This window comes from Candidatus Nanopelagicales bacterium, from assembly GCA_028687755.1.
Taxonomy (GTDB): Bacteria; Actinomycetota; Actinomycetes; order S36-B12; family S36-B12; genus UBA11398.
In genome coordinates, this window is sequence record JAQTZL010000004.1 from 171,329 (window position 1) to 228,516 (window position 57,188).

58 protein-coding genes, 1 tRNA gene and 1 other RNA gene (2 of these 60 running past the window's edge) are annotated in these 57,188 nt (G+C 53.2%); 40 read left to right on the forward strand and 20 right to left on the reverse strand.

Features of this window, described 5'->3' with window-relative positions; genetic code table 11:
* From ffs to PHN51_07435, 6 genes are all read left to right on the forward strand, one after another.
* An RNA gene (ffs, locus tag PHN51_07410) (signal recognition particle sRNA small type) lies at positions 1-35 on the forward strand (it extends 62 nt beyond the left edge of the window).
* 17 nt (positions 36-52) lie between these two features.
* A complete protein-coding gene (locus tag PHN51_07415; GenBank protein ID MDD2818606.1) occupies positions 53-2,146 on the forward strand; it encodes a hypothetical protein in 2,094 nt (697 codons plus the stop codon).
* A gap of 57 nt (positions 2,147-2,203) precedes the next feature.
* A complete protein-coding gene (locus PHN51_07420) occupies positions 2,204-4,042 on the forward strand; it encodes a DNA polymerase III subunit gamma and tau (GenBank protein MDD2818607.1) in 1,839 nt (612 codons plus the stop codon).
* The gene (gene recR, locus PHN51_07425) at positions 4,042-4,635 is read left to right on the forward strand and encodes a recombination mediator RecR (protein MDD2818608.1); all 594 of its coding nucleotides are present in this window, start codon (positions 4,042-4,044) and stop codon (positions 4,633-4,635) included. Before PHN51_07420 ends, recR begins: the two co-directional genes overlap by 1 nt.
* 423 nt (positions 4,636-5,058) lie before the next feature.
* Positions 5,059-6,345 (forward strand): aspartate kinase, encoded by a 1,287-nt coding sequence (locus PHN51_07430; protein ID MDD2818609.1) that lies wholly within the window; start codon positions 5,059-5,061, stop codon positions 6,343-6,345.
* Positions 6,342-7,385, forward strand: coding sequence for an aspartate-semialdehyde dehydrogenase (locus PHN51_07435; protein MDD2818610.1), 1,044 nt, complete (start codon positions 6,342-6,344; stop codon positions 7,383-7,385). The genes PHN51_07430 and PHN51_07435 overlap by 4 nt, the downstream gene beginning before the upstream one ends.
* Here the strand turns inward: PHN51_07435 and PHN51_07440 are convergent, their stop codons facing one another.
* The 3 genes from PHN51_07440 to PHN51_07450 are packed head-to-tail and all read right to left on the reverse strand — an operon-like array spanning position 7,386 to position 9,795.
* Positions 7,386-8,078: a DNA alkylation repair protein gene (locus PHN51_07440; GenBank protein MDD2818611.1), complete on the reverse strand. Its 693-nt coding sequence runs from the start codon at positions 8,076-8,078 to the stop codon at positions 7,386-7,388.
* Entirely contained in the window at positions 8,056-8,835 is a 780-nt protein-coding gene (locus tag PHN51_07445) for a sulfotransferase family protein (GenBank protein ID MDD2818612.1), read from the reverse strand. Before PHN51_07445 ends, PHN51_07440 begins: the two co-directional genes overlap by 23 nt.
* A 36-nt stretch (positions 8,836-8,871) precedes the next feature.
* Positions 8,872-9,795 (reverse strand): metallophosphoesterase, encoded by a 924-nt coding sequence (locus PHN51_07450; GenBank protein MDD2818613.1) that lies wholly within the window; start codon positions 9,793-9,795, stop codon positions 8,872-8,874.
* Positions 9,796-9,856: 61 nt separating this feature from the next.
* Here PHN51_07450 and PHN51_07455 point away from each other — a divergent pair, with 61 nt between their 5' ends.
* Positions 9,857-10,324, forward strand: coding sequence for a GatB/YqeY domain-containing protein (locus tag PHN51_07455; protein MDD2818614.1), 468 nt, complete (start codon positions 9,857-9,859; stop codon positions 10,322-10,324).
* Positions 10,325-10,451: 127 nt separating this feature from the next.
* Positions 10,452-10,781, forward strand: coding sequence for a WhiB family transcriptional regulator (locus PHN51_07460; protein ID MDD2818615.1), 330 nt, complete (start codon positions 10,452-10,454; stop codon positions 10,779-10,781).
* Here the strand turns inward: PHN51_07460 and PHN51_07465 are convergent.
* Positions 10,778-11,923, reverse strand: a complete 1,146-nt coding sequence (locus PHN51_07465; protein MDD2818616.1) for an ArsA-related P-loop ATPase — start codon at positions 11,921-11,923, stop codon at positions 10,778-10,780. The genes PHN51_07460 and PHN51_07465 overlap by 4 nt on opposite strands.
* Positions 11,920-12,903: an ArsA-related P-loop ATPase gene (locus tag PHN51_07470; protein ID MDD2818617.1), complete on the reverse strand. Its 984-nt coding sequence runs from the start codon at positions 12,901-12,903 to the stop codon at positions 11,920-11,922. Before PHN51_07470 ends, PHN51_07465 begins: the two co-directional genes overlap by 4 nt.
* A 60-nt stretch (positions 12,904-12,963) precedes the next feature.
* Here PHN51_07470 and PHN51_07475 point away from each other — a divergent pair, with 60 nt between their 5' ends.
* Genes PHN51_07475 through PHN51_07490 form a run of 4 tightly spaced genes read left to right on the forward strand, consistent with a single transcriptional unit; the run spans position 12,964 to position 15,250 of the window.
* On the forward strand, positions 12,964-13,122 hold the full coding sequence (locus tag PHN51_07475; protein MDD2818618.1) for a hypothetical protein: 159 nt from the start codon (positions 12,964-12,966) through the stop codon (positions 13,120-13,122).
* Between the two features lie 12 nt (positions 13,123-13,134).
* Entirely contained in the window at positions 13,135-13,596 is a 462-nt protein-coding gene (locus PHN51_07480; protein ID MDD2818619.1) for a RidA family protein, read from the forward strand.
* Positions 13,596-14,369 carry an NUDIX domain-containing protein gene (locus tag PHN51_07485; GenBank protein ID MDD2818620.1) on the forward strand — a complete coding sequence of 258 codons (774 nt, stop codon included), beginning with the start codon at positions 13,596-13,598 and terminating at the stop codon, positions 14,367-14,369. Before PHN51_07480 ends, PHN51_07485 begins: the two co-directional genes overlap by 1 nt.
* Positions 14,366-15,250: an MBL fold metallo-hydrolase gene (locus PHN51_07490; GenBank protein ID MDD2818621.1), complete on the forward strand. Its 885-nt coding sequence runs from the start codon at positions 14,366-14,368 to the stop codon at positions 15,248-15,250. The genes PHN51_07485 and PHN51_07490 overlap by 4 nt, the downstream gene beginning before the upstream one ends.
* Here PHN51_07490 and PHN51_07495 read toward each other — a convergent pair.
* Positions 15,209-15,883, reverse strand: coding sequence for a Crp/Fnr family transcriptional regulator (locus PHN51_07495; protein ID MDD2818622.1), 675 nt, complete (start codon positions 15,881-15,883; stop codon positions 15,209-15,211). The genes PHN51_07490 and PHN51_07495 overlap by 42 nt on opposite strands.
* A 73-nt stretch (positions 15,884-15,956) precedes the next feature.
* Here PHN51_07495 and nth point away from each other — a divergent pair, with 73 nt between their 5' ends.
* Positions 15,957-16,652, forward strand: coding sequence for an endonuclease III (gene nth / locus PHN51_07500; GenBank protein ID MDD2818623.1), 696 nt, complete (start codon positions 15,957-15,959; stop codon positions 16,650-16,652).
* A gap of 7 nt (positions 16,653-16,659) precedes the next feature.
* On the forward strand, positions 16,660-17,850 hold the full coding sequence (locus PHN51_07505; GenBank protein MDD2818624.1) for a MarP family serine protease: 1,191 nt from the start codon (positions 16,660-16,662) through the stop codon (positions 17,848-17,850).
* Between the two features lie 4 nt (positions 17,851-17,854).
* Here the strand turns inward: PHN51_07505 and PHN51_07510 are convergent, their stop codons facing one another.
* Genes PHN51_07510 through PHN51_07530 form a run of 5 tightly spaced genes read right to left on the reverse strand, consistent with a single transcriptional unit; the run spans position 17,855 to position 23,159 of the window.
* Positions 17,855-18,244, reverse strand: a complete 390-nt coding sequence (locus PHN51_07510) for a phage holin family protein (GenBank protein MDD2818625.1) — start codon at positions 18,242-18,244, stop codon at positions 17,855-17,857.
* Between the two features lie 48 nt (positions 18,245-18,292).
* The gene (gene nhaA / locus PHN51_07515; protein ID MDD2818626.1) at positions 18,293-19,528 is read right to left on the reverse strand and encodes a Na+/H+ antiporter NhaA; all 1,236 of its coding nucleotides are present in this window, start codon (positions 19,526-19,528) and stop codon (positions 18,293-18,295) included.
* Positions 19,529-19,530: 2 nt separating this feature from the next.
* Complete coding sequence (acs, locus tag PHN51_07520) at positions 19,531-21,483, reverse strand: acetate--CoA ligase (GenBank protein ID MDD2818627.1); 1,953 nt, start codon at positions 21,481-21,483, stop codon at positions 19,531-19,533.
* Between the two features lie 44 nt (positions 21,484-21,527).
* Complete coding sequence (locus PHN51_07525) at positions 21,528-22,298, reverse strand: hypothetical protein (GenBank protein ID MDD2818628.1); 771 nt, start codon at positions 22,296-22,298, stop codon at positions 21,528-21,530.
* Positions 22,299-22,319: 21 nt separating this feature from the next.
* Positions 22,320-23,159, reverse strand: coding sequence for an HAD-IB family hydrolase (locus PHN51_07530; GenBank protein ID MDD2818629.1), 840 nt, complete (start codon positions 23,157-23,159; stop codon positions 22,320-22,322).
* A 57-nt stretch (positions 23,160-23,216) separates the two neighbouring features.
* On the opposite strand from PHN51_07530, the gene PHN51_07535 reads away from it, so the two are divergent.
* The 7 genes from PHN51_07535 (at position 23,217) to PHN51_07565 (ending at position 27,864) form a co-directional block, all read left to right on the forward strand.
* The gene (locus PHN51_07535; GenBank protein MDD2818630.1) at positions 23,217-24,266 is read left to right on the forward strand and encodes a cellulose synthase operon protein YhjQ/BcsQ; all 1,050 of its coding nucleotides are present in this window, start codon (positions 23,217-23,219) and stop codon (positions 24,264-24,266) included.
* The gene (locus tag PHN51_07540) at positions 24,230-25,402 is read left to right on the forward strand and encodes a TadA family conjugal transfer-associated ATPase (protein MDD2818631.1); all 1,173 of its coding nucleotides are present in this window, start codon (positions 24,230-24,232) and stop codon (positions 25,400-25,402) included. The genes PHN51_07535 and PHN51_07540 overlap by 37 nt, the downstream gene beginning before the upstream one ends.
* Positions 25,399-26,085, forward strand: coding sequence for a hypothetical protein (locus tag PHN51_07545; protein MDD2818632.1), 687 nt, complete (start codon positions 25,399-25,401; stop codon positions 26,083-26,085). The genes PHN51_07540 and PHN51_07545 overlap by 4 nt, the downstream gene beginning before the upstream one ends.
* Before the next feature lie 119 nt (positions 26,086-26,204).
* Complete coding sequence (locus PHN51_07550) at positions 26,205-26,795, forward strand: type II secretion system F family protein (protein ID MDD2818633.1); 591 nt, start codon at positions 26,205-26,207, stop codon at positions 26,793-26,795.
* Between the two features lie 134 nt (positions 26,796-26,929).
* On the forward strand, positions 26,930-27,109 hold the full coding sequence (locus tag PHN51_07555; GenBank protein ID MDD2818634.1) for a DUF4244 domain-containing protein: 180 nt from the start codon (positions 26,930-26,932) through the stop codon (positions 27,107-27,109).
* A gap of 81 nt (positions 27,110-27,190) precedes the next feature.
* Positions 27,191-27,496 carry a hypothetical protein gene (locus PHN51_07560; protein ID MDD2818635.1) on the forward strand — a complete coding sequence of 102 codons (306 nt, stop codon included), beginning with the start codon at positions 27,191-27,193 and terminating at the stop codon, positions 27,494-27,496.
* Positions 27,493-27,864 carry a flp pilus-assembly TadE/G-like family protein gene (locus tag PHN51_07565; protein MDD2818636.1) on the forward strand — a complete coding sequence of 124 codons (372 nt, stop codon included), beginning with the start codon at positions 27,493-27,495 and terminating at the stop codon, positions 27,862-27,864. Before PHN51_07560 ends, PHN51_07565 begins: the two co-directional genes overlap by 4 nt.
* A 6-nt stretch (positions 27,865-27,870) precedes the next feature.
* Here PHN51_07565 and PHN51_07570 read toward each other — a convergent pair whose 3' ends face one another.
* Positions 27,871-30,171, reverse strand: a complete 2,301-nt coding sequence (locus PHN51_07570) for a DEAD/DEAH box helicase (protein MDD2818637.1) — start codon at positions 30,169-30,171, stop codon at positions 27,871-27,873.
* 39 nt (positions 30,172-30,210) lie between these two features.
* On the opposite strand from PHN51_07570, the gene PHN51_07575 reads away from it, so the two are divergent.
* Positions 30,211-30,555, forward strand: a complete 345-nt coding sequence (locus PHN51_07575) for an STAS domain-containing protein (protein ID MDD2818638.1) — start codon at positions 30,211-30,213, stop codon at positions 30,553-30,555.
* A gap of 95 nt (positions 30,556-30,650) precedes the next feature.
* Positions 30,651-32,963: a sodium-translocating pyrophosphatase gene (locus tag PHN51_07580; protein ID MDD2818639.1), complete on the forward strand. Its 2,313-nt coding sequence runs from the start codon at positions 30,651-30,653 to the stop codon at positions 32,961-32,963.
* Positions 32,964-33,023: 60 nt separating this feature from the next.
* On the opposite strand, the gene PHN51_07585 is transcribed toward PHN51_07580, so the two are convergent.
* The gene (locus PHN51_07585) at positions 33,024-33,422 is read right to left on the reverse strand and encodes a type II toxin-antitoxin system VapC family toxin (GenBank protein ID MDD2818640.1); all 399 of its coding nucleotides are present in this window, start codon (positions 33,420-33,422) and stop codon (positions 33,024-33,026) included.
* The gene (locus PHN51_07590; protein ID MDD2818641.1) at positions 33,419-33,661 is read right to left on the reverse strand and encodes a type II toxin-antitoxin system prevent-host-death family antitoxin; all 243 of its coding nucleotides are present in this window, start codon (positions 33,659-33,661) and stop codon (positions 33,419-33,421) included. Before PHN51_07590 ends, PHN51_07585 begins: the two co-directional genes overlap by 4 nt.
* A gap of 113 nt (positions 33,662-33,774) precedes the next feature.
* Here PHN51_07590 and topA point away from each other — a divergent pair, with 113 nt between their 5' ends.
* The 11 genes from topA to PHN51_07645 all read left to right on the forward strand — a co-directional run bounded on the left by topA (position 33,775) and on the right by PHN51_07645 (position 46,591).
* Entirely contained in the window at positions 33,775-36,513 is a 2,739-nt protein-coding gene (gene topA / locus PHN51_07595; GenBank protein ID MDD2818642.1) for a type I DNA topoisomerase, read from the forward strand.
* A gap of 8 nt (positions 36,514-36,521) precedes the next feature.
* Positions 36,522-37,139, forward strand: coding sequence for a dTMP kinase (tmk, locus tag PHN51_07600; protein MDD2818643.1), 618 nt, complete (start codon positions 36,522-36,524; stop codon positions 37,137-37,139).
* Positions 37,136-38,332 (forward strand): DNA polymerase III subunit delta', encoded by a 1,197-nt coding sequence (locus PHN51_07605; GenBank protein ID MDD2818644.1) that lies wholly within the window; start codon positions 37,136-37,138, stop codon positions 38,330-38,332. The genes tmk and PHN51_07605 overlap by 4 nt, the downstream gene beginning before the upstream one ends.
* A gap of 20 nt (positions 38,333-38,352) precedes the next feature.
* On the forward strand, positions 38,353-39,870 hold the full coding sequence (locus PHN51_07610; GenBank protein MDD2818645.1) for an alpha/beta hydrolase: 1,518 nt from the start codon (positions 38,353-38,355) through the stop codon (positions 39,868-39,870).
* 58 nt (positions 39,871-39,928) lie between these two features.
* Positions 39,929-41,398: an MFS transporter gene (locus PHN51_07615; protein MDD2818646.1), complete on the forward strand. Its 1,470-nt coding sequence runs from the start codon at positions 39,929-39,931 to the stop codon at positions 41,396-41,398.
* A 67-nt stretch (positions 41,399-41,465) separates the two neighbouring features.
* A tRNA-Thr gene (locus PHN51_07620) sits at positions 41,466-41,540 on the forward strand.
* Positions 41,541-41,789: 249 nt separating this feature from the next.
* Positions 41,790-42,119: a TraR/DksA C4-type zinc finger protein gene (locus PHN51_07625; protein ID MDD2818647.1), complete on the forward strand. Its 330-nt coding sequence runs from the start codon at positions 41,790-41,792 to the stop codon at positions 42,117-42,119.
* A gap of 1 nt (position 42,120) precedes the next feature.
* On the forward strand, positions 42,121-43,461 hold the full coding sequence (gene gdhA / locus PHN51_07630; GenBank protein MDD2818648.1) for an NADP-specific glutamate dehydrogenase: 1,341 nt from the start codon (positions 42,121-42,123) through the stop codon (positions 43,459-43,461).
* Positions 43,462-43,665: 204 nt separating this feature from the next.
* Positions 43,666-44,367 (forward strand): hypothetical protein, encoded by a 702-nt coding sequence (locus tag PHN51_07635; protein ID MDD2818649.1) that lies wholly within the window; start codon positions 43,666-43,668, stop codon positions 44,365-44,367.
* A gap of 21 nt (positions 44,368-44,388) precedes the next feature.
* Complete coding sequence (locus PHN51_07640) at positions 44,389-45,246, forward strand: hypothetical protein (protein MDD2818650.1); 858 nt, start codon at positions 44,389-44,391, stop codon at positions 45,244-45,246.
* A gap of 262 nt (positions 45,247-45,508) precedes the next feature.
* Positions 45,509-46,591: a hypothetical protein gene (locus PHN51_07645; protein ID MDD2818651.1), complete on the forward strand. Its 1,083-nt coding sequence runs from the start codon at positions 45,509-45,511 to the stop codon at positions 46,589-46,591.
* Positions 46,592-46,733: 142 nt separating this feature from the next.
* On the opposite strand, the gene PHN51_07650 is transcribed toward PHN51_07645, so the two are convergent.
* Together PHN51_07650 and PHN51_07655 are read right to left on the reverse strand one after the other, a co-directional pair.
* Positions 46,734-47,906 (reverse strand): hypothetical protein, encoded by a 1,173-nt coding sequence (locus PHN51_07650; protein MDD2818652.1) that lies wholly within the window; start codon positions 47,904-47,906, stop codon positions 46,734-46,736.
* A 260-nt stretch (positions 47,907-48,166) separates the two neighbouring features.
* Positions 48,167-48,565 carry a hypothetical protein gene (locus tag PHN51_07655; GenBank protein ID MDD2818653.1) on the reverse strand — a complete coding sequence of 133 codons (399 nt, stop codon included), beginning with the start codon at positions 48,563-48,565 and terminating at the stop codon, positions 48,167-48,169.
* A gap of 37 nt (positions 48,566-48,602) precedes the next feature.
* On the opposite strand from PHN51_07655, the gene PHN51_07660 reads away from it, so the two are divergent.
* The 3 genes from PHN51_07660 (at position 48,603) to PHN51_07670 (ending at position 51,109) form a co-directional block, all read left to right on the forward strand.
* Positions 48,603-48,986 carry a DUF309 domain-containing protein gene (locus PHN51_07660; GenBank protein ID MDD2818654.1) on the forward strand — a complete coding sequence of 128 codons (384 nt, stop codon included), beginning with the start codon at positions 48,603-48,605 and terminating at the stop codon, positions 48,984-48,986.
* A 156-nt stretch (positions 48,987-49,142) separates the two neighbouring features.
* Positions 49,143-50,171: a Gfo/Idh/MocA family oxidoreductase gene (locus tag PHN51_07665; GenBank protein ID MDD2818655.1), complete on the forward strand. Its 1,029-nt coding sequence runs from the start codon at positions 49,143-49,145 to the stop codon at positions 50,169-50,171.
* Positions 50,168-51,109, forward strand: coding sequence for a Gfo/Idh/MocA family oxidoreductase (locus PHN51_07670; GenBank protein MDD2818656.1), 942 nt, complete (start codon positions 50,168-50,170; stop codon positions 51,107-51,109). The genes PHN51_07665 and PHN51_07670 overlap by 4 nt, the downstream gene beginning before the upstream one ends.
* Positions 51,110-51,120: 11 nt before the next feature.
* On the opposite strand, the gene PHN51_07675 is transcribed toward PHN51_07670, so the two are convergent.
* Positions 51,121-52,170 carry a hypothetical protein gene (locus tag PHN51_07675; GenBank protein MDD2818657.1) on the reverse strand — a complete coding sequence of 350 codons (1,050 nt, stop codon included), beginning with the start codon at positions 52,168-52,170 and terminating at the stop codon, positions 51,121-51,123.
* A gap of 106 nt (positions 52,171-52,276) precedes the next feature.
* On the reverse strand, positions 52,277-52,444 hold the full coding sequence (locus PHN51_07680) for a hypothetical protein (protein MDD2818658.1): 168 nt from the start codon (positions 52,442-52,444) through the stop codon (positions 52,277-52,279).
* An 80-nt stretch (positions 52,445-52,524) separates the two neighbouring features.
* Between PHN51_07680 and PHN51_07685 the strand changes: the two genes are divergently transcribed.
* Positions 52,525-53,724, forward strand: a complete 1,200-nt coding sequence (locus PHN51_07685; protein ID MDD2818659.1) for a cation:proton antiporter — start codon at positions 52,525-52,527, stop codon at positions 53,722-53,724.
* Here the strand turns inward: PHN51_07685 and PHN51_07690 are convergent.
* On the reverse strand, positions 53,721-54,479 hold the full coding sequence (locus tag PHN51_07690; GenBank protein ID MDD2818660.1) for a dienelactone hydrolase family protein: 759 nt from the start codon (positions 54,477-54,479) through the stop codon (positions 53,721-53,723). The genes PHN51_07685 and PHN51_07690 overlap by 4 nt on opposite strands.
* A gap of 76 nt (positions 54,480-54,555) precedes the next feature.
* On the opposite strand from PHN51_07690, the gene PHN51_07695 reads away from it, so the two are divergent.
* Positions 54,556-55,758, forward strand: coding sequence for an MFS transporter (locus PHN51_07695; protein MDD2818661.1), 1,203 nt, complete (start codon positions 54,556-54,558; stop codon positions 55,756-55,758).
* Between the two features lie 119 nt (positions 55,759-55,877).
* Here the strand turns inward: PHN51_07695 and PHN51_07700 are convergent, their stop codons facing one another.
* Complete coding sequence (locus PHN51_07700; GenBank protein ID MDD2818662.1) at positions 55,878-56,432, reverse strand: DUF4287 domain-containing protein; 555 nt, start codon at positions 56,430-56,432, stop codon at positions 55,878-55,880.
* A 50-nt stretch (positions 56,433-56,482) separates the two neighbouring features.
* On the opposite strand from PHN51_07700, the gene PHN51_07705 reads away from it, so the two are divergent.
* On the forward strand, positions 56,483-57,188 hold the 5' portion of the coding sequence (locus PHN51_07705; protein ID MDD2818663.1) for a thioesterase family protein. It continues 95 nt past the right edge of the window; 706 of the gene's 801 nt are visible here — the first part of the coding sequence; it begins with the start codon at positions 56,483-56,485; the stop codon falls past the right edge of the window.

The following is a 57,188-nucleotide window of genomic DNA, read 5'->3' on the forward strand; positions in this document are numbered from 1 at the left end:
GGTGAGCTCTAGCGGGTGTGCGAGGGGTCCCTTATATGTAGAGGATCAGCACATGGCCAACATTTCGCGCTCACATACGTTGATTGCAAAAATCGCTGCAGTTGTATTAGGCGTCGGTTCGATCGTGAGCTTCGTACCGACAAGTGCGCAGGCCGTTGACCTCACGCAAACGCAAATCGATGCAGGCCTCAAGAGGTTCCAAACCGCATCTGCGCGTGCGAGCTACTTCATGTCGATGGAAGTCGCACCAGAGGTAACCGGTGCTGTTCCACTGAAGGCTGGCATGCATCGCCTGTGGGATATGAAGACAGCTTGGAAAGACGTGAACCCTTCAAAGGGTGTTTTTGACTGGTCTGTTTTGGATATGCGCGTTGCGCAGTCAGAAGCAACAGGTGCGCGGCCAATGCTCGTTCTCGGATTAACGCCAACCTGGGCAGCAAGTGATCCAAATGCTGGAGATGCACGTTGGGGTCTTGGAACCGCAAGTCCACCAAAAGACATCAACGACTGGAAGAACTACGTCCAAGCCGTCGTGAGTCGCTACGGCAATCGCATTGCTGGGTACGAAGTATGGAACGAAGCGAACCTTCAAACATTCTGGACCGGTTCATACGATCAGCTCGCAGAGTTAACAGATACTGCGTTCGACATCATCAAGTCATCGAACTCGGGTGCGCTTGTGATGATGGCTTCAACGACAACTCGTTTGGTTTCACCAGCGGCGAAGTTCACCACGGGTTATCTGGAAGCACTTGGGCGTTACGGCAATCCATTTGATGGATACACCATTCACACCTACCCCGCAGGCGACATTCCATTCGATGGAATTTCGGCGCAGCGCATTGCCGATGTCAAAGCGTGGCAGACCGCGGTTGTGAAAGCCGTTGGCCCGGATTCCCCACTTTTGGATCGACTGATTTTCGATACCGAAGTGAACTACGGACTCGCCGGCCCAGGCGCGCGACCAGGAACAGACTTCACGGACGAGCAGGGTGCAACATTGCTCGAGCAGACCTATCGCGATTCAGCGGCACTGGGCATTGATGCAACGTTCTGGTACCTCTACACGGCAGCACCGTTTGATTTGCTTGGTGTTCAAATGTGGTCGGGTTCGCCAGTTGTGAATGCGAAATGGAATGCATTGCGGAGTTCAACTCCCGCTGCAAGCACTCCGACGAATCAGGGATCAACGACCACTACGCCAACCACGGATGCGCCACCTGCGCCAATCAATCTCCAAGCGGGACGTACCGGGACGCAATTGAGATTGACGTGGGATATGCCAGTAGAAACCTTTGGCTCAACTAATAAAACGAGTTACAACATTGAAAGTAAAAGTAAGTTCACTAGCGGTTCTTGGGGACCATGGAATGGGTTTGCGAACGTTTTAGAAGGTCAGAGCTACACGGAGAAGGCTCCTTGGCTCGATCTTTCCGGAAGCATTTTTGATTTCCGGGTGCAAGCGATGGTCAACGGTAAGACTTCCGATTGGTCCACACCTGCCAGAATGGTCGTAACGAAAAACGTCACACCCCCAAATAACGTCAATGCGATTATCAACAGCTCAGCGGTAGTCGTGACATGGCAGGGCAGTTCACTTGATACTGATTTATTAGAGGGCTATCGCATTGAAGGTCGCAACGTTTCGAAGAAAACTCTTTGGAAAGTTTTGGCAACCACAAGCAACACGGTCCCGTCAAAGCGTCTAACGCGCGAGCAGGTTGGTGCCGATGAGTTCGATACCGTGGAATTTCGAGTGTCCACGCTTTCAACAAGCGGCAAGCGATCCAGGCCATCGCCTGAATCACCGCGGCGCCAGTTCACCAATGAACTACCCGCTCCAGTGAACGTCAATGCTACGTACGACTCATCGCTTGGTTGGATGACCATCACTTGGGCCGCCCCGGATACCGCAGTGCCTGGCGGCCGCAACGTGATGGGCTACGAGTTCTCGTATCAGTGGCCAGGGTCTACGAGTTGGACAACCTTCGGCGATCCTGTTGGCTCCAAGGTGGGTAGCACAAGTGCTGTTTTCGATTTGGTCAATGTCCCAAAGGGCGTGCTGAACGTGAGAATTCGCTCCGTGGGTTGGCCTGGTCAGATCTACTCGGCCTATTCCTCGCCAATTGGCGTCGTGAAGAGGTAGTGAAACTGATCGCGACGAAGAGTGTCGGTACGAGCCAATAAGGTGGCACCCGTGTCCATGGCCCTGTATCGCACTTATCGCCCTGCTTCCCTTGCGGAAGTGGTCGGTCAGGAGCACGTCACTGGTCCACTGACCCGCGCACTGCAAAACGACCGCACGCATCACGCGTACCTCTTTGCTGGACCTCGTGGTTGTGGCAAAACCTCAACCGCACGCATCATGGCTCGGTCGCTGAACTGCGAACAGGGTCCAACTCCAACCCCTTGTGGTGTGTGCCAAAGCTGCATGGATCTTGCACCCAATGGAGCAGGTTCCATCGACGTTATTGAGCTTGATGCCGCAAGCCACGGCGGTGTTGATGACACTCGCGACCTTCGCGAACGAGCAATGTTTGCTCCTGCATCCTCGCGTTACAAGATTTACATCATCGATGAAGCCCACATGGTGACCTCCGCAGGCTTTAACGCACTGTTAAAACTTGTTGAAGAGCCACCACCGCATGTGCGCTTTATCTTTGCGACTACTGAAGTCGACAAGGTGCTGCCAACAATTCGCTCGCGTACGCACAACTACACCTTCCGCTTAGTGTCGACGCGTGAATTGCAAATTCACCTTGCATCCATTTGCGATCAAGAGGGCGTAGCTGCTGATGCGGCAGCCCTCGCGTTGATTGCACGCGCAGGTGCCGGCAGTGTTCGTGACTCGCTTTCAATTCTTGGCCAAGTGATTGCCGGAGCTGGCAGTGAAGGTGTCACGTACGCCGACACAGTGATGCAGCTTGGTATGACTGACATGACCTTGCTGGATGAAACCGTTGATGCACTGATTGCCCGTGATGGCGCGGCTCTGTTTGGCACCATTGAAAAGGTCATGGATGCAGGCCACGAGCCCCGCCGCTTCGTTAGTGATCTCGTTGAACGTTTGCGTGACCTGATTGTGCTGCAGCATGTGCCAGGCGCGGCAGCGATGTCATTGATCGACGGGCCAGATGAGTTGATTGCCCGTGAGCTCGAACAAGCACAACTTATTGGTGCCGCTGAACTTTCACGCGCAGCCGATGTCGTAAGCGAAGCATTGAGTGAGCTCAAAGGCGCAACAGCTCCACGGCTGCAACTTGAATTGATGTGCGCCCGTTTGTTGTTGCCGGCGATTGATGCTGATGAACGCGGGCTTCGCGCTCGTCTTGACCAAATTGAACGTCGTTTGGCTTCTGCTCCCGTTGATGCAGTTGTGGCATCAAAGGCAAGTGCTGCACCTGCTGCACCTGCTCCACCTGCCGTGCCAGCAAGCCCACCAAAGCTTTCTGCTGTTGCGCCTTCAACAGCGGCGAAAGCAACACCAGAAACTCAATCTCCTGTTGCACCTGCGGCTGGAGCGAAACCACCAGCTGCGCCAAAGATTCCTAAGGCTGGACCACCGGCAAAGGCTGTTGTTGAAGAGACTGTTGCTGTAGTTGCACCTGTTTCGGGAGCAATCGGAGATACGCCTGCGCTTTCAGACTTCGTCACAATGTGGCCAGCGATCATGGATGCAACCAAGGCGTATTCACGCGTTGCGTGGATGTTGTTCAACGCTTCGCAGCCGCTTTCTATTGCTGACGGAACCTTGGCAGTTGGTGTACCCAATGCTGGTCAGGTCAACAACGCGCGCACCAGTGGTCACGATGAACGTCTGCGTCAAGCAATTCTTGACGTGATGCGTGCTGATGTGCGTATTGATGTGGTGCTTGCACCAAACGCAGTTGCCCCAAATGGTTCATTAGCGAATGAATCAATTGCGGTGATTGCTGAAGTGGATACGCCAAGCGTTGACGACGATGACGTAGATGACGAGTCAGGTATTGATCTGGCCATTCGCGCGCTGGGTGCCACCCAAATCGGCGAGATTGAACACTGATGTACGAAGGCATTGTTCAAGATCTCATTGATGAGCTCGGTCGGCTTCCCGGCGTGGGCCCAAAAAGCGCGCAGCGCATTGCATTTCATATTCTTTCTGCCGATCCAACTGACGTCATGCGCTTGGCAGATGCTTTACGCGAAGTGAAAGAAAAGGTTCGCTTCTGCGCGGTGTGTGGCAACGTTGCTGAAGAAGAGGAATGTCGCATCTGCCGCGATCCTCGTCGCGATCAAACAATCCTGTGCGTGGTCGAAGAATCAAAAGACGTAGTAGCCATTGAAAAGACTCGTGAATTCAAGGGTCGCTATCACGTGCTCGGTGGGGCAATCAGCCCAATCGAAGGTATCGGCCCCGATGATTTGCGCATTCGTGAGCTAATGGCGCGGCTATCCGATGCCACCATCGTTGAAATCATTCTTGCCACAGATCCCAACCTTGAAGGTGAAGCGACTGCTACTTACCTTGCGCGCATGATTGCTCCCCTTGGCATCGCGGTGTCGCGTTTAGCGAGTGGATTGCCCGTTGGCGGCGACCTTGAATATGCCGATGAGGTCACGCTGGGCCGTGCCTTTGAAGGCCGCCGACGCGTGTAATTGCAAGGCTTTCTAGCTCTGCTGATCTTGAACTCTGAGTACTTTCGTTTTATATTTGGGGGGCGACAGGGGTTGAAAGGTCCCCTTGCCGCCCCGAAAGGTCACCCGGTGCCCTTGAGGGTCCGGATGAGTTCCGCGAGGGCTCTGATGATGCAAGCCATGGCTATCAACTTCTGGCTGTTCATCAGGGCCTTTCGCTTTCCCTGATCGAATTTCCGATCCACCTTTCACCTCCTCCCTTCAGCAAAGGTGCGCCCGTGATTGCGCACCCATGCCGAAAGGGGAGATCCGGTGAAGGTAAGTCGGTTGAAATCGCTGCGTCCATGGCGAATCTAGAACTGTGGACAGGACCCATGTAGGCGTGCGATTGTGGATAAACCCTTGAGGAAAACGCTTACGTTTTGCCGGGTAGACTTCTCTCTCGTGTCCCTAATCGTGCAGAAATTCGGCGGTTCGAGCGTGGCTGATGCCGCCTCGGTGAAGCGTGTTGCCCGACGCATTGTGGAGACCAAGCGCGCTGGTCACGATGTGGTTGTTGTGGTCTCGGCGATGGGCGACACCACCGATGAATTACTCGAGCTCGCTGAGCAGGTCTGTGAGAACCCACCTGCTCGCGAACTCGACATGTTGCTGACATCGGGTGAGCGCATTTCAATGGCAGTGCTCGCGATGGCTATTGCTGATCTTGGTGAAGACGCTCGTTCATACACGGGCTCACAGGCTGGTCTTATTACCGATGCCGCCCATGGCGCCGCAAAGATCATCGATGTCACCCCAGGCCGCATTCAAGAAGCCATCGCTGCCGGTGCGATTCCTATCGTTGCTGGTTTCCAAGGTGTTGCTCAAGACACAAAAGACATCACGACACTTGGTCGAGGTGGTTCAGACACCACGGCGGTTGCACTTGCGGCAGCACTCAATGCATCTGTATGCGAAATCTTCACGGATGTTGATGGCGTCTTCAGCGCAGACCCACGTGTTGTGCCTGCAGCACGCAAGGTTCCTTTCATCACGTATGAAGAAATGCTTGAGCTCGCCGCTGTTGGCGCAAAGGTGTTGCACCTTCGTTGCGTTGAATATGCACGCCGATTTGATCTACCCATCCACGTTCGTTCGTCGTTCTCTCAACTTGATGGCACATTCGTGTTGTCACCTGAAGCCATTGCTACCGCTATCTCCGAAGGAAAAGCCATGGAACAACCGATCATTTCCGGTGTCGCTGCAGATGTGAACGATGCAAAGATCACTGTGGTGGGCGTGCCCGATAAGCCAGGTGAAGCTGCAGCGATCTTCCGTGCCCTTGCTGATGCATCCATCAACATTGATATGATTGTGCAGAATATTTCGGCTGCAACTACAGGCCGCACTGACGTTTCCTTCACCTGCCCAATGGGATCTTCAAAGAAGGCGCTTGAAGCGCTGGAAGCAAAGCGCTCAGCGATCGCATTTGAAGATCTCATTCTTGATGATCAGGTTGCCAAGGTCTCTCTCGTTGGTGCAGGCATGCGTTCACATCCAGGTGTGTCCGCTGACTTCTTCTCGGCTCTAGCTGATGCCGGTATCAACGTAGAAATGATTTCCACTTCTGAAATTCGAATTTCGGTTGTGACTCGTGTTGATGATGCAAAGCGTGCCGTTCAGGCCTTGCATACCGCGTTCGGTCTTGATGCTGATGGAGAAGCAGTGGTGTACGGAGGAACTGGACGATGAGCCGTGGCATGCATGTTGCTGTCGTTGGAGCAACCGGTCAGGTTGGTTCAGTGATGCTTCGCCTTCTAGAAGAGCGCAACTTCCCAATTGAACGCCTGCGTTTGATGGCTTCCTCGCGCTCGGCGGGCAGCACTCTCACCTTCCGCGGCGAAGAGATCGTTGTTGAAGATGCCGAGACTGCAGATCTCACTGGCATTGATATCGCGCTGTTCTCAGCCGGCGGTTCAACTTCGAAAGCACTTGCTCCAAAGTACGCAGCTGCTGGCGCAGTCGTGATCGACAACTCTTCTGCATGGCGCATGGATCCTGATGTTCCACTCGTAGTGAGCGAAGTGAACCCAGACGCAATCAAAGACATGCGTAAGGGAATCATCGCGAATCCCAACTGCACCACGATGGCCGCAATGCCAGTGTTGAAGCCATTGCACGCTGCTGCAGGTTTGCGTCGTCTTGTCGTGAGCACCTTCCAAGCCGTTTCTGGCTCAGGCCTTGCCGGAGTTGAGGAACTTGCATCACAGGTGCGCGCAGTTGTGAATCAAGATATTGAGGGACTGACGCATGATGGCCGCGCGGTGAACTTCCCAGCGCCGGTGAAGTACGTCGCGCCAATCGCCTTCGATGTTGTTCCGTTTGCAGGAAATCTTGCGACCGATGGTTCTTTGGAAACGGACGAAGAACAAAAGCTGCGCAATGAAAGCCGCAAGATTCTCGACATTCCAAACCTGTTGGTTTCTGGAACCTGTGTGCGAGTTCCAGTATTCAGTGGCCACTCGTTGTCGATCAATGCAGAATTTGATCAGGCAATTACTCCAGAGCAGGCAACCGCTCTCCTTGCTGGCGCACCTGGTGTTGAACTTTCCGAAGTGCCAACCCCCTTGCAGGCCGCAGGCGCCGATCCATCATTTGTCGGACGTATCCGTCAAGATCAATCCGTGGCTGATAACAAGGGCCTAGCGCTGTTTGTCAGTAATGACAATCTGCGTAAGGGTGCAGCGCTGAACGCAGTTCAGATCGCTGAGATCATCGCTGCATCGAAGTAGTTACTTCGCAGTAGCTCGATCAATGCCACGCTGGCCTTCTCGCCGAGCAACGCTTGAGATTCCAGGATTGCGATCAATGAAAGCCTGAACATCGGCTGGCCAATAAGCGGAAGCATCTCGAAGTGCCCACCCGATTGCTTTAGCGATCCAAAAGTTCTTCTCGGTGATGTGTTGTTCGCACATAGCAAAGAGCAAATTAAGATCGGTGTTATCGCGATTGCCGCGTTGATGCTGAATGGCTGTGCGAACTAACCAAATGTTGTCGGCCTCTATCCATTCCCACATGGTGTCTACCAGTTCAGGGTGTTGACGGATAAGTGGGTTGACCGCATTTGAGTTCAGGGCGTCGATGGTGTCCCACCAGGATTTCTCAATAACGAGATCCTTAAGGGGATGAATCAGGAAGTCCGCGCTGCGCTGCTGCTTATTCCAGGCCAGCAGGTCGCAAGCTGCGTATTGATATTCACGCTCGGGTAACTTCCACATGGCCGAACAAAACTTTGCAAGGTTGATTTCATCAAGTGGCTGCAAAGGTTTCCACACGGCTTTGAGTGCTGCTCGCCGAGGCACAGTTGAGATACCAATGAACGGTGCAATATTTTTCATGTAGTTCGCTGCACCCTCAGCGGTGTTGGGATCACCAAGAGGAGCGAACGCTTCCTTGGTGGCCTTAACCCAAACGCGGTAAGTCATAACCAAAGGCCTTGTAGTCAGAGGCGTATGCGTCAGCAACCTTGGCAAGTAATTCAGGGGTGTAGTGCTCATTCATATGTGACCCAGCGTGCGTGGCCTTCTTGCAGAAGAAGTCTTCCTTCAGTCCGGGCGCTCCAGTGAGCTTGCCAAGTAGATCCCATGAATTTTCAAGTTCTTCGAGGTGGATCAACGCATTGAACTTAAAGAGATCAAATCCGATGTGATCTGTTTGGCGGCGCCAATGTGGATCTTGCTGACGCGAAGGAAGTGCACACACCACATCGATGAAGTCTGCGAAGGAAATGTCTTTTGGTTCTTCAGGTGCGCGACCTTGTTCCTTCAAGATCTCAAAGATTGGTTCGGCCTGTTGCAAACCCTGCGTTATTTTTTCTAGCCAACCTGAAAGTAAACGTGACGCGGGTTCACGCACTACTGCAAACCGAGTGAATTTGCGGCTGGTGAGCACATCTTCAAGTTCATCGTTAGGTAGTTGATAGGGCTTAATGAAGGGTGTCGCATTTTTGCGCTGATGTGGGTTGTCTTGCACAAGTTCCACAAGTGATTCATTGAAGCGTGCTGCTTCAAGGCCACCAAGGGTTGACTTCATGGTTCCGCAACCAGCTTTTGGAACCTCGAAGTAGATGTATTTGTTCACGAGCGAAATATTCACGTGGTTATTGACCGAGCGCCAACCCATTGATTGCACATATTTACCAGTGGTTTTACCGAGGTCGCGAACAGCGGGACGGCGGTCCATACCTGTTACTCCTTAAGGCTCGGTGGAAGGTGAAGGTTAACGAAGATTTGCAGAGACTGGAGAGGTAAGCGTCAGCAGTGTTGCTTCTGGTCGGCAAGCAAAACGAAATGGTGCATAAGGGGACGTGCCGCACCCAGCAGATACATGCAGCGGAGCAACGTGCCAGCTGCCATCAGCGCTGAGCACGTCGTATTCACTCAATCCGCGTGCCTGTGATCGATCAAGATCGCAGTTGGTGACCAATGCACCGACTCCGGGAACGCGTAATTGACCCCCGTGCGTGTGACCAGCAAGTACGAGATCAGCACCATCACCAATAAAGCCATCAAGTACACGGCGGTAAGGCGCATGCACCACCCCGAGGGCTAAGTCAGCGGAAGTATCGAAAGCTCCTGCGACTTGGTCATAGCGATCGCGGCTGATGTGCGGATCATCAACGCCGCGGACATCAAGGGTTCGACCGTCTGCAGTGACCATCGCGGAAGTGTTGGAAAGATCGAGCCAGCCGTTGTCTTGTAGACCATCAACAAGATCGTGCCATGGAAGCATTGGCCGGGTTGGTTCAAGCTGTGAAGGCCCCTGGAAGTATTTCGCTGGGTTAATAGGCCGTGGCGCGAAGTAGTCGTTGCTACCAAGGACAAAGACACCAGGGATGTCGAAGAGTGGATCAAGACTGTCGAGTATGTGTGGGATGGCATCGAGGTGCGCCAAGAAATCACCAGTGACGACAACGAGATCTGGATTGGTATCGCGAAGTGAGTGCAGCCATTCATGCTTTTTTGTTTGACCTGGGATGAAGTGCAAATCGGATAGATGCAGGATTCGCAGATCAGATTGACCAAGTGGAAGCACCGTGACTTCTTTGTGACGCAACGTGAACTGCTGGGCTTCCCAGTAGGCATAGGCCAAGCCGGCCGCACCAATTGCCGCAGTGCCCACCAACTTCTTGCCAAGTCCCATACCTTGATCGTCCCATCCCAAAGCGGTTCCCACCAATTGGGTTCTAGGCCACAATGGATCCATGACTTCCCTGAAGGAACAGCTCCACGCAGACCTGACCGCATCGATCAAGGCTCGAGACGCCTTGACCTCATCCACCCTGCGGATGGCTCTCACCGCTGTGTCCAATGAAGAGGTCTCGGGCAAGGAAGCCCGCGTGCTCAGCGACGATGACGTATTGACCGTGCTTGGCCGTGAGGCAAAGAAGCGCAAGGAAGCCGCCCAGGCGTATGACGATGCCCAACGTCCAGAACTTGCCGATAAGGAGCGCGAAGAGCTCGGTGTGCTGGAGAAGTACCTGCCTGCCTCATTGAGTGACACAGATATCCGGGCGATCATCGCTGCCGCAGTCGCTGAAGTTCAAGCCGGCCCAGCCACTGGTGGAGCTGCCCTTGGCGCAGTGATGAAGCTGGTCCAGCCGCAGGTCAAGGGTCGTGCCGACGGTGGCTTCGTGGCCGCCGAGGTGAAATCCGCCCTCGGAATGGGATAAATTCTTTCACCGCTTATAGTCATAACGAACTATTACTAAATAGTCCTTACGAACCTATTGTGCTGGGTCGCACCTGCGTAAGTTCTCGTACACAGATGAACAGCAGTTCACCCGAAAAGGTGAGCTCATGCGCAAAAGGGGAATTTCGCAGATGACTTTTGACACTGACTGGGCCGCAAACGCCGCTTGTAAAACTGCAGATCCCGACATGCTCTTTGTTCAGGGCGCAGCCCAAAACCGTGTCAAGCAAATCTGTGCTGGTTGCGTTGTTCGCACTGAGTGCCTTGCTGATGCTCTCGACAACCGCGTTGAGTTCGGTGTGTGGGGTGGAATGACCGAGCGCGAGCGGCGTGCGCTCCTTCGCCGTCGTCCAAATGTGTCTTCATGGAGCATGTTGTTGCAGAACGCCAGCGATGACTACACACGCGGGTCTCAGGTTGTTGCACGCGTTTCCTAATTCGCGAGTAACACACCAATTTCACGCAAGCCATCAAGATCATGCACGTCTTGAGCAAGCGCTCGCACTGAGGTCACTCGAATTCCAGGATGAGCTGCGGTGAAGCGGTTCGCAAATTCCGCTTGACGCTCGACTTGTGAGACTCGTTGCGCATGAAGTTCCAAGAGCGATGCAGCCAGCTTGCTTGATGCATCCCCTTGCACCAGACCTTGTGCCGCAGCAAGTGCTTGTTCGCGCGTGACTTCAGGCATGGTTACTTCAGTAACTCGATTCAGCACCAGGCCGGCAAGTGGCATCTGATCAGCATTCAAGCGTTCAACGAAAAACGAAGCTTCTCGAATCGCATCAGCTTCTGGTGCTGCAATGACAATGAATGAAGTGTGGCCATCCTTCAACAGTGCATACGTTGCATCCGCGCGTTCACGGAAGCCACCGAAGGTACTGTCAATCGCAGCTACGAAAGCGCCCACATCGTTGAGTACTTGTGATCCGAGAATCTTTGACAGTGCACTCGTGAAAAAGCCAAAGCCAACCGCTGCGAGTTTGCCGATTCCGCGCCCAGCGCCTCGAGCTGGTGCGGCAAGAATGCGAATGAACTTGCCATCTAAGAAGGAACCCAATCGCGCGGGTGCATCAAGGAAATCAAGAGCGCTACGCGAAGGGGGAGTATCTACAACAATCAAGTCCCACGTTCCATCAACTTGAGCCTGGGTATGCAATTGCCCAAGTTTTTCCATGGCCATGTATTCCTGGGTTCCAGCGAATGAAGAAGAAAGTGATTGATAGAAAGGGTTATTGAGGATCGCTTGAGCACGTGCGGGATCTGAATGCCCTTCAACAACTTCATCAAAGGTGCGTTTCATATCAAGCATCATCGCGTCCAAAGACCCGGTGCCTTGGATGCCTTCTACAGGGCGTGGAGAGTTATCAAGATGTTCGATGCCCATCGCTTGAGCTAATCGTCGTGCTGGGTCAATCGTGAGCACGCATACTTTTCGTCCACGTTCAGCTGCGCGAAGTGCTATCGCGGCAGCTGTGGTGGTTTTACCAACACCACCAGAGCCCGTGCACACGATGATGTGAATATCTGGATTGAGCAGTACGTCATCGAGATACAGCTGTGGAGCACTCGCTACTTTCATCGCACACCCTGCTCAAACATGGCATCTGCGAGCAGATACAAACTACCAAGGTCAATACCACGGGAAATCAAGGGAAGCGAAATTGTCTGAAGTCCGAGAGCCTCGATGCGTGTGCGTTCACGTGTTTCCAGATCTGAGCGATCTACATGGTCTTGGGCCTCTTGTAACAGGGCAGTAGCGAGAACTTCGGGATCTTGATGGATACCAGCGGAAACAGCGATCTCACTGATTTTCTTCATGCCAAGGGTGCCTTTGCGAATCTTGGCCATCTGTTTTTCATCAAGAAGTGCATCGCGCACCATGTTGATAAAGATTGCGCCAACGGGGAGTTCGGCTGCGCGCAGTTGCGCAACGCCATCAATGGTTTCTTGAACCGGCATTTCTTCGAGCAAAGTCACAAGATGGACCGACGTCTGCGGTGATCCAATAACTCCCATCACCATTTCAGCATGTCGATGGATGGGGCCCGTTTTCGCCAAAGCAGAAACTTGTGAAGTGACATTGAGAAATTGTTCAATGCGCCCAGTTGGTGGAGCATCAATAACGACAGCGTCATAGGCATTGTCAGCTCGCTTGGTTTTCCGGCGCACTAATTCGCAGGCTTTGCCGGTCAGCAACACGTCGCGCAGGCCAGGGGCCAAGGTGGTGGCGAAATCAATAGCGCCCATCTTGCGCAGTGCAGATCCAGCACGACCTAGGTTGTAGAAGGTTGCGAGGTAGTCCACGAGTGCTTCATCGGCATCCACGGCCAGTGCCCACACTTCTCCATCACCTGGAGCAATAGCGATCCGGCGTTCTTCGTACGGCAGGGGAGCGGTGTCAAAGAGTTGGGCGATGCCTTGGCGGCCTTCAACTTCCATGAGCAAGGTGCGTTTGCCTTCGCGGGCCAAATTGATCGCCAAAGCCGCAGCGACGGTGGTTTTCCCTGCCCCACCTTTACCGGAAACCACGTGCAGCGCAGTGCCCGACCAATTGACCATCTCTCCAGCGTAATCTCAACTGCCGTTCGAAGCGCAGGTCGCACTCGCTAGGGTCATTCCATGACCAAATGGGAATACGCCACCGCACCGCTCCTCATTCACGCCACCAAGCAGATTCTTGATAACTGGGGTCTGGATGGCTGGGAATTGGTGCAGGTTGTGCCGGGCCAAAATGCCGAACAACTTGTGGCTTACTTCAAGCGCCCGCTGGCTGGATAAGGAGCATTACGCATGTCTGTTGAAAGTCGTTTGGCTGAAATCGGCTTGACCCTTCCGGAAATCGCTGTACCGGTGGCGGCATATGTGCCAGCAGTGCGCAGCGGAAATCTGATCTTCCTATCGGGCCAACTACCTATGGTCAATGGCGAATTGCCACAGACTGGCAAGGTTGGCGGCACCGTGACTCCTGATGAGGCTCATGAGCTCGCGAAGATTTGTGCACTCAATGGCATTGCTGCGGTTAAGGGTTTAATCGGCGATCTTGAGAAGGTTGTGCGCATTGTGAAGGTCACCGGTTTCGTTGCCAGTGTTCCTGACTTTGTATCAGCTCCAATCGTGGTCAATGGTGCAAGCAATGTGTTGTTGCAGGCGTTCGGCGACAAGGGTGTTCATGCCCGATCATCGCTTGGTGTTGCAGCACTTCCACTTGATGCGCCAGTTGAGGTCGAGCTCATTGTCGAGGTCTCTGAATAGTGACTCGGGATTTTCCCGAGTACGCCCTTGAGCGCGCTCGCGAATTAGCGAACGGCTCTGCTACCTGGGAACCCATCACTCCACGCGCCGCATCCACAGTGTTGCTGTTGCGTGAAACAGGCCATGGGCTTGAGACCTACATGATGTGCCGTGCAAGCACCATGGCTTTTGCTGCGAGTGCCTATGTATTTCCAGGCGGTCGCCTAGACCCAGAGGATTATGAGCGCGGGCAGACTCTGGATGATGAAGTCATCAACTTAGCTTCGCTGTCAGTTCGCATGAGCGCCGATCCCGCTCAAACCCGTGGCTTGCTTCTGTGTGCGGTGCGTGAGCTTGAAGAAGAAGCTGGCGTCATTGTGGATCCACATGCGTTGGTGCTACTTGATCATTGGGTGACTCCCGAATGGGAAAAGCTGCGCTACGACGTACGTTTTTTCATCACGCACATGCCAGAGGATCAAATTGCTCAGCCGCATGGAACTGAAGCCGTCGAAGCGCGATGGATATCGCCGAGTGCGGCCATTGCCGAAGCAGACGAAGGCAAAATCTTGCTGATGGCGCCTACTCGCGCAGCACTCGAGCACCTGCTGGAACACAGCGAGATCGCAACGCTGGTTGCCGCTACTGATGCGCGCGACATTGTGCCGCGCATGGATCGATTGCAAATCGAAGCCGATGGCTACGAACACTGGACGATCGTCCACGATCGAACTGGCGAAATTTTGGAACGTGATCGCCCAGTACCACCAGTTGAAGCAACGGGTACGCCATGAGTGGCCGCCCGCTCCCGTTTATTGGTTCAAAAGATGATTGGGATGGCGGCTCAGTAACTGATAGCGCCGTGTGCGTTCTGGCTCACAACGCTGGTGCTTGGACTCTTGATGGAACGAACACCTGGTTACTGCACGTGCCTGGGACCTCGAAATGCATCGTGATTGATCCAGGACCCAACGAAAAGAGTCACTTCAAAGCGATTATCGCTGCAGCGGCGTTACGCGACTGTGAAGTCGGTGCTGTCATCCTGACGCATGGTCATTCAGATCACTCTGCTGGAGCAAAGGGTTTAGCGGAACTCACAAAGACCACTGTGCGATCTGTTGATCCGCAATTCCGCCTAGGGGATGAAGGGCTCACTACCGGCGATGTGATTGTTGTTGGTGAAACCGAGATGCATGTGGTGGCAACTCCTGGTCACTCGGCAGACAGCATGAGTTTCTTCTTGCCGCACGATAAGTCCTTGTTAACAGGCGACACGGTTCTTGGACGAGGCACGGCTGTGATTACCGTTCCCGATGGCGATCTCGGTGCGTACTTCACCAGCCTTGAGCAATTAAAAGAACTCGTGGCCAAATACGAGATTTCCTGGCTCTTGCCCGGACACGGGCCAGCGCTCACCGGGCCAACAGACATTCTTGATGCCTATGTTGATCATCGCCTTGCACGGTTAGAGGAAGTGCGTGAAGTGGTGAAGAACGGCGCGAAGAGTTCAACAGATGTATTGGATCTTGTGTATGCAGATACGCCGGAGAAATTGAAAAATGCAGCGCGTCAGTCAGTGAAAGCGCAGTTGTCGTACTTGAAGCATCTTGGTGAGTTCACCACAGATGAGGATTTAACGAGCCCGCTTGCCCAAACGCTCGACGTCAAGGATTAAGACCTGGCGTGATTCCAAGCGAATCCATCCACGTTGTGCAAAGTCAGCAAGTGCTTTATTTACAGTTTCGCGTGATGCGCCAACAAGCTGTGCAAGTTCTTCTTGGGTCATGTCGTGCGTGACCATCAAGCCATCAGGAGTGATGGTGCCGAACTTTTCACCAAGTTCCATAAGTGCTTTTGCAACACGGCCCGGAACATCTGAGAACACAAGGTCAGCCATTGCTTCGTTCGTGCGACGCAAGCGACGCGCAAGGGCCTGAAGTAGTGCGGCGGCAACTTCTGGGCGACCAGCAAGCCATGGGCGAAGTTGATCGTTACCAAGACCAAGCACGATGGCATCGGTCAGTGCGGTTGCCGTTGAGGTGCGAGTGCCTGGGTCAAAGAGACTGAGTTCGCCAAACATTTCGGCTGGGCCAAGCACTGCGAGCAGTGATTCGCGACCATCAACAGAAGTCTGACCGAGTTTGACCTTGCCTTCGACGATCACATACATGCGATCGCCCGGCTCGCCTTCAGCGAACAGCACCTCGCCCTTGACCACATTGCGCTCAACTAGAGAAGCGCGAAGAGCAGCGGCACCCTCAACATCGAGGGCAGCGAAGAGCGGGGCATTCATCACGAGGTCTTCCACAGCCCCATTGTTGCCTATAAATGAAGTGACCCGGTACACACCCTGATTACTACCTGAGACCTACGCTGGGGTAATGGCGGACATGACAGCGCAAAAGCGACGATTCCGCTCCATCTTTAAGGCATTGGAACTCCAATACCCGGATGTGAAGTGCGAACTGGACTTCCAAAACCCGCTGCAGCTGCTCGTCGCGACGATCTTGAGCGCTCAAAGCACTGACGTTCGGGTGAACAAGGTGACCCCTGCATTGTTCGCCAGGTATGGGTCAGCAGAGGATTTTGCTGGAGCCAAGACGGCTGTCATTGAGGAAATCATCCATCCGGTGGGCTTTTATCGGGCCAAAGCTGCCACCTTGCAAAACATGGGCCAACAACTGTGTGACCGGTTTGGTGGCGAAGTGCCACAAACCCTCGAAGAACTCGTGACTTTGCCTGGGGTCGGTCGCAAAACTGCGAACGTGGTGCTGGGCGAGGCCTTTGGTTTTCCGGGAATCACTGTTGATACCCACATGCTGCGGTTATGTAAGCGACTTGGCTGGACGACTGAGACAGATCCGGTGAAAGTTGAACGCGATCTGATGGCACTGTGGCCAAAGAAAGACTGGACAAAGGCATCACAGTTGGTGATTTGGCATGGACGCCGCCGGTGCCATGCACGCAAACCTGCGTGCGGAGCCTGCACGATCGCCAAATGGTGCCCTTCGTTTGGTGAAGGCCCTACGGATTCAGAAGCTGCGGAGTTACTCGTGAAAACCATGGGTCGAGCGTGAAGAATCCATGAGTGTTGTTGATTGGGTGCTCGTTGGCGCCGTCATCGTGTTTGCTTGGGCTGGTTGGCGTCAGGGCTTTGTTGCTGGGTTGCTCTCATTTGCCGGCTTCTTGGGTGGCGGCATCGCTGCAGCACTGCTCCTTCCCGATGTCATTGCTACGTACTTTTCCGAAGGCATTGTTCGTGCGCTTGTGTTGATAGGTGCAGTGCTCATTTGCGCGCTCATTGGACAAAGTTTGACGTCAATTCTTGGACGCATGCTTCGTGCAGCGATTACCTGGACTCCAGTGAAATACATAGACAACACTGCAGGCGCCGCACTAAATGTTTTAGCGCTCGCAGTGATTGTTTGGATCATTGCGACAGCAATCGCAATGCTTCCAGTTTCGCAGACCACCACGATGGTGCAGCAATCGAAAGTTGTTACTACCCTTGACGCGATCGTGCCAAATCAAGTGCGCGATGTATTCATTCATTTACGTGACGTGGTTGGGCAAGGCTCATTGCCACGTGTGTTTTCGAGCATCACTGAAGTCGTGGGACCAGATGTCAAGGCGCCAAGAGTCGAGCTCACGACTGAAGCGGCAATTGCTCGTGCCGCACAGTCTGTGGTGCGAGTTTCAGGCTCAACTGACCTGTGCAAAACAACTCTCACCGGCTCAGGATTTTTTATTGCCGAAGGTGTAGTGCTCACCAATGCGCATGTAGTGGCCGGAGTGAATGATCCGCAAGTTGAACTTGGCAATGAGCGTTGGCCTGCAACGGTTGTGTATTTTGACCCAAGGCTTGATGTTGCAGCGTTACAAGTCGATTCGTCATTTATTCCCTCATTGAAACTTCAGACAATCCCGCCGATCTCAGGAGACGATGCGGCGGCTATTGGGTACCCCGGTGGAACTGATCTCAAGGTGATTCCAGTGCGCATCAGAGCGCTCATTGATGCGCGTGGTGACGATATCTACGGAAAGAGTGGCGTTGAACGCCAAGTAATTTCATTCCGAGGCAGTGTTATTCCTGGGGATTCCGGTGGTCCGCTTGTGTCAACCAAGGGCGAAGTACTGGGAATGGTGTTTGGTTCAGGAATCAGTAATAAAGCAACGGGCTATGCAATTGCCGCGAGCGAATTAACTAGCGCAATGGCGGCTGGCATTGCAGGTGAAGCATCGGTTGATACCGGAACGTGCGTGGTTCGAGATTAGGAAACTACGAAGGGTCTGACTGGCCGAATGCTTCGGCTGTCTTATTGAGCTCGCGCACTGCGAGTTCTGGCCCCTTGACCTTTTTGGCTTGTGAAACTGCAAGAGCTGAAGTGATGCCGATGGCGATCAAAATAATCAATGAAACAATGCCGAAAGCGGCCCAGGTTTGTAGCCCCATTTGCTGAAGACCGTATGCAAGCGTGAAAAGCAGAAACAGGATTGCAAGAGGCAGCAGGATCAGCGCGGTGATGCCTAAAGCGGTAGCAGCGGTGATGGCTTTTTTCGACGCCTGCATTTCTGCTTTTGCGAGCGCCAATTGAGCAGAAGCAAGGCGCTTGGCATCCGTGACTGTCTTTGAGATCAGTTGACCGATGCTTGGTTGATTGTCAGGCATAAGAAGAGGCTAGCGCGTGGTGCGTGCGGATCTCAATTCTCCGGCGGCCTATTGGTCAACTTCCTCGAGTTCGGCCAGTGCCGCATAGGCGCGCCCTCGGCGGCGGAGTGCGATTGCAGCAAGGATTGCTGCTGCTACCGAAGCGACGAGCACGGCTAACTTCGCCGAGCTGAGGTCAGTGCCTGTGAAGCTGAGTTCAGCAATCAGGAGTGCGACGGTAAAGCCAATCCCACCCAGCAGTCCCACGGCGAAAATATCGAGCCAGCGCAAGGATGAACTCAGCGATGCCTTTGTGAATCGGGCGACTAGCCAGGAAGTGCAAAAAATGCCGATGGGCTTACCGATGACTAAACCAAGGATCACGCCGATGGCTACGGGTGAGCTGATTGACGTCCACACTCCGATGGAGCGCACATCAACGCCAGCGGCAACTAGTGCGAAGAGTGGAACGCAGATGCCAGCACTCAATGGGTGAATGCGATGAGCAACACGGTCAGCCGGGGATTGGGTTTCACCTGGATCGAGCCGCACGCGGGTGAGGAGGCCTAACGCGACCCCGGCAACTGTTGCGTGCACGCCGCTGTTGAGCATGAAGACCCAAGTCAGCAAACCAAGTGGTACATATAGCCAGGCAGTGCGCACGCGTTGACGTTGCGCGATCGCGTACGCAACGCAGCACAGTACGGAGAGCGCAAGCCAACTCAACGCAATCTTGTCGGTATAAAAGACCGCGATAACGAGAATCGCGCCAAGGTCATCCACAACTGCGAGAGTCAACAGAAATGCGCGAAGTGCGATCGGAAGGTTTTTACCAACAACAGCAAGCACTGCCAATGCAAATGCGATATCGGTGGCCATCGGGGTTCCCCAGCCACCAGGAACACCTTGTGGAGCAGAAATATTGATGATCACGAAGATCACCGCAGGAACAAGCATCCCTCCGATGGCCGCTGCTACGGGAACGGCGGCTTTACGCACATTCGACAACGATCCAAGAACGAGTTCATGTTTGAGTTCAAGGCCAATCACAAAGAAGAACACCGCAAGTAAGCCATCTGATGCCCATTGGGCCACTGAAAGATGTAAATGCCAAAAGTTTGGACCAAACTCAAAGTTCACAAAACTTTGATAGCTACTTCCCCAGGGAGCGTTAGCCCACACCAAGGCGATCGCTGCAGCAACCAGCAGCAAAATGCCACCGAAGGTTTCATCACGCAGCCGTTCTCGAATGTAACCACGCTCTGGCAGCGATAACCGACCGAGCAACACTGTCGGTTGCAACATGATTAGTCCTCGCTCGCACCCTGTGAAAGACCTGAAGCAATCAGGTTCATCACTGTTGGATCTGCAAGCGTAGTTGCATCTCCAAGGTCACGATGCTCAGCAACGTCACGAAGTAAGCGACGCATGATTTTGCCAGAACGAGTCTTCGGTAGCTCAGCCACGATCATGATCTGGCGAGGCTTAGCAATTGGGCCAATCTCGTGAGCAACGTGGTTGCGAAGTTCAGTCACGAGCTCTGGGCCATCTTCAAAGCCGCCGCGCAAAATCACGAACGCAACAATGCCTTGGCCAGTGCGCTCATCTTCGGCGCCAACTACTGCTGCTTCAGCAACCTTTGGATGGGACACCAGCGCTGACTCGACTTCTGTAGTGGAGAGGCGGTGACCGGAAACATTCATCACGTCATCAACGCGGCCAAGGACCCAGATCGCGCCATCGCTATCGAGCTTTGAACCGTCACCTGCGAAATAAGTATCTGGCCAGCGTGACCAATAGGTTTCGACGTAACGCTCATTGTCGCCCCAAATGCCACGCAACATTGCCGGCCACGGCTGGGTCAACACTAGGTACCCACCCGAACCTGGTTGTACCGGAACGCCTTCGTCGTCAACAACTTTTGCACTGATGCCCGGGATTGGGCCCATGGCCGAACCTGGCTTACAGGCTGTGATGCCTGGTACTGGAGCGATCATGATGCCGCCAGTTTCTGTTTGCCACCAGGTATCAACGATTGGACAGTTGTTATTACCGATGACTTCGCGGTACCACATCCATGCTTCTGGATTAATGGGTTCACCAACAGAACCAAGCAGACGAAGGGAGGAAAGATCTTTGCTCTTAGGGAGATCATCCCCCCACTTCATGCAGGTGCGAATTGCCGTTGGAGCGGTGTACAGAATGGAAACCTTGTGACGCTCAATGATGTCCCACCAGCGATCGCGTGCAGGTGAATCTGGTGTGCCTTCATAAATCACTTGGGTAACGCGGTTTGCAAGTGGACCGTACGTGACATAAGAGTGGCCAGTGATCCAGCCAATGTCTGCCGTGCACCAATACACGTCAGTGTCAGGCTTGAGATCGAAAATCACGCGGTGCGTGTAAGAGGTTTGCACCAAGTAGCCACCCGTGGTGTGCAGGATTCCCTTTGGTTTGCCTGTCGTTCCCGAGGTGTAAAGAATAAAGAGTGGATGCTCGCTGTCGAAACTTTCTGGAACGTGAACGTCTGATTGACGGTCAACAACTTCGTGCCACCACAAATCACGATCCGCATTCCAAGCAACGTCATCACCTGTGCGCTTGACGACCAACACATTGCGAATCGGAGTTTCGCCTTCGAGAGCCTCATCAACCGCGGGCTTTAACGGCATTGAAGTACCGCGGCGGAACTGACCATCTGCAGTGATGACGAGTGCTGCTTGCGCATCTTCAATGCGACTTTGTAATGCAGTTGCGGAGAAGCCCGCAAACACCACAGAGTGAGTTGCTCCAATTCGTGCGCATGCCAACATTGCGATGACTGCCTCAGGAATCATTGGCAGGTAGATCATCACGCGATCGCCTGTTTTGATGCCAAGTTCAATCAATGCATTCGCAGCCTTGCTCACTTCTTGCTGTAGATCTGCATACGTGATGTCACGACGGTCCCCTGGTTCGCCTTCGAAGCGAAGCGCAACCTGTGCGCCATAACCGTCTTCAACGTGACGGTCCACGCAGTTGTAGGCAATGTTGAGTTTGCCGCCGACAAACCATTTGGCAAATGGAGCATCGCTCCAGTCGAGAACCTCGGTATATGGCGTGCTCCAAGAAATGTGCTGAGCCTGCTCATCCCAAAAACCCAGGGGATCGGTGGCTGCAGCTTCAAAGATCCCTGGTTGCGCGTTGGCCTGTGCGGCAAATGCGGCTGATGGTGGGAATAGGCGATCTTCGGTGCCGAGGTTGGCAAGGGTTTCACTCATAGGTGTACCTAATCATGCTTCGAGCAGGCGCGGCAGGAGGTTGATCACAGGGTGACAGCAGCTGCGCCAACAGCGCAGCACGCAGCAAACCAAATCACTGACTCGGCGACGCCTTCAACGCTTCCCGTGCCGTAATTCTTGATCGCCTGTACGTAGGCAGGTCGTCCCGTCTCAACAAAGCCATGCTCAGGAATGGTGAATGGAGACGGGTCCAGGCCACGCTCTGCCATGACGCAGCGCACGAGGGCGCGGCCAACAAGACCAGAGCCCCAAGTAAACGGCCGCATCCACAGGATTTCGTTATGGACGAAGGCCGCGGTGAGTAGAGCGGGCAGATCGGTTCGTCGAGTCACAAGACTTGAAAGTGCCATGAGGCTAGGTGCGAGGGCAGAAACATCAGGAAGTGATCCGATCTTCAATGGATCGTCAGCTTCATCGTTAGTGCGCGGGCGGCCAAGAGTGTCAGCAGGAGCAAAGCCTGAAGCAGTGAGTGCATGCAGATGCGCGATGACCTGCAGGGGAGCCTTGCCCCAGGTATCAACCTGGCCAGGGATGGATGAAGTGAGCAACAGTGTGCTTCCCAAGACTCTGCCCATGGGTGAGTCATCGGGCATCACAAGATCTGCACCTTCAATCGTTGCTGATGCGCGGGCTCCTCGCTCAACTGAGGCGGCTGCAACATCGTTTGCAGCTGCGCGAATATCTCGACGCCACAGCACTGCATCAATGTCGTCTCGCGCTGCAGTGAGTGCAGTGTTGACGTCATCGCGTTTAAGAAGTGCATCAATGAATGCGGGTTGGAAAACTTGGCTCACGGTTTCGACACTACCGATGGCTTACGAGGCTGCTCGAGTGCGGGTCATGCGACGGATGACATACCAAGTAACGCCAATCACCGCAGCGCCAAGAGCAACGCTTGTTCCGGTGACTGCAATTTGCTTGGTGTGATTGCGCAAGGCAACAGGCTTGGCGAAATCCATGATTGGCCATTCGCGATCAACAGCAACTTCACGCAGCTCATCATCGGGATTCACTGCAACAGGGTGGCCAACAATTTCCATCATCGGTAAGTCAGTTTGGGAATCGCTGTATGCGTAGCATTCATCAAGGTCATAACCACGCTCGAGCGCGAGCTCTTGAATCGCGAGTGCCTTATTTGGACCGTAGGCAAAGAATTCCAGTTGGCCCGTGTAGCGGCCATTCTCAATCTGAGCACGGGTTGCGATCGTGTGGTCAACGCCCAAGCGAGCACCAATGGGCTCAACCATGTCGCTACCTGAAGATGACACGATCACGATCTCGTGCCCGGCAGCGCGATGCTCAGCAATGAGATCAACGGCTTCTTGGTAGACCATCGGATCAATAATTTCGTCGAGAGTTTCGGCAACGATTGCTTGCACCGACTCAACATCCCAACCGGTAACCAAATTGGAAACGTAGGTGCGCATCTGCTCCATGAGTTCGTGATCTGCACCTGAAGTGACAAATACGAGTTGGGCGTAAGCACTACGGAGTACTTCGCGTCGGCTAATTAGTCCGCCTTTGAAAAACGGGCGCGCAAAGGCGAAGGCACTCGACTTGGCCAAAATGGTTTTGTCGAGGTCAAAGAAGGCAGCCGTCGACATAAAGGTCACGGTACTGCAGATATCCACAGGCTCCCAAACACCGAGCTTCATCCACAGATCGCCTTTTCGCACTGGATTTCAGACAAGCTGAGAGTTCAAGGTCTAGCTATGACCAGACCAGTACTTGCTACGGCAGACCCAATTGTGATTGACCACGTTCGCTCCTTAGCTGCCGCTGGGAACACGGAAGTTGAGGTCGTGAATTCATTGCTCACTCTTGGCTCGTGTTGGTCAGGGGATCGGCTGCTTCTCCTTGGCAGTGATTTCATCGACGCAGCACAAGCGTTAGGTAAGCGGCGCAACATGGCGGTGGTGACCTGGCAATTCGATACGCAGGCGGCAATTCCAGCCGAGCTGTGGCAGCGAGCATTGATTATTGGCGCAGAGCATGTTGTCGCGCTGCCACAGGCTGATGACTGGTTGGCGGAAAGGCTCACACCTGCCGCCGTGGTGCCAGGCAGGTCGGCTCGCGTGTTAGCAATCGGTGGCGTCTGTGGCGGTGCAGGTGCCTCAACTTGTGCGGTTGGCATTGCCGTAGCAGCACAACAGGCCGGACATGGCGTCTTGCTCGTTGACGCGGATCTCTCAGGTGGCGGGCTTGATCTCCTTCTTGGTGCTGAAGCGCAACCGGGAGTCCGATGGCCTGAGTTGGCATTGACCAGTGGGCGCATGAGCGCAGAAACGTTGATCCCAGCACTTCCAACTCCACATGGCATTTCGCTGATTTCTGCTTCGCGAGATTCTCAGGCGAGCCCAACCTCAGCGGCTTGGCTTTCCATTCTTGAATGCGCGGCGCATACCTTTGATGTTGTCGTGATTGACCTAGGCCGAAATGAACTTCCACAAGATGTACGTACCTTCTTGAACCAACTCAACACACCTGTGTGGTGGATGGTTCCCACGCGTATACGAGCTGTGGCCGCTGCCTCGGCAGTACTCGAGCGAGCATCAACTTCTTGGGGCAATCAAGAAATCATTGTGCGCAAAGTCGATCGAAGTATGAATGTCAATGATGTCGGACGAGCACTAGGCAAGTCTGTGTACGCGAGCATCGCTGAAGACGCCAAAGTGATGACGGCTGCGGAGCAAGGGCTACTTGCGAAAGGAACCTTTGCAAAAACGTGCGACCAATTGTTTCGCGGGTGGTGGGCTACATGAAACTTGCCGATCGCGTGCGCTCCCGATTGGTAGCGAGTCAAAGTGAAGCAACTCAAGCTGGCGTAGCAGCAGCGCTTCGAGATGAAGGCATTGTCCTTGGCGATGGCGCAATTCTTTCACTCGTTACCGAGCTACAACGGGAGTATCTAGGAGCAGGCATCTTGGAACCGCTCTTGCAAGAAACGGAAGTAACCGACGTACTTGTGAATGGACCAGAGCAGATTTGGATTGATCGCGGCCATGGCCTCGAGCAAATGCCGTTGTCCTTTACGTCGGATCAGGACGTGCGCGCTTTGGCTCAGCGTTTAGCAAGTCAGGCCGGGCGCAGGCTTGACGACGCGCATCCATTTATCGACGTGCGCATGGGCTCGGGCATCCGCCTACATGCGGCAATCCCACCAATAGCAATTGATGGCACCGTGATCTCATTGCGTTTACCTAGACGCCAACCATTCACTTTGGATGAGCTCGTTGGCCGAGGTGCCATCGATGAACATGCAAGTGCTTGGTTGCGGACGTTGATCGACACAAAGTTGTCGTTCTTGATCAGTGGTGGCACTGGCACGGGAAAAACAACAATCTTGTCGGCATTACTTGGGCTCATTCCCGCTAATGAACGCATCGTGATCGTTGAAGACTCAGCAGAGTTGAACCCAGATCATCCACACGTGGTTCGGTTGCAATCACGCATCGCAAACATTGAAGGTGCTGGGGCGATAGCAATGCGAGATCTCGTAAGACAAACGCTTCGAATGCGCCCTGACCGCATCGTCGTAGGCGAAGTTCGAGGCGCTGAAGTTGTTGAGTTGCTTTCGGCGCTGAACACCGGGCATGAGGGCGGCTGCGGAACGGTGCATGCGAATTCAGCTATCGATGTTCCTGCGCGAATTGAAGCGTTAGGGCTCACAGCTGGTCTTGATCGTTCTGCTGTGCATGCGCTCCTAGCTGCAGGCTTGGATGCAGTAGTCCATCTGGAACGAAACTCGTCAGGGAGACGGCACGTTCAAGGAATTTATGTGGGGAACATAAATGATCATCGTGAATTCGAACTCACACCCGCGCTGGAGTTCATCAATGGTGCCTATGTTGAACACCCTGCAATTCGTGCACTTGGAGCGCGAGCAGGTTCGTTGTGAATCTCGTAATAGCAACGCTCCTTGGGACCGCAGTGGCAGTTTGGGTTGCACCTTGGTCATCGATGCGTCTTGCATCCCTCAATCTTTCTCGAGCAGATGAGTGGCATACAGCAGTTCTGGATGTCCTTCGCAAACGAATGCGACGCTCAGTGCAACGCCAGCTTGATGCAAGGGCAGTGATTGATTCGCTGGCAGCGTTTGAGATGGAACTGAGATCTGGGCAATCGCCCAGTTCGGCATTGGTGTTGGCAGCGAGTGCACCACCCATTTGGCCCGCTGCATTGAGCGCGGTGGGAATGCAAGGCGATGTTGCCCAGGCTCTTGTGGTTGATGCCCAACGACATCCAGATTTAGGGCAACTAGCTGCTTGCTGGCTCGTGGCATCGAACTCGGGTAGCGGAATGAGCGCTGCTGTTGAACGAATGATTCATGGGTTGCGTGAAAATGAAGAACTGCGGAACACCTTGCAGGGCGAACTTGCAGGACCGCGGGCAACTGCAGCTGTACTGCGTTGGCTTCCACTCATCGGGCTTCTCATGGGCATTGCGATGGGGGCCGATCCAATTGGGTGGCTCTTGGGTAGTCCCCTAGGAATTGTGTGCCTCGTTTTGGGCGTAACTCTGTCGATTCTCGGGTCGCTTTGGTCACGGCGGATGGTGCGCGCCGTGGAGGAGCTTTTGTGAATGCGCTCATCGTCTTATTGCTTGCGTTCGCAGCATGGATTGCTTTTCGACCAATGGCGCGAAAGCGACTTAGACGAATTGTCCGAAGTCCGGTCGCGACCTCTCAGCGGCGACCTCCAATGCGAGTGATCGCCGCCTTCATCACGGCCCTGGGAGTGATGATGTTTGTTAACTCATCAATTGGGGTGCTGATGGGTATTGGCGCTGGCGTGATTGCCTACCGATTCTTAGGCAATCTAGAAAGTCGCGCAGAACGAGAACACACGCGTGCCCTGGTTTCTCAGATACCTACTGTGTGTGACCTACTCGCAGCTACCTTGGCATCGGGTGCAAGCGTCACCAGCGCTTTGCATGCCGTCAGTCAGACAGTTGGCACACCCGCATCACACACGTTGATGCGGGTAGATCGCGCGATGCAATTAGGAACACCCGCGTCACACGTATGGACGACAGCTGATGCGGAACCAGCTTTTAACCGGATCGCTGCTGCCTTTCGACGATCGAATGAAAGCGGCGCGCCTATCGCAGACCTGCTCACTGGAGTTGCCAGGGATGAGCGCCGGGAGAAACGTAGGGATGTTGAAGTAGCAGCTAGGGGTGCAGGGGTTCGAGCTGTGATGCCGCTTGCGGTGTGTTACTTACCGGCGTTCATTTTGCTTGGTGTGGTTCCCGTTATTGCGTCAATGGCCATTGGAATTTTTTCGAACTGAAAAGTTATCCCCAATCTTGATTTATCTGGGCTGGCATCCACAGTTTGAAATTGACAGATGCGAACTCATTCCTCTTCGACGCACGGTTAGCCCCCAACACGGGCACCAGGCCCTGGGTCGAGAAAGGAAATTCCATGAAAAAGGTTTTGCAACGCATTCAGTTCGGTGATCACGGCATGACAACTGCCGAATATGCAGTCGGCACGGTGGCGGTTGCTGGTCTGGGTGGTGTGATGATCAAGTTGCTCACAAGTACGGAAGTGCGCAACTTGATTTGGAAAGTTATGAGCACCGCACTATCGGCATTTTTCTAAGTGATTATGTGGCGTGGGTGGAGTCGAGGATTACTCGACTCCACCCAACATGATCGAGGAAGCGCAATTGTTGAGACAGCGATGATGATCCCGGTCCTGCTTTCTCTCACTGTCTTGTTACTCACAGGGATTCAGACAGGAATGACCGCACTGCATCTCGCGGATACCGCTCATGATCTTGCACGTGGTTTAGCGCGTGGCATTTCCGCTGAAGAAATTCAACAGCAAGCAAATACTCAGGCACCAGATGCTGAACTCGCAATGATTGAAGGGAATCACATGGTTACCGTGCAATTGATTCAGCAGGTGTCTGTGCCCATTCCGCTTTTCTCCCACTTCAGTTTCAACATCGATCGTTCAGCAACAGCGCCGTTGGAATCACTATGAAGTGGATTCTCAGTGATGATCGCGGTAGCGCGACTGTTCTTGGTCTTGCCTTGAGTGTTGTTGTACTTGCGATCGGGTTTATCGCCATAGTTCAGGTTCAAGCAACACTTGCCAGTCATGGTGCACAAAGTGCAGCCGATCTCAGTGCACTTGCAGGGGCTCAAACTCTCGGCGATCCATGCGCGGCAGCTGATCACATGGCGATTACCAACCATGTGCGTCTGATCACTTGTGAAGTCCAAGGCGCAGACGTCGCAATTTCCGTTGAAGGACCATCGCCTTCGCTCGTGGCTGCTCTGTTCATTCGATTTGGCTTACCCATTGGGCGTGTCGTTGCTACGGCTGTTGCGGGGCCGTCAGGCGATTAAGTGTTGCTAGTCCGTGGCATTGCGCAGCAACTCAGTCAGCACTCGGATGGCGGCCGCTTTATCAAGTGGATTGTTTCCGTTGCCGCACTTAGGTGACTGAATGCAGGACGGGCACCCTTCACGGCATCGACATTCTCGGATTAAGTCGCGAGTCGCGGTCAACCATTGACGAGCGATATCGAAACCATGCTGCGCAAAGCCCGCGCCGCCGGGATATCCGTCATAGACAAACACTGTGGTGACACCGGTGTCGATATGCAGGGCCGTTGATACGCCGCCAATATCCCAGCGATCGCAGGTGGCGAACAGTGGCAACAGTGCGATGGAGGCATGTTCAGCCGCGTGCACTGCTCCAGGAATCACTGTGGAATCGATGTTTGCTCGGGTGCACTGATCGTCAGTAACTGTCCACCACACCGCAGTGGTGATGAGTTCGCGTTCAGGAAGTTCCAGTCCTTGTTCACCAAGATTCTCGCCAGTGAAGAGACGCCGACGTTGAAAGCTTGTGACCTGACTAGTGACTTGCACTTGACCCACATGAATAGTGGCCTCACCCCACGGACGACCTTCATATTCATCAAGGATGCGAATGTCACTTATTTCGTGAGCATGTGTGGTGTAGTCGACGGGTTCTTCGACAACAGTTGCAACTAAGTCATCTAAATCAAGTTCAGCAACAACCGAGGTCACACCTTGATGGGTATACACCGCACCTGGATGCACTGTGGTGTGTGAAGAAGCTTGATCGATAGTCCCAAGCAAACGGCCAGTACTTTCTTCAACAATGCGAATAGGTGCGCCACCGGAACTTCGCAGGTCAGCCAGATCGCTAGCGCGATCTCTGCGCGTCCAAAACCAACCGGTAGTGCGTTTACGTAAAAAACCTTGGAATGCCAGTTGTTCAAGTAGATCAATGGAAGACGGCCCAAACCACCGGATGGCTTCTTCATCGGTGAGCGGAAATTCAGAGGCAGCCGCGCATAGGTGTGGTCCAAGAATGACGGGGTTAGCTGGATCAAATACCGACGCTTCAACTGGCGCATCGAGGATTGAAGAAGGATGTTCTACAACAAACGCATCGAGCGGGTCTTCACGCGCGATAAAGATCGCCAATGCTGGCGCATCACCTCGACCAGCGCGCCCAACTTGCTGCCACAGTGATGAGCGAGTGCCCGGCCATCCGGCGATCACTACAGCATCAAGACCGCTGATATCGATCCCAAGTTCAAGGGCATTGGTTGTTGCCAAAGCGCGAATTGATCCATCGCGGAGTGAATTCTCGATTGCTCGGCGTTCTTCTGGGAGATAACCACCGCGATAAGAGGCAACACCATCAACGAGTTCAGGATCGATCTCGCGCAAGAGATCACGTGTCATCGATGCAACGCCTTCGGCGGCCCGTCGACTGCGAACGAAGGCAAGGGTTTGTCGCCCGTCTGCAACTAAGTCGGCCAAGATGTGTGAAGCCTCGGTTGTTGCGGTGCGGTGTACTGGCTCCGCGTTATCAAGGCCTAGATCTAACGGCTGCCACAAAGCGATCGTGCGCTCAGGAGTTGGCGAGTAATCATCAGTGACTTCAAGAACTTCGTCGCCAATAAGGCGATGCATTGCGATGGCTGGATCTGCAACCGTTGCAGAAGCGGCAATGATCACGGGTGAACTTCCCAGATGGTCACATACGCGACGGAGGCGTCGAATCACAGCAGATACGTGCGCACCGAATACGCCTCGATACACATGTGCTTCATCGATAACGATGTATTCGAGACGTTTGAGAAAAGGTGCCCACCGTGAGTGGGCGCCAAGTAGCGAATGATGCAAGAGATCTGGATTGGTAAGCACAAGGTTGGCGTGCTGTTGGGCCCACTGGCGTTCCTCGCGTGAGTTATCGCCGTCCACTGTTGCAGGCCGTAACCAAGGCAAATGACGTTCTTCTAGAGCGCGCAGCTGGTCGTGTGCGAGTGCTTTTGTTGGTGCGATGTAGAGCGCGGTTGCACCGCGCCCGTTTGGTGCACGAGATCCGATCTCAATCGCATTCAGAATGGGTAGCAGATAGGCCAGGGATTTTCCTGAAGCGGTGCCAGTTGAAAGCACCACGTGATTGCCGTCATGCGCCAGCTGCGCGGCGTCGATTTGATGCTTCCAAGGTTGGTGAACACCGGGAAATGATTCGCGTAGCTCTTCAGCGACCCAACTTGGCCAATCGCTAAAGGTCGCTTCCCGTGCAGCACGCACCTCAACATGGCGCAGTCGATCCTCGCGACCTTGGGAAAGTCTCGCGAGAACGCTTTCGACACTGGTGCTCATTTCGCCCACCGTAACGCGCAGGTGTGTCATGGTCAGCGCATGGAGTTTGGGGTTTCCAGTGAGACGGTCGAATCAGCACTTGTCGTCACCGTGCGCGGTGACATAGATCTAGCGACCGCATCGCAGTTGTGGGAGAGCATCGAAGCCCAATGGCACCTGGATCAAGCGCTGATCCTTGACCTCGCCCAAGTGCCCTTTATGGATTCCACTGGCCTGAGCGTGCTTGTTCGTGCTGCTGAATTGGCCAGGCCTCAGGGCTCGCTCGTTGCCGTGGTCGCAACGACGAATCGGGTGCGCAAGGTCATCACCATCACTGGTCTGGATACCTTTATTTATATGGGTGAATCCGTAGCGGAAGCGCTGCGCGCCACGGAAATCCGGTAAAACGGACATTTTCGTAATTCCTGCCGATTTCCCCCCTGTAATCAATAAACTCCGCGAGATTTGTGAACAACGGTTCACGCCTAGTCAGGAGACCCATGATTGAGCTCAGTGGAAGCAACCTGACGACTGTTGTCGTCGTTGCTGTGATCGCACTGCTCGCGCTGGTAGTCGCAGCAGTGTTGGTTCGTGAAGTCCTTGCCGCAAGTGAGGGCACCCCAAAAATGAAGGAAATCGCAGCTGCGATTCAGGAAGGCGCTAGCGCTTATCTGACCCGTCAGTTCAAGACACTCGCGGTTTTCGCCGTGATCGTGTTCTTTGTACTGTTCTTGCTCCCTGCTGAAACATCATCAGAGCGCATCGGTCGAAGCATCTTCTTCCTTGTTGGTGCTGCCTTTTCCGGCATCACCGGTTACATGGGCATGTGGCTTGCCGTTCGCGGCAACGTCCGTGTTGCTGCTGCAGCAAACGAGTCAGGCGAAGAGCGCGCGATGCGCATTGCTTTCCGCACCGGTGGCGTTGCAGGCATGTTCACCGTTGGCCTTGGCCTATTCGGCGCAGCACTTGTAGTGCTCGTCTATAAGGGTGAGGCACCAAAGGTTCTTGAAGGCTTCGGCTTCGGCGCTGCTCTGCTTGCAATGTTCATGCGTGTTGGCGGTGGTATCTTCACCAAGGCTGCAGACGTCGGCGCTGACCTTGTGGGCAAAGTTGAGCAGGGTATTCCTGAAGACGACCCACGTAACGCTGCAACGATCGCTGACAACGTTGGTGACAACGTAGGCGACTGTGCAGGTATGGCAGCTGACCTCTTTGAGTCATACGCAGTCACGCTCGTTGCTGCATTGATTCTCGGCAAGGCTGCCTTCGGTGAACTTGGCTTGGTGTTCCCACTGGTCGTTCCTGCAATTGGTGTAGTTACCGCAGTGATCGGCATCTTCGCCGTTGCACCTCGCAAGGGTGATCGCTCGGGAATGTCAGCCATTAACCGTGGCTTCTTTATCTCAGCAGTGATCTCGTTGATCTTGGTCATCGTGGCTGCATTTGTTTGGATTCCAGCGACCTGGACTGAACTTCTTGAGCAGTACAAACCTGTGGGTCTTGCAATTGATGCAATCCGTGGATCAGGCGTTGAAGCAATGGGTCCACGTTGGTTCGTCATCATCGCTGTGTTGATCGGCATCGTGCTCGCTGCAATCATCCAGCAGCTCACTGCTTACTTCACTGAGACCAACCGTCGCCCTGTTGATGACGTTGCAAAGACGTCGCTTACTGGTCCTGCAACGGTGATCCTTTCGGGTATTTCACTCGGCTTGGAATCCGCGGTGTACTCAGCGCTCATCATTGCTGCCGCGGTGTACGGCGCTTACCTTGTTGGTGGCGGCGTTATGATCTTGTCGCTGTTTGCTATCGCATTGGCGGGCACAGGCTTGCTCACCACTGTCGGCGTTATCGTTTCGATGGACACCTTCGGTCCCGTTTCTGACAATGCTCAGGGCATTGCTGAAATGTCTGGCGATGTTCACGGTGAAGGTGCTGCAGTGCTCACTCGCCTTGACTCCGTTGGCAACTCAACGAAGGCGATCACGAAGGGCATTGCCATTGCTACCGCTGTTCTTGCAGCAACTGCCTTGTTCGGTTCATTCCGTGATGCGGTTCAAGCGGCAACTGCAAGTTCAGGTGCGAGCATCTCCGACGTATTCGCAAATCTTGAATACCTCGGCATTCTCAACGTTGCTAACCCTTCAAACCTCGTTGGTTTGATCATCGGTGCAGCAGTGGTGTTCCTGTTCTCAGGTCTTGCTATCAATGCGGTTTCACGCGCTGCTGGCGCTGTGATCTTCGAAGTGCGTCGCCAGTTCCGCGACCACCCAGGAATCATGGCCGGCACCGAGAAGCCTGAATACGGCAAGGTTGTCGACATCGTTACTCGCGACTCACTTCGCGAGCTCGTTACGCCAGGCATCTTGGCTGTGTTCACTCCAATTGCTGTTGGCTTCGGTCTTGGTGTTGGCCCATTGGGCGCCTACCTTGCCGGCACGATTGCAACGGGCGTGCTCATGGCTGTGTTCCTGTCGAACTCAGGTGGCGCTTGGGACAACGCGAAGAAGTTTGTCGAAGATGGCAACTTTGGCGGCAAGGGCTCAGAGGCTCACGCCGCAACAGTGATCGGCGACACCGTCGGCGATCCATTCAAAGACACTGCTGGCCCAGCAATCAACCCTCTCATCAAGGTGATGAACCTTGTCGCGTTGTTGATCGCCCCTGCAGTGGTGTCATTGAGCATCGGTGCTGATGCCAACACCGGACTACGTTGGGGTGTCGCAGCTCTCGCGGCATTGATTGTGATCATTTCTGTTGTGATCAGCAAGCGTCGCCCAATTGCAGTTGGTGACATGCCTGCGAACGTCTAGTGCAAAATAGTTCTGCCCCGTACTCGAAAGAGTGCGGGGCAGAACTATTTCTTTTTGTGATTACACAAGAACTTTGATTCCGAGTTCTTCGGCGACTTTTCTCATCTGCTTATCCAATGTGGCCAATGGAAGATCTTCCTGCAAGCACAGCGATATATATGACGCGTCATAAATGCTGAGGCCGGTTTGACGTGCGATGTCGACGATCTCCTGAGCATCAGGATGGTGATGATCGATCATCAGAATCTTGAGGTACGCAAGGTACTGACGCGTGTCATCGCTTGTGATGCGTTCACGCTTTTCAGCAATGCGAAAAGCCGATGCCATTTCATAAACCCACAGACTCGGTACGTGCGTTGGGGAACTGAGGAGTGGAGTAATGAGCGGTACTGACAGCGATGAATCTTCGTCGTTCATTAAGTAGGAGACCATGATCGATGCGTCAATGACTGCGCTCATTGGGTTCTCCCAAGCTCGATGAGCTCCTTTGCGGACTCGGGACCAGGTTTGGTTCGGGCCCTCATGGCTGCAGCGAATTCGATGAAGTCTTGAATCTGATCGAGCCGAGATGGTGGAGGTCCGATCGTGGCACAAGGCACCCCTCGCTTGGTCACAACAATCCGCTCACCCGCGGCAGCCAGATCCAGAAGATGCGACAGATTGGTCTTGGCTTCAAATACCCCAACAGTCATAGTCATACCAACAGACTAGGTCGTTGGTTAAGTAGCGTCAATGCCTCATGCGACCCCCCAAAGATTTGACAGAAGGCGGTGGCTTAGCGTCAGACTCCGCTTCGACTGAAGGGAAATGCGTGGCCAACGACAAAACGCTCGTGATCGTCGAATCACCAGCGAAAGCCAAGAAGATCGCCGGATACCTAGGGGACGACTATGTAGTCATGGCCTCAGTGGGTCACGTCCGCGACCTGGCATCTAAGGCCTCAGACCTCCCTGAAGGGGAGCGCAAGCATTCCTGGAGCAAGCTCGCTGTCAACGTTGATGACGGCTACACCCCTTATTACATCGTTCACGCTTCAAAAGCCCAGACCATTCAAGACCTGAAGGCGGCGTTGAAAAACGCAGATGCACTTCTTCTGGCAACGGACGAGGACCGCGAAGGCGAAGCCATCTCGTGGCACCTCCTAGAAGTACTGCGTCCCAAGGTTCCCGTTCAGCGGATGGTGTTCAACGAGATCACTGCTGACGCAATCCGCGAGGCCGTGAATAACACTCGTGATCTCGACATGGATTTGGTGCAGGCTCAGGAAACGCGTCGCATCGTTGACCGTCTCTATGGCTATCCAGTTTCAGAAGTGCTCTGGAAAAAAATTGGTCGCGAAGCGAAGTCTGCTGGCCGCGTGCAATCTGTTGCGGTGCGTTTGGTTGTTGACCGCGAACGTGAGCGGATCGCCTTCAACTCTGCTGGTTACTGGGATATCGACGCGATCTTTGGCCCCGTTGATTTCAAGGCACGTCTGACCACTGTTGATGGTGTTCGCGTTGCTATCGGTAAAGACTTCGATCAAAGCGGCAACCTCAAGGCAGAAGACAAGGTCACGCTGCTCAGTGAAGCACGTGCCACATCCCTTGCTGAGGGCTTGAAGGCTGGCAAGTTCACCGTCACTTCAGTGGAACAAAAGCCAACGCAGCGCAAGCCGTCAGCTCCATTCACGACTTCCACGATGCAGCAGGAAGCTTCCAACCGCTTGCGTTGGGGCGCACAGCGCACGATGCGAATTGCGCAGAGCCTCTACGAAAACGGCTACATCACCTATATGCGTACTGACTCGGTCAGCCTGTCTGCTCAGGCGATCAATGCAGCTCGCGTGCAAGTAACTGAGCTGTATGGCCCGGAATACGTGGAAGCAACCCCACGTGTGTTCCCGAATAAGTCCAAGAACGCGCAAGAGGCTCACGAAGCTATTCGCCCCGCTGGTGATGCATTCCAAACACCTGATCAACTTCGTAAAGAATTGAATGCTGACGAGTTTGCGCTGTACGACCTCGTTTGGAAGCGCACCGTTGCATCACAAATGGTGAATGCCCGACTTGCAACTACCACCGCAAAGATCAAAGGCACCGCAACTGACGGTTCTGTTGCAGAGTTCACTGCATCTGGCACCGTCATCGTGTTTCCAGGTTTCTATGCAGCATTGAAAGACATCCCTGAAGAGGGCGCGGAAAATGAGAACGAACTTCCAGCGCTCACGGAAGGTCAAGATGTCAATGCCAAAGAGCTGAACCCTGTCGGTCACACCACCAGCCCACCTTCGCGTTTCACCGAAGCAAAGCTGGTGCAGCGCTTGGAAGAACTCGGCATTGGTCGTCCTTCTACTTACGCATCCATCATGAGCACCATCGTTGATCGCGGGTATGTCTGGAAAAAGGGTTCGGCTCTGGTTCCAAGTTTCATTGCGTTCTCAGTAGTGCGTTTACTTGAGCAGCATTTCGCAGCACTCGTTGACTATGACTTCACTGCCAACATGGAAAACCTGCTCGACGAAATCGCAAACGGACAAGCCAATCGCGTTGATCAACTTGAAGCTTTCTGGCGCGGTGGCGAGTCACTTGCTGGCCCATTCCCCGGAATCAAGCCACTCACCGAAGATCTCGGTGCAATCGATGCCCGCGGGATTGCGACGATGCCAATTGCTGGCTCGGATGCGAACATTCGTGTTGGTCGTTACGGCGCTTATGTCGAACGCGGTGAAGAACGCGCAAACATTCCTGTTGATTTAGCGCCAGACGAACTCACTGCGGAAAAAGCAGAAGCGCTACTTGCGGAACCATCAGGTGATCGTGAACTGGGTGTTCATCCAGAAAGTGGCTTGAACCTTGTGGCAAAGTCAGGTCGCTACGGCCCCTACGTCACCGAGAACTTGCCAGAAGGCGCGCCAAAGTCAGCTAAGCCTCGCACTGCATCCTTGTTTAAGGAGATGAATCTCAACGAGGTCACTCTTGATGATGCAATCAAGTTGCTGAGTTTGCCTCGCGTTGTTGGTGTCGATCCCACAACGCAAGAAGAAATCACCGTGCAAAACGGTCGCTACGGCCCTTACTTAATGCGCGGTACTGACTCACGATCCATTGGTGGCGAAGAAGAAATTTTCACGATCACTTTGGAGCAAGCGCTTGCGCTGTATGCGCAGCCAAAGCAGCGTCGTGGTCGCGGCCAGGCTGCTGGCCCACTTCGTGAAATTGGCGCGGATCCAACAACCAACCTTCACATCGTTGTTCGTGATGGTCGCTTCGGGCCATACGTCACTGACGGTGTCACGAATGCATCACTTCGCACAGCAGATGACCCAATGACCGTTTCTATTGATCGCGCATCCGATCTGCTCTCAGAGCGTCGTGCCAAGGAAGCCCTTGAAGGGCCTTCGAAGCCTGCCAAGAAAGCAGCCAAGAAGGCAGCAAAGAAAGCTCCTGCAAAAAAGGCCGCGGCTAAGAAGGCTGCCGATCGCAATCTGACGACGCGAACAGTGAAAAAGGCCGGCGCTAAGAAGGCGGCCAAGAAAGCTGCTGCGAAGAAGATCGCCGTTCCGGAATAATCGCGAACATGTTCATTGTTCTCGAGGGGCCAGATGGCTCTGGAAAGTCGACCCAAACTCGGCTCCTCGTGGAATCCCTGCGCGCTGCGGGCAAGACCGTGGTGCAATCCCGCGAACCTGGCGGCACTCCTGCTGCTGAAGCGATTCGCAATCTTGTGTTAAGTCCTGAATTCACTGGTCTTGATTCGCGCACTGAAGCACTTCTTTTTGCGGGTGCTCGCGCCGAGCACGTCGCCAATGTGATTCTGCCTGCGCTGCAGCGTGGGGAAGTTGTGGTCTGTGATCGATATATCGACTCGTCCATCGCCTACCAAGGTATAGGCCGAAATCTTGGCGTTGATCGAATTCGCGATTTAAGTCTTTGGGCAACGGGTGGCGTGGTCCCTGATCTCACGATCGTGCTGGACATGGACGCAGCAGTTGGTCTGACACGTGTAGGCAACGAACTCGATCGTCTAGAACAGGAACCGCAAGGATTCCATGATCGTGTTCGCAAGGCCTTTGTGGAATTGGCACTTCATGCACCTGAGCGCTATCGCGTCGTGAGTGCATCGGGCTCCATAGAGGAAGTGGCTGCGCGCATTCGTACTGCAGTTGAAGAATTCATTTCAGGTCAACAGCAATGACCGCTCCAATATGGGATGTGTTGATCGGGCAAGACGAAGTCGTTGCCAAACTTGATCGCGCTGTTCACGATGCTGAATTCATTACTCGAGGTGAGCACGGCCCAGCGATGACCCATGCTTGGTTATTCACTGGCCCACCTGGATCTGGTCGATCAAATGCTGCAGTGACCTTTGCCGCGGCTCTTATTTGCCCTGAGCATGGTTGCGGGCAATGTCAGATCTGCCGCAATGCTCCAACAGGTGGCCATCCAGATGTTGACATTGTTCGCCCTGAAGGTCTGACCTACAGCGTTGAAGCCGCGCGCGAATTGGTGAAGACCGCAGGCATGTCACCAACCTCGAGCCCGTGGCACGTTGTGGTGATTGAAGACGCTGACCGGTTGACCGAATCTGCAGTGAACGCATTGTTGAAGGACCTTGAAGAGCCATCACCTCACACGGTGTGGTTGCTGTGCGCGCCAAGTACTGAAGATGTGTTGCCGACCATCCTCTCGAGAACACGGCATGTTGTTTTACGTACACCACCTAATGATGTGATTGTTGAAGCACTACATGATCGCTTTGGCGTTGATCGAACGCTAGGTGCGTTCGCAGCCCGTGCATCACAGGGCCACATCGGCCGCGCGCGTGCGCTAGCAACTGATGAGCATGCTCGAATGAGGAGACAAGAAGTGCTGCGTATCCCTATGCAGCTCCATGATCTGCCAGCCTGCTTCACCCTGGCTCAAAATCTTCTTGAGGCAGCCACCCTTGATGCAAATTCAATTACTGAGCCCATTGATGCAATAGAAGTTGAGCAATTGCGCAAAGCCTTTGGCTCCGATGCGGAGTCAAAGCTCAAGGGTCAGTTGAAGCGATCCCTTGATAGTCAAATGAAGCAATTGGAAACAGCACAGAAGCGTCGCCGGACTCGCACGGTGCGCGATCAAGTGGATCGCGCACTCGTTGATCTCTTGGGCCTGTATCGAGATGTGCTGTTGATTCAAGAGGATGCAGAAGTCGGCCTCATCAATGATGAGATGCGTCCGCAACTTTCCCAATTGGCGGCGAATTCAACGGCTGAAGAAACTGGGCGCCGATTGCTAGCAATCAACTACACCCGTAAGCAGATCGGCTCGAATGTCACGCCGCTGATGGCCCTTGAAGCGCTCATGGTTGAGTTGAAGGACCCTTGGGTCCGGGCCGCTTCCTGATTCCGGGTTACCGTTCATTCATGCGTATTGGAATTGCGGCAACTTTTGCTGCCGCGGTGATTGCGCTCACCGCATGTTCAGCAAGTAGCCCATCGCCAGTGCCAATTCCAGCACCGTCACAAACTTCAACCATCCCGCAAGCGCTGAAGCCGTTTTACGAACAACAATTAAAGTGGACGGACTGCGGTGGAGCGCAATGCACCAAGGTTGAAGTGCCATTGGATTATGCGAATCCGATAAAGGCTTCCACTCAACTCAATGTGGTGAAGGTGGATGCGCAAGGGGAGCGGCTTGGATCACTCTTTGTGAATCCAGGCGGGCCAGGCGGCAGTGGCTTTGATTATGCGAAGTCTGCTGCGCAATCATTTTCCAAAGACTTGACCAACAATTTCGATTTCATTGGCGTTGATCCGCGCGGTGTCGCAACAAGTAGTCCGATCCATTGCCTGACAGATGCGCAAGTTGATGAGATTGCGAGTGCGGTGGTTGATCCAAAAACTCCAAGCGATTTGGCCCAGGTTGTTGCACAAGCCAAACTCCCTGCACTCAGCTGTGAAAGATACGCGAACCCAGAGTTCACATTCATGAGTACTGAAAATGTGGCCAAGGATTTTGACATTGTGCGAGCTGCGGTTGGCGATGAGCGGTTCAACTATCTGGGAAAGTCATACGGAACATCGATCGGCGTGAAATACGCAGAACTCTTCCCGCAACGCGTTGGGCGCATGGTGCTTGATGGCGTGCTGCCAACGGATGAGTCTTTGGAAAACGTGACCAAGAAGCAGGCGACCGGTTTTGAAGAAGCCTTCGCAGACTTCGCTGCTGATTGCGCAACTCAAGGGGACTGCCCGTACTCAGGAACGAGCGCACAGGTCGCCCAACAACTGCGAGGATTATTCTCAGATTTGGACAAGACACCTGTGAACAGCAGCGACGGGCGAACCATCTCGGGCGCCTTTGTGCGAAGTGCAGTCTTGTCGTATTTGTATTTCCCAGAAACGGACTATCCGAAGTTGCGTGACGCCCTCAATCAACTCGTGAACTCGAAAGATCCAGAAGCGCTGGTGAAACTTTCTGATGAACGCAATGGGCGCCAACCAGATGGTCACTATCGATACAACGCCTTCGATTCATATTTTGCTGTGACCTGTCTTGATCGCCAGTTCAAACAAACCGTGAGCGAGATCAATGCGCTCGCACAAGCCTTCAACACACTTGCTCCAACATTCGGGGAAAGCTTGGCTTGGGGTTTGCTGCCGTGCGCGCAGTGGCCTGCGGAGGGAGATGGGCCAAAGGAAGTCAACTTCCCATCATCGATCGCGCCAATCCTGATCATTTCTCGCGTATACGATCCAGCAACGCCAGTAAAGTGGGCAGAGAATCTGCACAAGGAAATCCCAAATAGTGGATTAGCTATCTGGGATTCTCGCGGCCACACGGCGTACCACCAAGGTTCACCATGTATCGACATTGCAGTTGATACATATCTCTTGCAGGGAGTATTGCCTTCAGCGAACTTGGAATGTTCACGTAACTAGTCGCTGATAGTCTCGGCTTGCGCATTTATCCCCCAAGCGCAAAATTACGGAGTTCTCTGTGTCCCAGCCTGTGTCTGCAATCGTTCCGGATCCAATGCGCTGGAAGGCGCTCGTTGTTATTGCTATCGCTCAGTTGATGGTGGTGCTTGACGCATCAATCGTGAACATCGCCTTGCCAGCAATGCAAGCAGATCTCGGTATTACCGATGCGAATCGTCAATGGGTCGTCACGGCCTACACCCTGGCTTTTGGTGGCCTGTTGCTACTTGGTGGCCGTATTGCGGACTTCGCAGGCCGCAAACGCATGTTGATTGTTGGCCTCATCGGTTTCGCAATCGCATCAATGCTCGGTGGCATCGCGAACACTCAAGGACTACTCATCGCAGCACGTGGTTTGCAGGGTGTGTTTGCTGCGCTCTTGGCCCCTGCAGCCCTTTCATTGATCACCGTGACTTTCACGGATAGCAAAGAACGCGCAAAGGCCTTTGGTGTCTACGGCGCGCTTTCAGGTGGCGGCGCTGCCATTGGTTTGATCATGGGTGGCATTTTGGTGGAATATGCCAACTGGCACTGGACGCTGCTGGTCAATGTTCCTATTGCGATTATCGCTGTGTTGCTTGCTGCAAAGTACGTTCATGAGTCACGTGCAACAGGTGACACCAAATACGACATCCCTGGTGCAATCACGGCAACCCTTGGTTTGGTTTCGCTTGTTTACGGCATCTCAAAGGCCGAAACAGTGGGCTGGAATGGAACCGAAACGATTTCGTTCATGGCAGCAGGTGTAATTCTGTTGGTTTTGTTCATGTTTATCGAAACGCGTTCAAGCCACCCACTTCTACCGCTACCCATCCTGCTGAATCGCACACGTGGTGGCGCCTACTTAGCTTCGTTCTTCGTGGGTATCGGAATGTTCGCGATGTTCTTGTTCTTGAGCTACTTCTTCCAAGCAGTGATGCACTACACCCCGCTCGCCAGTGGCCTGCTCTTCCTTCCGTTCTCAGTTGGCGTTGTGCTCAGTGCAGGAATTGCAAGTCAATTGCTGCCACGTTTTGGTCCGCGTTACGTGACCTTCGCAGGGTTCGTGCTTGCGGTCATCGGCATGTTGATCTTCACGCAGCTTGCCGCGACGAGCACTTACTGGCCAAACATCTTGCCAGGCATGATCGTGATGAGTATTGGCATGGGCTTGATCTTCGTGCCGCTTTCAGCAGTTGCACTGTTCGGTGTGGGTAACCACGACGCCGGTGTTGCATCAGCCGTTCTGAACACAAGTCAGCAAATTGGTGGATCCATTGGTTTGGCTTTCTTGAACACCATCGCAGCCTCAGCAACAACGGCCTACATCGTCTCCAACCGCCTTCCCGGCCCAACACCCGATGCTTTGGTGGCAGGATTCCAGCCAGCGTTCTTCTGGAGCGTGGGCATCCTCGCGGGCGCAGGTCTGATCTGGGTGATCTTGGTGAAGATGACGAAGGAAGATATGCAGGCACACGATGCGGATGCGGCTTTGCCGGCCATGCATTAAGCCCTAGCGGGCTCGGCTAAGATTGTTGAGCCCTTGGGGGGCTGCCTCAAGGCCCCTCCAAGTGCAGGCCGCCTTAGCTCAGGGGTAGAGCAACGCACTCGTAATGCGTAGGTCCGGGGTTCAAATCCCCGAGGCGGCTCCACATATATATGTATTTCCGCGTCATATGCGTGACACATCGTGTGATGTGAGTGGATCTGAGAGTCGGGTTGATCCCATGCCCAGCCGACCCCTACCCTTGAGCTATGGCAAGCACCGCATCTCGATTTGGGTCCGCGACTATGCGGCTTTTACTGATGGGGCCGTCGGAGCCTGTTTCCTGAGTCATCGAGGAAGCAAAACCGGCCCGCTTGTGGCCGGTTTTTTATTGCACAGAATGGAGTGGACCAGCATGGCGGAAACCCTCGATTTCGACGAAGCAAGCATGTTGTTGAATCAAGTACGCATTGCGAACGAAGCCGATCTAGCGCATGCGCGCGAAGTGCTGAAGTTGGCAGCCGAGGACGGTTCGGCCATAGGCAACCTCACCGATGAAGTGACGGCTGCGCGGTACATGGAAGCAGATGCTTCGAGCATTCTGAAAGAAGTGGACGAGGCCTTGAGTCGAATTTCATCTGGCACCTATGGACGATGCGAAGTCTGTGGGGGTGGCATTGCTGCCGAGCGTCTTCAGGTACGCCCGTACATCAAGACGTGTATCTCGTGCGCGAGTAAGGTGTAGTGTGGATCCTGTACTTACGAAACTCTATGACACTGTACTTCAGCGAAATGCGGGCGAACTTGAATTCCATCAAGCGGTCCGTGAAGTTCTCGAGTCCTTGACTCCTGTTGTGAAACGCAATCCGGAATACGCGGATTTCGGGCTACTGGAACGTTTGTGTGAACCAGAACGCCAGATCATCTTTCGAGTTCCCTGGACCGATGATGCAGGCCAGGTGCACATCAACCGGGGGTTCCGCGTTGAATTCAACTCTGCTCTAGGCCCATATAAGGGCGGACTTCGTTTCCACCCTTCCGTTTACTTGGGAATCATCAAGTTCCTGGGATTCGAGCAGGTCTTCAAGAATGCCCTCACTGGAATGCCGATTGGCGGAGGCAAGGGCGGCTCTGATTTCGATCCCAAGGGTAAATCTGACGCTGAGATCATGCGCTTTTGTCAGTCGTTCATGACCGAGTTGTATCGCCATATAGGTGAATACACTGACGTTCCTGCTGGTGATACTGGAGTGGGTCAGCGAGAAATCGGGTACCTGTTTGGTCAGTACAAACGCATTACCAATCGGTATGAATCAGGTGTCTTTACCGGTAAAGGTATGTCGTACGGCGGCTCTCGAGTGCGGACCGAGGCCACCGGCTTTGGAACTATCTTCTTCGCAGAGGCCATGTTGCGTCAGGCTGGCAAGACCTTTGACGGTAAACGGGTGAGCGTCTCAGGATCGGGCAATGTCGCATTGTTCGCCGCACAGAAAGCTCAGACGAATGGCGCCACGGTTGTTGCGATGTCGGATTCTTCGGGTTTTGTGCTCGATGAGTCAGGTATCGATCTTGATCTGATGAAACAGATCAAGTTGTCTGAGCGGGGCCGGATCTCTGACTACATCGTTCGACGCGGTGGATCAAGCACCTTCGTTTCCTCCGCAAGCATCTGGGATGTACCCGTCGATGTCGCGCTTCCTTGCGCAACCCAAAATGAATTGAACGAAGACAATGCGCTAACGCTGGTCCGAAATGGTGTTCAGGTAGTAGCCGAGGGCGCCAACATGCCGACCACACCCGAGGGAGTACGTGTGCTCCAGCAAGCCGGTGTGCTTTTTGGACCCGGCAAAGCGGCAAATGCAGGCGGCGTGGCAACCAGCGCACTGGAAATGCAGCAGAACGCTTCGCGGGATTCGTGGTCATTCGAATTCACAGAGCAACGGCTCGCAGAAATCATGATGGATATTCATGAGCGGGTGTTCGCAGTTGCTGACGATTACGGACAACCGGGCAACTATGTCGTCGGAGCGAATGTGGCTGGCTTCTTGATGGTTGCAGACGCCATGGACTCCTTGGGCATCATCTGATCATTGATGAGGACAAGCGAACTCCCAAGGCTTCAAGTTAAAGAGTTACGAAGCAAGGGCAGTGTCACTTTTTCTCCTTGCGCATTGCACGGATGGCGATGGTTGAATTCAATTCCATCCGTGTAATGCGAAAAAGGAAATGAAGATGAGAACACGGGGGCAAGTACCGCTCGTCACCGCAGTGCTGCACAAGGTCTTGCGGCTGTGAGCGTTGTGGTGAGTTTTTTCGTTAGTGGAATTGCTTCACCTGTGACAGCCCAAGCCGCAGACCAAACGGTTGTTGGCGTAGTGGAGTCTTCATCTAAGTGCAGAAAAGCAACAGCACGAGTTGCTTCTGCGAAAAAAGTCTACGTGAAAGCTAAAAGTAGTGGAAACCTTCGCGCCTTTACCTCTGCGTACAAGAAGTGGCGTCAGGCCGTGCACAACCAGCAGGTTGCGTGTTCTGCTCCTCCTCCTGCCAAGGTTGTGGTGCCGTCTTCCCCTTCAGGACATCCAAACGATCAGCGCCCAGTAGGTTGGGTGCGGCCTGCTGATGGTTCAGGGTTGCCTGGTTCGAATGCGGCTGGTGTGACGGTTCAAGATAGTTGCCCCGTGACGGTTTCAAGATACGAATTCAGGACGCGTCAGTACACTGACGATCCGAACATTGTTTCGTGGAGTCTTTCGTTGCGAGTTCAGAACTTCTCCAAGGATGCTCATACTGTTCGTGTTGTGGTGACAGCTGTTGATGCAAGTGGTAAGCCATTTTTTGACAAGTGGGCTGGCGACATGAATCCACTGTGGAACGATAAAACCAAGGTGGAGCCGTACGTTGATGGTTCATCGACTTTAGTGTTCACTCCGTTCAACGCAAATCTTGATGTTGCGGGTGCTCGCGTTGTTTCCATCACGGTTACGTGTGAGTAGGGGTTACGAGAAAGGCGGGGGATGAGAATTTTCAAGGGGATCAAAAAGAGCGTTACCGTCAGCATGTTTTCTACGATGTGCGTGGTTCTCACTTTTGGTATTACTGGTCCTGCGTCTGCTGAAGTCAGTTCAACCGTAGTAAGGAAATCTGCGCCTTGCGCGAAGGCAACCAAAGACCTTGCTGCTGCGAAGAAAGCTCTTTTCGTTGCGATGAGAAAACCGCACAACGCCCGTGGTGTTAAGAATGCCGAAATCCGATATCAGAAAGCACGGAAAAAGAAGACTGCCGCTTGCAAAGTCACCGCAAAGTCACCAGAAGTGACGGGTGCAATTAGAGAGTTTGGCACCGCCAACACTTTCTCAGGCTATCCATACGACCCTCGCCCAGTGAACTGGGTGAAACCCGCTGACGGTTCAGGTTTGCCAGGTTCAAACGTTCCTCAGGTCACGAATGTGAACAACTGTCCTGTAGCAGTTCACAATGTAGAGTTCAAAACCTCGGATCGCACTGGTCAAGTAACAGCGATTGCTCGCTATACAAATAATGCTCCAATGTATGTGAAAGCAAGCATTGTTGATGTTGTTGATAACAATGGTAATCCCGTTTATAACATGATGAAGATTGTTGATGGTGGGTTGCAGTCAGGTTCTTGGCCGATGCTTGAAGCAGTCGTTGATGATGGCACTAGCCTCCACGGTCCTACGTACGACGGTAGTTGGGTAGGCGGTCCATCCGTGACAGCAAAGAACGGTACGAAAGTTGCAAAGGTCACCGTCACATGTCTGGGGTATGCAGCATGGGGAGGCCAAGCATTCAAGCCATGGAACACCCTCACTCCAGCAATTGTCTCCAACATCGTGAAAGAAAAAACAACGTAAAAACAACGCGGAACTGAATAGTGCAAACGTTCAGTAGATTAAGCCGGCTGCGGTAGCGCGAGCCAATGAGATGAGATGACGGGGTAGTTGTCAACTCAAAAGATGGCGGCCACTTTTTGAGCAGACTGACCAGTGTGTTTGCCTTCTTTTCGGATAAGAGGCTATTTTGTCTGCCAGAGATGTTATGTAGCTTGTGATTTTTGGAGGGCGTGTGCGTCAAACTCTTTCATCCCGAATAGGGATTGCAGTGGGGGCCCTCTGTATGGGTGCGCTTCTGACCGCACCGTCACACGCCGCACCGGCCACGGCTACCTCGTATCAGCGAGTCATCCCATCTGGTTTCGGAGCGCAATCTGATGATCCGTTTCCTTCCGGATGGTGGCCTGCTGCAGGGTCATCATTTGTCAGTGCCTGGAACGTTAAAACGGGCAAAACGTGGAAACGCAACTTCGTGTCTAACGCGAATCGTAAGTTCGAGTTAATAGCCAAGGCATACACCGAACCCGCCGTACTTGTTGTTCAACAAGAAACAGTTATTGACCCGCAGGGTCTTGCTGCTGATCAAGTGACGACCAAACTTGCCGCCTTCGCTACAGCCAGTGGAAAACCGATGTGGAATCGAACAGTGTCGAGTTCATCGAAGATTTTTACTGGTAACAAATCGGTACACAAGAGTTGGGTCATGCTTGCCGATAAGAGCGCCCGTCAAATTTGTGCCATCTTGCCGCAGGATGGCACTCAAGGGGCGTGTTTCCCCTACAACAATCGTGACGGTGTATGGGAAGGGGCTGTCATTGGCGACATCGTGGTGATGATGCCCCCTCGGCCGGATGTCGGCCGTGGAGACAATTCGCTTTTTGGGTATGACGCGCGAACCGGTGCCGTCCGGTGGTCGTTGAAAAGTTTGCCTGGGTATCCACGTATTCAATACGGGTTTGGCGAGGCTCCCGGCTGGGTTGTTCTCCAACAACCGAATGACAATCTCACGTATGGAAGTCTCAGCGGGGATACATATCTTGTGAATGGTTCAAGCGGTGAGAAGGTAGCCGAAAATATGAACTTTGTTCACCCAACTTCAGATCCATCCATCCTGGTTGGAATGAACGTTGCCTACAACACTCAGCCGTGGTCGGAACGGTGGGCCTTGCGGGCCTCAACGTCCAAGGGTTTTAGGAGCTGGTGTGGCTCGACGGTGTGGGACGGCGATGGAAATAGACGCTCGCTGTCTGACGGTCGAATTATCTCAAAGACTCCAGATCAGGAAATTCCTTCTTGGTGTATGGACGGCAATCAAGCGATTTCAAGAACAAAGAAGCCCAACGTATTGCGGATTACTACTGCCTGAAGTTGCGCAAGTGCTGTTTCGTAAACACCACATGCTCGTCACACCACTCGCGCTCGTGCGAGACGATTGGCGTCGTAATGCCTAGGGCCGTAGCGACGAAGAACTAAGCGACGGTCTGGCCCTAGGCGGCTTACTGAATCAACTATTGAGTCAATGCTCCTTGTTGTTCTGGTGACATTGCCGAGACTGTTTTGGGCGAGAATGCCGCAACTTGAGCAGGGCTCAATTTACCCAACTGCTCCGTGCTGAGTCGACCCACGTCGGCCGCAGTGAGCGTGGCAAGTTGGCCAGGCTTCATTGCGGCAAATGTTTGTGGTGCCAACTGGCCCAGTTGCTCGGCATCGAGTTTTGCAACCTGCTTATTTGCCAACGCAACGATCTGCTCTGGCTCCATCCCCGCAAACGCCTGCGGCGAAAGCCCATCGATCTGCGGCAAACTCATGGAACGAACTGCACTCGGAGTCATTGCTGCTAACTGATCGGGCGTCATGACAGCCATGACTGCAGGCTTCAATTGAGCTAGTTGTTTGGCGTCAATAACGCTGAGTAACGCTGGCTGGAGATCAGCAAATTGATCTGTGCTGAATCCCGCGAAGGCTGATGGATTGAGACGATCAAACTGACGTAGTTTGAAAGCTTTGATCGCATCAGGTGGAATTTTTGCCAACTGTTGTGAGCTCAACTTTGCCATCACCTGCTCACCCAACGCTGCAAGTTGGTCTTGACTGATCATTGACAGAACAGCCGGCGCAAGTGCGAGTGCTTGCTTGGCATCCAACATAGCTAAAGCATTGGCTGGGATGACATCGAACATCGCAGGAGTCAAGGACCGAATCAGTTCAGGTGGCATGCGATCAAGTTGACTTGCTTGCATCATCGAAAGCGCACTCGGCGGCATCGCCTTGAATTGGGATGGACTCATCGAAGCCAAACTCGTTGGGTTGAAGTTCTTCAATTGCTCTGGTGTCATGCCGGCAAAAGCAGCAGGTTTCATCGCATCAATCTTGGATGAGTCAAGGCCAGCCATCAGTGCAGGATTGAGCTTGGATAACTCGGTAGCATCCAAACCGCCTAAATTGCTCGGCATTTGATTGATGTATTCGCTTGGAATGCCAGCCGGAGGACCATCCGGGGATACAGCGGTTGGACCGGTTGGAATGTTTGCTGGAGGGCCAGTTGGAGTGCCAGCCGGAGGACCAGTTGGGATATTTGCCGGTGGCCCGGTGGGTGCATCCTCAGCTAGTGCCGGACCAGCAGACATGGCAATCACTGTCGCGAGGACCACTGTTGCGATACGAGTTCTGGACGCAAACATGATCAGCCTCTCTCAGTTGTGGTGTTCAACCGAACCAACGTGGGCCAGAATTTGCTTGACTCCATAAGGAAAATGCTAAGAACATCCGCATGTCCCTGACAGAGGCGAAAGTCCTTCTACTCCAATGGTGGCTAGGCAAAGCTGTAAACACCGTTGCGAGTTCGCCATATTTTGAGGATCGCGTTCACCTGATTGATCATGCTCGTATGAATACCGCTTGAAAAGCATTTCAAATTGATGGCAAAGTCTCCGTCGGAGGGCTAACTGATTTCAATCAGCAACATCACGGTCGGCCCAGCGGGCCCCCACTCAACAAGCGCAGGAACTTCTATCGATTCCACATTTTCCTGAACTATTCGTTGCGCAAGAAATGTGAGATGTGGTGGACGCAGGTAGCAAACGCTTTGCCCATCAATCGCTGCCGCAAGGTCTGCGATGAGTTTGCTCGAAGGATCTGTTACCGGGGTGAGAACAGCCCAGCGACGTATCTGCTTTGAATTGCGTTCTTCCTGGTTTGCCGAATCCCACAAGTGAACAAAGGAATCGGGAAAACGTGATTCACTCACGGTGAAAACGTTGTAGTCATTCGCTGCTGTGCTGTGCTCGCCTAGTCGCAAGGTTCCTTGGGGCGCTGGCTTAGCTCGTTTAAACAATCGCACGAGTCCAACAGTAATCGTCAAGGCATACGCTGTGAATGTGAGTGAGCGACCGCGGGACCGATACGGACGGCCCGTAGAAACCTCATCAGATGAGGCGTTTCCGCTAGTCCCCAAGCGCGGGAATCTGAGTGGCCTTGAAGCGTGGACGCATGCCAATGAATATCTGAAAGCAGACTTGCCTTTCCATGCCCATGAAATCTTTGAACAGCATTGGCGTTCTTGTCCGCTGAATGAGCGACCGGCTTGGCAGTCGCTTGCTCAATGGGCAGCTGCCCTCACCCATGAGGCTCGCGGGAATACTGTCGGTGCCCGATCAGTTGCCCTGCGGGCTAAAGAAAACCTTGAAGCGTGTGAAGTCATTCCCATTGAAGTCGATGAGCTCGTAGTTCTTCAATCACTAGATCGTCTCCTAGACCTTTGAGATTTTCGCTAAGTCAGCGGCAGGCATGTGCATGAGCATTTCGCAATCGGGTGTCAGGCTTTACCTGCTATGCGCAATACTTGGCTCGCTTGATTTCTATCAAGCCAGAGTGCCCCAGTCACGGCTGGGATCGAAACTCGAAGAAGAGGGGTTTGTGTGAGTCACGCCGATATCCGGGTGGGATTGCTCGCCTATGGCCAAATTGGCCACGAACATAATCTTGCTGTTCAGGCTACCGACGGGTTAGTGCTTGCGGCCGTGTGTGATCAGAATCCGGAGCGACTTGCAGCAGCCCTTGAACTTGCTCCTGATGTGATCACATTTTCTGATGCTGAGGCAATGCTTGACTCAGGGCTTATTGATCTCGTCATCATTTCAACACCACCCAATAGTCATTTCACCTGGGCGATGGAAGCGCTTCGTCGAGGAATCCATGTTGTCGTTGAAAAACCTATGGCACTTACAGCATCTGAATGCGACGAATTAATGGCACAAGCAGAACAGGCAAATCTGCTGATGGTCGTGTATCAGAATCGCCGATTTGATGCGGATTACGTCACGATGGCATCAGTTATTTCTTCGGGCACAATCGGTGAGGTTTTCCATTACGAATCATTCGTTGGTGGCTACACCGAGCCTTGCCGGCATTGGCATACAGATGAGAAAATTTCTGGTGGCGCAATATTTGATTGGGGAAGTCATTTCCTTGATCAAATGCTCACGATTTTTCCATCTCAAGTTGCCTACGTTTCCGGTGTGAATCACAAACGTCACTGGGATTTCGTGACAAACGCTGATCATGCGCATGTCACAGTTACGTTTGTTGATGGAACACAGGCGACGTTTATTCATTCAGATCTTGCTGCAGCAAGAAAACCAAAGTTTTATGTGCTGGGAACAAAGGGCGCGATTCTTGGTGAATGGAATTTGGCAGCGGAACCTAAGGTTGCCGACCTTCCAGCGATTCTCTCGCTGCACTTTCCAGATGGATCACGAGAACCAATTGAATTGCTCGACATACCTAAGTACGCCTTCCATGCATCCATCGTTGAATACATTCACGACAATTCTGTCATGTCTGTGACAGCTCAGCAATCACGTGATGTCGTGGCAGTCATGGAAGCCGCAGAAGAATCCGCGAAACTCAATGGCTTTCCAGTCGTGCCTCATCTATTACGCGCATGAGTGTGAAGTGGGGCTTCATTGGAGCTGGTGGCATAGCGAAGGGTGCACTTGCTGATGCAGTGCATAAATCACCAAACGCGGATCTTCATGCAGCAGCGAGTCGCGACCCGGAGAGATCTCGACTGCTTTCACCAAAAATCGTGTACCCCTCGTACCAGGAGTTACTCGAGGATCAAGAAGTTGATGCGGTGTATATCTCCTTGGCTAATCATCAACATCTCGAATGGGTTGTCCGCTCCTTTGAAGCGGGAAAGCACGTGTTGTGCGAAAAACCCCTTGGTCTGAATGCACCTGAGGTTGAACGAATGACACAGGCAGCGCGAGATTCGGGCAAGCTTTTGGTCGAAGCCGTGTGGGCGCGATGGCATCCAAGGTTTCAGCGGCTGGCAGAAGTTGTTCAATCAGGTGAGATCGGAACACCCAGAAAGATTTCAACGGCTTTTACTTTTGAAGCGAGTATTGATGGAAATTATCGAGCAAATCCAAAGATGGGTGGAGGGGCGCTGCTTGATGTCGGGGTGTATGAAATGCATGCCTTGGTCGGTCTCTTAGGTTGTGACCATGAATTAGATCTAACTTCAGTTGAACGGTCACTCAGTGCAAGCGGCATTGATCTCACTACAAGAGTTCAAGGTGTTTTTGGAAACTCATGCCTAGTGGATTCTTGCAGTTCCTTTGAACAGTCGGAAACGCAAACGCTCGATGTCATCGGGACTCTAGGCAAGTCATCGACCTTGGGAAATGAAGCGTTCACTTCTTGGAAAGCAACGAGCGCACTTGCTGTGAACGAACGAGAAGAAATATTTGCCCCAGTAAATGCTTACCAACGTATGGTCGAGAATGTAAGCGCAAAGATTCTTGGTGATCCAGCTTGGGTGGTTCCAGTTGAAGATTCGATTCGGGTTGCGCAATTAATAGACCAGATCTCGACAAGTTAGCGAGCTTGGCCCTATGCGGCTGAGGCTCGAAAGACGCGAGTGTCGGAAGATCTGGCTGATAATCGAAAAATGAAAGGTCCCTCGCCCGGAGGAATGCTCCACTTGCGAGAAGCCAGATGTGCCTGAGCATTGAAGTCGCCTGTTGGAACCTTGGCGAAATCGTTGTATTGGTAAAGAACAGCGGCGGAGCCTCCCGGAGGCCGTGTAACACTCACCGTTAATTTGATAGGTGAAGATGCAGGAGGTGCCTGAAGGACTGGCTGATTCTGCAGTCCTTCGGAATTGCGATTGACGGTTACGGCGATGGGGAGTGCTTGGTCATCAGGATCGAGAACGCCAGACACCGCTAGTGCGTACCACGGGCCTTGCATTGAAAAGGAATACACCGGACCGCCCGCCGCATTCGCTTCAGCACGAGTTCGTTGAATATCTTTGACTTCATAGGAATACAACATCGGTGTCTGTTTGCCGATCGTTCGCAATCCGTTATCAGCGATCGTGAGTACGTCGGTTTCTTCGGCTGGTCTACCAGAGAGTAATTCTTGAGCCGATTCGTATCCGTACACAGGAACGATGTGGTCGTAGCTTTGATCACCTGGCCCAAACTCGCCAAGCATGCGGGTGTTGTTCTGCATGCCAACCATCACAACATCGCCGTGCATGAATCGATTTCGAACCCACGTGATAAAAGTTGTGAAACTTCCTGATGTTGGGCCGGGCTGAGCATTGAGCCGCATCTTTCGAGCGGCAGATTGATCATTTGTTCCGAGAAGGAGCTGACTGTTGGCGCTTGTTTGCGAAATGCCTGGCGAAGCTAGAGATCTTGCCATCCATTGGGATGTGTATTGACCGAATCGCAGACCGGCAGTAATCAGACTTGTTTCACCGCAGTAACCGTAATTCGAATTCCATTGGATGCGTGGCGATCCTGTAAGCCCGGAACTATGCCAACTTGATTGTGCACCAGCGGGTTGTGCGAGGAACGCCAACAAACCAACGAAGAAAGCCGTGAAAGCACTGATCAACACCGTGCGTCTTGGATCTTCTGGCTTTCCTTGCATTACCGCAGTATCGCGGTTTTTATTGCGAAAACCTATGAGTCAACTTTCAATGCCCGGTCTCTTTTGCGCGATTGAATCGGCCGTTGTGATTTGCAAAAGATAACCGTTAGACCGAAATTTCGAATGTATCCGACTGTGAAGCGTTATTCGCAACCCGCTTAAACAAATAGAACATTGGTAATGCAAGCACCAACAAAATGAGCGCTGCGATCGGGAATACCGCACTGAAACCAATATGAGCGGCGGCAATTCCATTAAGTGCCGGTATTGACATATTGAGCGCTTCTCATTGGCTAGACTCTGCGGCGATCGGGGGTAAGCCAGTTAATGACCACGCTGACACAAGGTGACGTCATGCTTGCCATTGTTCTCGTCTTTGGTATCGCCACGGCCTGTCAGGTGATTGCGCCCAAATTACGGATTCCTGCTTTGATCTTGCTACTGCCTACTGGATTCATTTTTGGTCTTGTCGCACCGCAATTTCATATGGACAGCGTCCTGGGCCCAGCTTTTCCTGTGGTCGTTGATTTGATGGTTGCGGTGATCCTGTTCCAGGGCGGCATGAGCTTGGGTGCCATTAAACTTGATGCGCTTGATCGGGGAGTTGTTCGACGACTTATCTGGATTGGTAGTCCGATCACGTGCGTATGCGGAACTCTCGCAGCGCATTACTTCATAGGGATGCCTTGGCCTCTTGCGTTTCTTCTGGGCGCAATTTTGATTGTTTCTGGACCAACGGTCGTGACACCCATTCTGGATTTTGCCCAACCCAAGGCACGCGTGCGTCGCATTTTGCTTTGGGAGGGAACAACCCTTGATCCGCTTGGGGCCATATTTGCAGTAGTCGTCTTCCAGCTGGTGCGCGTCAGTGATTTCAGTCAACCGTTGCGGGCTGCCGGAGAATTTTTGGGAAGCATGGTTATCGCTGTGCTCGCTGCCATTGGCGGAGTATTCGTTGTGGTACTCGGATGCAAACTTGTGCGTGGAAATAATCTGTTAGGAACACAGGTGCTGATTGGCTCAGTGCTTATGGCCGCGGGTGTTGCGAACTATTTCGCCGAAGGCAGCGGATTACTTGCAGCTCTGCTCATAGGTATCGCAGCTCAACCGCTGGCTAAGCGCATGAAGACAACACTTGATCCGGTCCTGCCATTTTTCAACACCATTGCCTCGATCGGCATAGGTGTGCTGTTTGTGAGCATTTCTGCTCTAGTTCCTTCACCTGAGTTTGGTGTGGTGGTTGTATCAGCTGTCGCCGTGTCTCTCGTGCTCATCGTTGTGGTTCGACCTGCAATTGCTGTTCTTCTCACTCGAAAAGCTGGGCTCGCACGTAATGAGCGAGCCTTCATCGGTTGGATGGACCCTCGAGGCATCGTTGCAGCCGCAACTGCTTCAAGTGTGGGTGCTTCTTTGGTTGCGGCGAAAGTCCCTGGCGCTGAAGCGCTCTTGCCGTCGGCTTTTGTCATTATCGCGGTCACCGTATTTGTGTACGGTTTAACTGCAGTTCCTGTTGCCACGGCGCTAGGCGTGCGGGAGGACGTTCCTGTTGATTAGCCCGATGCGCGTTCCAGCGCTATGCGATCAGTGAGTTCCAAAATCCGCGCCCACACATCAGTGCAGACTTCGCTCCATTCGTCGAAAGCACGATCAAAGAATGAGTGCGGAGCTCCGTCGTAGACGACTGTTTCCACCTCTGCGCCGCCAAGTCGCATTTCTTCAGCCAGAGCCAGTTGATCTTCGACTGGCGTGAAATCAGCACCCGCGATAAACATGATGGTGTGTTTCTTTGAATGTTTTGCAGCTCGACCAACCGTGTCTGGGCGCCCATAGAAACCGACAACAGCAGAAAGATCGAGATCACTCGAGGCTTGGCGCCACACTTGTCCTCCACCGAAGCAAAATCCAACGCTGATGATCGGAAGATGCACCCCGTGTTGTTGGCGCAGGTAATCCATTGCCGCTTGAGTCTCGGCATTGACTTGAGTGGGATTTGTATCCTTGATATGCGTCTGCCAATCAAAATCCTCTGGCCGCCAACCACTGTCCGTCATTCCCGCCGTACGCGCAAAGTAATCAATCGCCACTGAAGCTAACCCCGCCTCCGCAAAGCGCTCAGCAAGGGCCCCGTAAAACGGATGTAGGCCACGAACATCCGGAAGAATCACGACCCCAACCTGCGGAATGTCAGAAGTTGCATAAAACGCGGAAAAATCTGTTTCATCTGCGCTCTTGAGGGTGAGCCCCCGATGATCCGTTACCGGAACAGAGCGAGGTGGCGCGGGAGGCCGGCTGATATCGTCGTGGCACATATTCGCGATGCTACTGGGAACTCTTCGAGCTGCGAGCATAATTGGGCAATGGGTATTGGGCGAGGAAAGTAGTGGCATGCCCCTCCTCGTGATTGATCAATTGCGGGGGAATCCAAGATTTATCATGTTCATCGCCGGCATGTTTTCGACGGCGATCTTGATTGGCGCTCGTGAGTATGCGCGGGTGAGATATGGCCTGGAAGTTATGGGCGATGCAAGCGGCGTAGGTGTAGTTGCGGGAACGTTTGCCGTCACTGCAAGTCTGTCGAGTGTTCTAGGCGGGCGTGTGGTTGATAGCTACAAACCCAGGATTGTCTTGATCGGGGGCCTGATAACAAATGGCCTCTTGAATGCATTGCTGACAATCATGATTGCAACTTCGTCATTGAACGTGATATCTCTGATAGCGGTAACGGCATTGGAAGGAATATGCACAGGGTTCCTGTTGCCAGCGCTCTTAAAAGTACAAGCAAGTTTGGTCGGTAAAGAAGCACGTGGCTCAGCAGAGATCATAAATATTTTGCGCGTCGGGCTGGGAACATTAGTGGGAATGTTGATTGCAACAGCTCTCGGAGCTCCAGCAATAATTATGGCCGTATGCGCCGGACTCTCGTTTCTTGGTGCATGGTTAGCTTGGTTTACAACGCGCTCACTGGCGCACGGGCAATTAGTAAAAACCAATCACACTTTTCGACATGTAGTTGAGGAACTGAAGAATAATCCGCCATTTCGCGCAGTAGTTTTCATGGATTTGGTTCTCGTATTCCTTATTCCCACGCAGCTGACAAATATTGTTCTTGCCGACTTAAATCTGCTGTCTCTCACTACTATCGCGTTTACAGCAGCCCTCATAGGTGTCATCTGTGGTCAACTTGCACTGAGCATTTCTGGGTTGCAAATAACAGTGAGGCGCAATCTCAATCTTGCCTATTGCACATTCGTTGTGCTGGTTGTTGTCGGATTTGTCACGCTGCAAAATGATTGGCTGGTGCGACAGTATTTTGTTATGAGTGTTTTGCTATTTATTGGTAGCGCTACATCCTCCTATGCACTTGGAACGACGTCTGCCTTACTCCAACAACTTGTTCCGGCCGAAATCCGAGGGACCGTTGCAGGTTACATAAATCTGGGTAGGTGGATGCTGATTGCAGTAGGTGCATGGATCCTTGCAACTATCGCAGTCGTTCATGATGTGCGTTGGCTACTTGCATTTCTTGCTCTCATGTTGATCACCGGATGGCTAGCAACGCGAGGGTTTAGGGGAATCTCTCTCCGGTGATCTTGCGTGTTACCCACTTTGGAAATGTCACCTTGACGATGGTGACGGCCGAGAAAATCGGAAACATTATTCATTTCTGGCGCTATTCCAATACCCGTGAACGTATTTCTTTACTGCCTCTACGAATTTTCCGAAATTTGAACTGCAATCATGTCTCGCAGTAATTTCTTATCCACTTTCCAGTCAATGGGAACTTTGAAGGTCTTTTTCAGTACTTCGTAATCAACTAATCGAGCCTTGAATTGTTCAAGAACCGCTGGATTCGTAGGCGCCAGAAGGATGTGCTTGGTATGAACTGAAAGCCCGAACACGTATTGATCGCCAAGTTTGAGCATTGGTTGATTCCAAGCGATGACAAGTTCAAGTTTTGGATATTTGGACGTGATGGCATCAAAGACTTTTCGCACAGTGGTGCACTTCGTTTCGTCGAATGGCTTCAGGTAGTCATCGAGGGTGTTGAATCGTTTCGTAGTCTTCGATCCGCGGCAGTACATCACTAGGGCATTTGCGTGGGCTTGACTGAAGGCGTGTTCCTCTTTCAGGAATGCGATCTGCTCAGGGTATTTCCACTTCGAGCGCTCGGCCATTTGGTCAAACCAGTAGCTCATCGGTTGCCCGTATTTCTTCTCAATTGCCGGGAAGTAGGAATCCCTGTCTGAACTCTTCGCAACCATGAAGGAAATTCTAATTCCTCGACTCGCATCAACTGATACGTTCATCAATCATGACGACCCAAGCACTCTTCACTCGTGACGGGGAGTGGTTTCACCCCACTGCATTCACCACCGGGCCTTGGCGGCCAGATGCCATGCACGGAGGTCCGCCTTCTGCGCTGATTGGTCTGGCAATTCACGATGCGCTAAATGAAGGTCAACGCGTAGCTCGCATCAATATTGACCTCGAAAAACCTGTCCCGCTTGTTCCGTTGCGTACCTCAATGACCGTTCGTCAGGTATCGCGCCGGGTCACGCATCTCTTTCTGGAATTGCTCACGGACACGAATGTTGTTGCAACTGCTCGTGCGTTGGTCCTTCAGGAAGATGATCCAGTAGCAACAGTCGAGCGCGAGCTACCGATTGCACCAAAACTCATTGGACCAGAGAGTGCTTCGCGCGGTGGCGATGCTCCGCATGGTTCTGCCCTCATCTTCCATCGCGATGCGATCGAGGCTCGATTTACCAAAGGCGACTGGGCAATCCCTGGATCAGCTGATGCCTGGATGCGGTTGACCGTGCCGTTGGTGTCGAGCGAAGAAACCCCAGCACTCTGCGAACTCTTGGCAGTGGCTGACTTTGGCTCGCCTTTAGGTCAGGCGGTCGCGCCGAATGCTGGAATCGCGTTAATCAATGTTGATGTGAATGTAACGCTTTCAGGTACGCCAACAGGTCCGTGGTTCCATCTCACAACTCAAGGAACGATTAGCGATCATG

Coding starts and splice junctions, on each gene's coding strand:
- PHN51_07460 (MDD2818615.1), top strand. CDS start 10,452: ATGCGCAAAAGGGGAATTTCGCAGATGACTTTTGACACTGACTGGGCC.
- PHN51_07450 (MDD2818613.1), bottom strand. CDS start 9,795: ATGGGACTTGGCAAGAAGTTGGTGGGCACTGCGGCAATTGGTGCGGCC.
- PHN51_07445 (MDD2818612.1), bottom strand. CDS start 8,835: ATGGACCGCCGTCCCGCTGTTCGCGACCTCGGTAAAACCACTGGTAAA.
- PHN51_07465 (MDD2818616.1), bottom strand. CDS start 11,923: ATGAAAGTAGCGAGTGCTCCACAGCTGTATCTCGATGACGTACTGCTC.
- PHN51_07585 (MDD2818640.1), bottom strand. CDS start 33,422: ATGAGCGCAGTCATTGACGCATCGATCATGGTCTCCTACTTAATGAAC.
- nhaA (MDD2818626.1), bottom strand. CDS start 19,528: ATGTTGCAACCGACAGTGTTGCTCGGTCGGTTATCGCTGCCAGAGCGT.
- PHN51_07650 (MDD2818652.1), bottom strand. CDS start 47,906: ATGTTTGCGTCCAGAACTCGTATCGCAACAGTGGTCCTCGCGACAGTG.
- PHN51_07455 (MDD2818614.1), top strand. CDS start 9,857: ATGACTTCCCTGAAGGAACAGCTCCACGCAGACCTGACCGCATCGATC.
- PHN51_07420 (MDD2818607.1), top strand. CDS start 2,204: ATGGCCCTGTATCGCACTTATCGCCCTGCTTCCCTTGCGGAAGTGGTC.
- PHN51_07440 (MDD2818611.1), bottom strand. CDS start 8,078: ATGACTTACCGCGTTTGGGTTAAGGCCACCAAGGAAGCGTTCGCTCCT.
- recR (MDD2818608.1), top strand. CDS start 4,042: ATGTACGAAGGCATTGTTCAAGATCTCATTGATGAGCTCGGTCGGCTT.
- PHN51_07550 (MDD2818633.1), top strand. CDS start 26,205: ATGCGAGTGATCGCCGCCTTCATCACGGCCCTGGGAGTGATGATGTTT.
- PHN51_07680 (MDD2818658.1), bottom strand. CDS start 52,444: ATGTCAATACCGGCACTTAATGGAATTGCCGCCGCTCATATTGGTTTC.
- PHN51_07700 (MDD2818662.1), bottom strand. CDS start 56,432: ATGGTTGCGAAGAGTTCAGACAGGGATTCCTACTTCCCGGCAATTGAG.
- acs (MDD2818627.1), bottom strand. CDS start 21,483: ATGAGTGAAACCCTTGCCAACCTCGGCACCGAAGATCGCCTATTCCCA.
- PHN51_07590 (MDD2818641.1), bottom strand. CDS start 33,661: ATGACTATGACTGTTGGGGTATTTGAAGCCAAGACCAATCTGTCGCAT.
- PHN51_07570 (MDD2818637.1), bottom strand. CDS start 30,171: ATGAGCACCAGTGTCGAAAGCGTTCTCGCGAGACTTTCCCAAGGTCGC.
- PHN51_07565 (MDD2818636.1), top strand. CDS start 27,493: ATGAAGTGGATTCTCAGTGATGATCGCGGTAGCGCGACTGTTCTTGGT.
- PHN51_07415 (MDD2818606.1), top strand. CDS start 53: ATGGCCAACATTTCGCGCTCACATACGTTGATTGCAAAAATCGCTGCA.
- nth (MDD2818623.1), top strand. CDS start 15,957: ATGGCGGACATGACAGCGCAAAAGCGACGATTCCGCTCCATCTTTAAG.
- PHN51_07490 (MDD2818621.1), top strand. CDS start 14,366: ATGAGTGGCCGCCCGCTCCCGTTTATTGGTTCAAAAGATGATTGGGAT.
- PHN51_07470 (MDD2818617.1), bottom strand. CDS start 12,903: ATGGTCAATTGGTCGGGCACTGCGCTGCACGTGGTTTCCGGTAAAGGT.
- PHN51_07670 (MDD2818656.1), top strand. CDS start 50,168: ATGAGTGTGAAGTGGGGCTTCATTGGAGCTGGTGGCATAGCGAAGGGT.
- PHN51_07510 (MDD2818625.1), bottom strand. CDS start 18,244: ATGCCTGACAATCAACCAAGCATCGGTCAACTGATCTCAAAGACAGTC.
- PHN51_07645 (MDD2818651.1), top strand. CDS start 45,509: ATGGGTGCGCTTCTGACCGCACCGTCACACGCCGCACCGGCCACGGCT.
- PHN51_07475 (MDD2818618.1), top strand. CDS start 12,964: ATGACCAAATGGGAATACGCCACCGCACCGCTCCTCATTCACGCCACC.
- PHN51_07605 (MDD2818644.1), top strand. CDS start 37,136: ATGACCGCTCCAATATGGGATGTGTTGATCGGGCAAGACGAAGTCGTT.
- PHN51_07575 (MDD2818638.1), top strand. CDS start 30,211: ATGGAGTTTGGGGTTTCCAGTGAGACGGTCGAATCAGCACTTGTCGTC.
- PHN51_07480 (MDD2818619.1), top strand. CDS start 13,135: ATGTCTGTTGAAAGTCGTTTGGCTGAAATCGGCTTGACCCTTCCGGAA.
- PHN51_07625 (MDD2818647.1), top strand. CDS start 41,790: ATGGCGGAAACCCTCGATTTCGACGAAGCAAGCATGTTGTTGAATCAA.
- PHN51_07690 (MDD2818660.1), bottom strand. CDS start 54,479: ATGTGCCACGACGATATCAGCCGGCCTCCCGCGCCACCTCGCTCTGTT.
- PHN51_07685 (MDD2818659.1), top strand. CDS start 52,525: ATGCTTGCCATTGTTCTCGTCTTTGGTATCGCCACGGCCTGTCAGGTG.
- PHN51_07695 (MDD2818661.1), top strand. CDS start 54,556: ATGCCCCTCCTCGTGATTGATCAATTGCGGGGGAATCCAAGATTTATC.
- tmk (MDD2818643.1), top strand. CDS start 36,522: ATGTTCATTGTTCTCGAGGGGCCAGATGGCTCTGGAAAGTCGACCCAA.
- PHN51_07435 (MDD2818610.1), top strand. CDS start 6,342: ATGAGCCGTGGCATGCATGTTGCTGTCGTTGGAGCAACCGGTCAGGTT.
- PHN51_07535 (MDD2818630.1), top strand. CDS start 23,217: ATGACCAGACCAGTACTTGCTACGGCAGACCCAATTGTGATTGACCAC.
- PHN51_07580 (MDD2818639.1), top strand. CDS start 30,651: ATGATTGAGCTCAGTGGAAGCAACCTGACGACTGTTGTCGTCGTTGCT.
- PHN51_07560 (MDD2818635.1), top strand. CDS start 27,191: ATGATGATCCCGGTCCTGCTTTCTCTCACTGTCTTGTTACTCACAGGG.
- PHN51_07610 (MDD2818645.1), top strand. CDS start 38,353: ATGCGTATTGGAATTGCGGCAACTTTTGCTGCCGCGGTGATTGCGCTC.
- PHN51_07555 (MDD2818634.1), top strand. CDS start 26,930: ATGAAAAAGGTTTTGCAACGCATTCAGTTCGGTGATCACGGCATGACA.
- PHN51_07675 (MDD2818657.1), bottom strand. CDS start 52,170: ATGCAAGGAAAGCCAGAAGATCCAAGACGCACGGTGTTGATCAGTGCT.
- PHN51_07640 (MDD2818650.1), top strand. CDS start 44,389: ATGAGAATTTTCAAGGGGATCAAAAAGAGCGTTACCGTCAGCATGTTT.
- PHN51_07530 (MDD2818629.1), bottom strand. CDS start 23,159: ATGAAGCTCGGTGTTTGGGAGCCTGTGGATATCTGCAGTACCGTGACC.
- PHN51_07505 (MDD2818624.1), top strand. CDS start 16,660: ATGAGTGTTGTTGATTGGGTGCTCGTTGGCGCCGTCATCGTGTTTGCT.